The organism is Enterobacter sp. HK-058-C-ECC (assembly GCF_047531125.1).
In the GTDB taxonomy this organism is placed as follows: domain Bacteria; phylum Pseudomonadota; class Gammaproteobacteria; order Enterobacterales; family Enterobacteriaceae; genus Enterobacter; species Enterobacter quasiroggenkampii.
Genome location: NZ_JBLKCH010000007.1, coordinates 146,563 through 204,233, shown reverse-complemented (window position 1 = coordinate 204,233; position 57,671 = coordinate 146,563). Strand labels below are relative to the sequence as shown.

The 57,671-nt window shown below is 58.1% G+C and carries 45 protein-coding genes, 1 tRNA gene and 1 pseudogene (2 of these 47 only partly in view); 24 read left to right on the top strand and 23 right to left on the bottom strand.

The features are described 5' to 3' along the window. From ilvN to nepI, 7 genes are all read left to right on the top strand, one after another. A protein-coding gene (ilvN, locus tag ACMWJS_RS15435) for an acetolactate synthase small subunit (protein ID WP_008500144.1) crosses the window boundary here: on the top strand, positions 1-92 show its 3' portion. The gene continues 196 nt to the left of window position 1, outside the view; only the last 92 of its 288 coding nucleotides appear in the window; its start codon lies off the left edge, out of view; its stop codon occupies positions 90-92. 82 nt (positions 93-174) lie between these two features. After that, the gene (gene uhpA / locus ACMWJS_RS15430) at positions 175-768 is read left to right on the top strand and encodes a transcriptional regulator UhpA (protein WP_022646555.1); all 594 of its coding nucleotides are present in this window, start codon (positions 175-177) and stop codon (positions 766-768) included. Further along, positions 765-2,270 (top strand): signal transduction histidine-protein kinase/phosphatase UhpB, encoded by a 1,506-nt coding sequence (uhpB, locus tag ACMWJS_RS15425; RefSeq protein WP_414747271.1) that lies wholly within the window; start codon positions 765-767, stop codon positions 2,268-2,270. The genes uhpA and uhpB overlap by 4 nt, the downstream gene beginning before the upstream one ends. Continuing rightward, positions 2,263-3,582, top strand: a complete 1,320-nt coding sequence (locus ACMWJS_RS15420; RefSeq protein WP_111967625.1) for an MFS transporter — start codon at positions 2,263-2,265, stop codon at positions 3,580-3,582. Before uhpB ends, ACMWJS_RS15420 begins: the two co-directional genes overlap by 8 nt. Before the next feature lie 132 nt (positions 3,583-3,714). Then, positions 3,715-5,106 carry a hexose-6-phosphate:phosphate antiporter gene (gene uhpT / locus ACMWJS_RS15415; protein WP_039024528.1) on the top strand — a complete coding sequence of 464 codons (1,392 nt, stop codon included), beginning with the start codon at positions 3,715-3,717 and terminating at the stop codon, positions 5,104-5,106. Between the two features lie 175 nt (positions 5,107-5,281). After that, on the top strand, positions 5,282-5,734 hold the full coding sequence (locus tag ACMWJS_RS15410) for a DUF1198 domain-containing protein (RefSeq protein WP_008500140.1): 453 nt from the start codon (positions 5,282-5,284) through the stop codon (positions 5,732-5,734). Positions 5,735-5,836: 102 nt separating this feature from the next. Beyond that, complete coding sequence (nepI, locus tag ACMWJS_RS15405) at positions 5,837-7,027, top strand: purine ribonucleoside efflux pump NepI (RefSeq protein WP_414747270.1); 1,191 nt, start codon at positions 5,837-5,839, stop codon at positions 7,025-7,027. A gap of 48 nt (positions 7,028-7,075) precedes the next feature. Here the strand turns inward: nepI and ACMWJS_RS15400 are convergent, their stop codons facing one another. From ACMWJS_RS15400 to ACMWJS_RS15375, 6 genes are all read right to left on the bottom strand, one after another. Further along, positions 7,076-7,981, bottom strand: a complete 906-nt coding sequence (locus ACMWJS_RS15400; RefSeq protein WP_233396173.1) for an EamA family transporter — start codon at positions 7,979-7,981, stop codon at positions 7,076-7,078. A gap of 134 nt (positions 7,982-8,115) precedes the next feature. Further along, the gene (locus tag ACMWJS_RS15395) at positions 8,116-9,495 is read right to left on the bottom strand and encodes a carbohydrate porin (RefSeq protein WP_414747269.1); all 1,380 of its coding nucleotides are present in this window, start codon (positions 9,493-9,495) and stop codon (positions 8,116-8,118) included. A 138-nt stretch (positions 9,496-9,633) separates the two neighbouring features. Next, positions 9,634-9,936, bottom strand: a complete 303-nt coding sequence (locus ACMWJS_RS15390) for a PTS lactose/cellobiose transporter subunit IIA (protein WP_414747268.1) — start codon at positions 9,934-9,936, stop codon at positions 9,634-9,636. Positions 9,937-9,941: 5 nt separating this feature from the next. Further along, positions 9,942-11,318 (bottom strand): glycoside hydrolase family 1 protein, encoded by a 1,377-nt coding sequence (locus ACMWJS_RS15385; protein WP_063622945.1) that lies wholly within the window; start codon positions 11,316-11,318, stop codon positions 9,942-9,944. 17 nt (positions 11,319-11,335) lie between these two features. Continuing rightward, the gene (locus ACMWJS_RS15380; RefSeq protein ID WP_008500133.1) at positions 11,336-12,664 is read right to left on the bottom strand and encodes a PTS cellobiose transporter subunit IIC; all 1,329 of its coding nucleotides are present in this window, start codon (positions 12,662-12,664) and stop codon (positions 11,336-11,338) included. A gap of 11 nt (positions 12,665-12,675) precedes the next feature. Next, on the bottom strand, positions 12,676-12,990 hold the full coding sequence (locus tag ACMWJS_RS15375) for a PTS sugar transporter subunit IIB (protein ID WP_032644367.1): 315 nt from the start codon (positions 12,988-12,990) through the stop codon (positions 12,676-12,678). Between the two features lie 293 nt (positions 12,991-13,283). On the opposite strand from ACMWJS_RS15375, the gene ACMWJS_RS15370 reads away from it, so the two are divergent. Then, positions 13,284-14,234, top strand: a complete 951-nt coding sequence (locus ACMWJS_RS15370) for a LacI family DNA-binding transcriptional regulator (protein ID WP_008500131.1) — start codon at positions 13,284-13,286, stop codon at positions 14,232-14,234. Between the two features lie 50 nt (positions 14,235-14,284). Here the strand turns inward: ACMWJS_RS15370 and ACMWJS_RS15365 are convergent, their stop codons facing one another. Continuing rightward, positions 14,285-14,581 (bottom strand): YicS family protein, encoded by a 297-nt coding sequence (locus ACMWJS_RS15365; protein ID WP_032654360.1) that lies wholly within the window; start codon positions 14,579-14,581, stop codon positions 14,285-14,287. A 141-nt stretch (positions 14,582-14,722) separates the two neighbouring features. Between ACMWJS_RS15365 and ACMWJS_RS15360 the strand changes: the two genes are divergently transcribed. The 8 genes from ACMWJS_RS15360 to cdiA all read left to right on the top strand — a co-directional run bounded on the left by ACMWJS_RS15360 (position 14,723) and on the right by cdiA (position 33,085). Then, positions 14,723-15,142 carry a GNAT family N-acetyltransferase gene (locus ACMWJS_RS15360; protein ID WP_048030347.1) on the top strand — a complete coding sequence of 140 codons (420 nt, stop codon included), beginning with the start codon at positions 14,723-14,725 and terminating at the stop codon, positions 15,140-15,142. A 129-nt stretch (positions 15,143-15,271) separates the two neighbouring features. Continuing rightward, the gene (locus tag ACMWJS_RS15355; RefSeq protein WP_045907940.1) at positions 15,272-15,538 is read left to right on the top strand and encodes an antitoxin; all 267 of its coding nucleotides are present in this window, start codon (positions 15,272-15,274) and stop codon (positions 15,536-15,538) included. Next, a complete protein-coding gene (locus ACMWJS_RS15350; RefSeq protein ID WP_023293716.1) occupies positions 15,535-15,933 on the top strand; it encodes a type II toxin-antitoxin system VapC family toxin in 399 nt (132 codons plus the stop codon). Before ACMWJS_RS15355 ends, ACMWJS_RS15350 begins: the two co-directional genes overlap by 4 nt. Before the next feature lie 139 nt (positions 15,934-16,072). Then, positions 16,073-16,873, top strand: a complete 801-nt coding sequence (gene nlpA / locus ACMWJS_RS15345) for a lipoprotein NlpA (protein ID WP_048226752.1) — start codon at positions 16,073-16,075, stop codon at positions 16,871-16,873. A 123-nt stretch (positions 16,874-16,996) separates the two neighbouring features. After that, positions 16,997-17,776 carry an MBL fold metallo-hydrolase gene (locus ACMWJS_RS15340; protein WP_045907939.1) on the top strand — a complete coding sequence of 260 codons (780 nt, stop codon included), beginning with the start codon at positions 16,997-16,999 and terminating at the stop codon, positions 17,774-17,776. Between the two features lie 26 nt (positions 17,777-17,802). Next, entirely contained in the window at positions 17,803-18,756 is a 954-nt protein-coding gene (locus ACMWJS_RS15335) for a GlxA family transcriptional regulator (protein ID WP_048226748.1), read from the top strand. 182 nt (positions 18,757-18,938) lie between these two features. Next, positions 18,939-20,636, top strand: coding sequence for a ShlB/FhaC/HecB family hemolysin secretion/activation protein (locus ACMWJS_RS15330; RefSeq protein WP_262780967.1), 1,698 nt, complete (start codon positions 18,939-18,941; stop codon positions 20,634-20,636). A gap of 14 nt (positions 20,637-20,650) precedes the next feature. Then, complete coding sequence (gene cdiA, locus ACMWJS_RS15325) at positions 20,651-33,085, top strand: contact-dependent inhibition toxin CdiA (protein WP_414747267.1); 12,435 nt, start codon at positions 20,651-20,653, stop codon at positions 33,083-33,085. Between the two features lie 517 nt (positions 33,086-33,602). On the opposite strand, the gene ACMWJS_RS15320 is transcribed toward cdiA, so the two are convergent. The 4 genes from ACMWJS_RS15320 to ACMWJS_RS15305 all read right to left on the bottom strand — a co-directional run bounded on the left by ACMWJS_RS15320 (position 33,603) and on the right by ACMWJS_RS15305 (position 37,137). After that, positions 33,603-34,691, bottom strand: a complete 1,089-nt coding sequence (locus tag ACMWJS_RS15320) for an AAA family ATPase (protein WP_262808978.1) — start codon at positions 34,689-34,691, stop codon at positions 33,603-33,605. Between the two features lie 145 nt (positions 34,692-34,836). Continuing rightward, positions 34,837-35,796, bottom strand: a complete 960-nt coding sequence (locus ACMWJS_RS15315; RefSeq protein ID WP_414747266.1) for a YbgA family protein — start codon at positions 35,794-35,796, stop codon at positions 34,837-34,839. Between the two features lie 102 nt (positions 35,797-35,898). Then, positions 35,899-36,312, bottom strand: coding sequence for a hydroxyisourate hydrolase (uraH, locus tag ACMWJS_RS15310; protein ID WP_045907932.1), 414 nt, complete (start codon positions 36,310-36,312; stop codon positions 35,899-35,901). A 99-nt stretch (positions 36,313-36,411) separates the two neighbouring features. Beyond that, positions 36,412-37,137: a MerR family transcriptional regulator gene (locus ACMWJS_RS15305; RefSeq protein ID WP_048030818.1), complete on the bottom strand. Its 726-nt coding sequence runs from the start codon at positions 37,135-37,137 to the stop codon at positions 36,412-36,414. 117 nt (positions 37,138-37,254) lie between these two features. Between ACMWJS_RS15305 and ACMWJS_RS15300 the strand changes: the two genes are divergently transcribed. The 3 genes from ACMWJS_RS15300 to ACMWJS_RS15290 all read left to right on the top strand — a co-directional run bounded on the left by ACMWJS_RS15300 (position 37,255) and on the right by ACMWJS_RS15290 (position 39,407). Then, entirely contained in the window at positions 37,255-37,779 is a 525-nt protein-coding gene (locus tag ACMWJS_RS15300) for a lipocalin family protein (RefSeq protein WP_063622787.1), read from the top strand. 78 nt (positions 37,780-37,857) lie between these two features. Beyond that, positions 37,858-38,904, top strand: a complete 1,047-nt coding sequence (locus ACMWJS_RS15295; protein ID WP_414747265.1) for a class I SAM-dependent methyltransferase — start codon at positions 37,858-37,860, stop codon at positions 38,902-38,904. A gap of 65 nt (positions 38,905-38,969) precedes the next feature. After that, positions 38,970-39,407: an acetyltransferase gene (locus tag ACMWJS_RS15290; protein ID WP_414747264.1), complete on the top strand. Its 438-nt coding sequence runs from the start codon at positions 38,970-38,972 to the stop codon at positions 39,405-39,407. A 29-nt stretch (positions 39,408-39,436) separates the two neighbouring features. Here the strand turns inward: ACMWJS_RS15290 and ACMWJS_RS15285 are convergent, their stop codons facing one another. The 3 genes from ACMWJS_RS15285 to ACMWJS_RS15275 all read right to left on the bottom strand — a co-directional run bounded on the left by ACMWJS_RS15285 (position 39,437) and on the right by ACMWJS_RS15275 (position 40,854). Next, on the bottom strand, positions 39,437-39,736 hold the full coding sequence (locus tag ACMWJS_RS15285) for a helix-turn-helix domain-containing protein (RefSeq protein WP_045352829.1): 300 nt from the start codon (positions 39,734-39,736) through the stop codon (positions 39,437-39,439). Beyond that, complete coding sequence (locus tag ACMWJS_RS15280) at positions 39,733-40,083, bottom strand: type II toxin-antitoxin system RelE/ParE family toxin (RefSeq protein WP_045907956.1); 351 nt, start codon at positions 40,081-40,083, stop codon at positions 39,733-39,735. The genes ACMWJS_RS15285 and ACMWJS_RS15280 overlap by 4 nt, the downstream gene beginning before the upstream one ends. 429 nt (positions 40,084-40,512) lie before the next feature. Then, on the bottom strand, positions 40,513-40,854 hold the full coding sequence (locus tag ACMWJS_RS15275; protein WP_414747263.1) for a SymE family type I addiction module toxin: 342 nt from the start codon (positions 40,852-40,854) through the stop codon (positions 40,513-40,515). Between the two features lie 91 nt (positions 40,855-40,945). Between ACMWJS_RS15275 and ACMWJS_RS15270 the strand changes: the two are divergent. Beyond that, positions 40,946-41,133, top strand: a pseudogene (locus tag ACMWJS_RS15270) (hypothetical protein). Positions 41,134-41,138: 5 nt separating this feature from the next. On the opposite strand, the gene ACMWJS_RS15265 reads toward ACMWJS_RS15270, so the two are convergent. Both ACMWJS_RS15265 and ACMWJS_RS15260 read right to left on the bottom strand, forming a co-directional pair. After that, entirely contained in the window at positions 41,139-41,765 is a 627-nt protein-coding gene (locus ACMWJS_RS15265) for a DUF6680 family protein (protein ID WP_262780899.1), read from the bottom strand. 80 nt (positions 41,766-41,845) lie between these two features. After that, positions 41,846-41,940, bottom strand: a tRNA-Sec gene (locus ACMWJS_RS15260). Positions 41,941-42,230: 290 nt separating this feature from the next. On the opposite strand from ACMWJS_RS15260, the gene ACMWJS_RS15255 reads away from it, so the two are divergent. After that, positions 42,231-43,622 (top strand): glycoside-pentoside-hexuronide family transporter, encoded by a 1,392-nt coding sequence (locus tag ACMWJS_RS15255; protein WP_414747262.1) that lies wholly within the window; start codon positions 42,231-42,233, stop codon positions 43,620-43,622. 12 nt (positions 43,623-43,634) lie between these two features. Continuing rightward, on the top strand, positions 43,635-45,953 hold the full coding sequence (gene yicI / locus ACMWJS_RS15250; protein ID WP_414747261.1) for an alpha-xylosidase: 2,319 nt from the start codon (positions 43,635-43,637) through the stop codon (positions 45,951-45,953). 140 nt (positions 45,954-46,093) lie between these two features. On the opposite strand, the gene ACMWJS_RS15245 is transcribed toward yicI, so the two are convergent. Then, positions 46,094-47,776, bottom strand: a complete 1,683-nt coding sequence (locus ACMWJS_RS15245; protein WP_414747260.1) for an AsmA family protein — start codon at positions 47,774-47,776, stop codon at positions 46,094-46,096. Positions 47,777-47,895: 119 nt separating this feature from the next. Further along, entirely contained in the window at positions 47,896-49,287 is a 1,392-nt protein-coding gene (gene xanP, locus ACMWJS_RS15240; protein WP_014881972.1) for a xanthine/proton symporter XanP, read from the bottom strand. A 225-nt stretch (positions 49,288-49,512) separates the two neighbouring features. Here xanP and gltS point away from each other — a divergent pair, with 225 nt between their 5' ends. Then, positions 49,513-50,715 carry a sodium/glutamate symporter gene (gene gltS / locus ACMWJS_RS15235; RefSeq protein ID WP_048028149.1) on the top strand — a complete coding sequence of 401 codons (1,203 nt, stop codon included), beginning with the start codon at positions 49,513-49,515 and terminating at the stop codon, positions 50,713-50,715. A 1-nt stretch (position 50,716) separates the two neighbouring features. Here the strand turns inward: gltS and recG are convergent, their stop codons facing one another. The 5 genes from recG to gmk are packed head-to-tail and all read right to left on the bottom strand — an operon-like array spanning position 50,717 to position 56,583. Beyond that, entirely contained in the window at positions 50,717-52,798 is a 2,082-nt protein-coding gene (recG, locus tag ACMWJS_RS15230) for an ATP-dependent DNA helicase RecG (protein WP_048028147.1), read from the bottom strand. 3 nt (positions 52,799-52,801) lie between these two features. Beyond that, positions 52,802-53,491 carry a tRNA (guanosine(18)-2'-O)-methyltransferase TrmH gene (gene trmH, locus ACMWJS_RS15225; RefSeq protein ID WP_048028145.1) on the bottom strand — a complete coding sequence of 230 codons (690 nt, stop codon included), beginning with the start codon at positions 53,489-53,491 and terminating at the stop codon, positions 52,802-52,804. 4 nt (positions 53,492-53,495) lie between these two features. After that, positions 53,496-55,610, bottom strand: coding sequence for a bifunctional GTP diphosphokinase/guanosine-3',5'-bis pyrophosphate 3'-pyrophosphohydrolase (spoT, locus tag ACMWJS_RS15220; protein ID WP_045907920.1), 2,115 nt, complete (start codon positions 55,608-55,610; stop codon positions 53,496-53,498). Between the two features lie 19 nt (positions 55,611-55,629). Further along, positions 55,630-55,905 (bottom strand): DNA-directed RNA polymerase subunit omega, encoded by a 276-nt coding sequence (gene rpoZ / locus ACMWJS_RS15215; RefSeq protein ID WP_000135058.1) that lies wholly within the window; start codon positions 55,903-55,905, stop codon positions 55,630-55,632. A 54-nt stretch (positions 55,906-55,959) separates the two neighbouring features. Continuing rightward, a complete protein-coding gene (gmk, locus tag ACMWJS_RS15210; protein ID WP_010426438.1) occupies positions 55,960-56,583 on the bottom strand; it encodes a guanylate kinase in 624 nt (207 codons plus the stop codon). A gap of 251 nt (positions 56,584-56,834) precedes the next feature. Here gmk and ligB point away from each other — a divergent pair, with 251 nt between their 5' ends. Continuing rightward, on the top strand, positions 56,835-57,671 hold the 5' portion of the coding sequence (gene ligB, locus ACMWJS_RS15205) for an NAD-dependent DNA ligase LigB (protein ID WP_414747259.1). It continues 834 nt past the right edge of the window; 837 of the gene's 1,671 nt are visible here — the first part of the coding sequence; the start codon lies at positions 56,835-56,837; its stop codon lies beyond the right edge, outside the window.

The following is a 57,671-nucleotide window of genomic DNA, read 5'->3' as shown; positions in this document are numbered from 1 at the left end:
CGCAGATCGACAAGCTGGAGGACGTCACCAACGTGGCGCGCAACCAGTCCGATCCCACCATGTTTAACAAAATTGCGGTGTTCTTCGAATAGATCGCTTAAGGTAGGCGTCTTTCGCTCTTGTAGGCCGGATAAGCGCAGCGCCATCCGGCTTTTTCAGACCGCAGGAACACACATGACCACCATCGCCCTTATCGACGACCACCTTATCGTCCGCTCTGGCTTTGCCCAGCTTCTCAACCTCGAACCGGATTTCCAGGTCGTGGCAGAGTTTGGCTCCGGTCGCGAAGCGCTGGCGGGCCTGCCGGGGCGCGGGGTGCAGGTCTGTATCTGCGACATTTCGATGCCAGATCTCTCCGGGCTGGAGCTGTTAAGCCAGCTGCCGAAAGGGATGGCGACCATTATGCTCTCGGTCCACGACAGCCCGGCGCTGGTCGAGCAGGCGCTCAACGCGGGCGCGCGCGGGTTCCTCTCCAAACGCTGTAGCCCGGACGAGCTGATTGCCGCCGTGCGCACCGTCTCCACCGGCGGCTGCTACCTGACGCCGGATATCGCCATCAAGCTGGCGGCCGGACGACAGGATCCGCTCACCAGACGCGAGCGTCAGGTGGCGGAGAAGCTCGCGCAGGGGATGTCGGTAAAAGAGATTGCCGCCGAGCTGGATCTGTCGCCGAAGACCGTACACGTCCATCGCGCCAACCTGATGGAAAAACTCAACGTCAGCAACGATGTCGAGCTGGCGCGCCGCATGTTCGACAGCTGGCAATGAGTCCCGTGTTTTCGCGGCTGATCGCCGCCGTTGCGAGCTTTTTTATCTTCTCTGCCGCGTGGTTCTGCCTGTGGAGCATCAGCCTGCATCTGGTGGAACGTCCTGAACTGGCGGTTCTGCTCTTTCCCTTCGGCCTGCGACTGGGGCTAATGCTCCAGTGCCCGCGCGGCTACTGGCCCGTTTTGCTGGGCGCAGAGTGGCTGCTGCTGGTCTGGCTGGCGCAGGAAGTCGCTCTGGCGCATCTGCCATTATTGATGACCGGAAGCCTGCTTACGCTTCTCCCGGTTGCGCTCATTTCCCGCTACCGTCACCAGCGCGACTGGCGCACGCTGCTGCGTCAGGGGGCGGCGCTGATTGCCGCCGCGCTGCTGCAGTCCCTGCCGTGGGTTGGCGACAAGGAGATGCTCAACGCGCTGCTGCTCACCCTCACCGGTGGCCTGACGCTTGCGCCGACCTGCCTCGTTATCTGGCACTATCTCTCCAGCACCGTCTGGCAACCGCTTGGTCCGGGGCTGGTGTCCCAACCGGTGAACTGGCGCGCCAGGCATCTCATCTGGTATCTGCTGCTGTTCGTGGTGAGCCTCTGGCTTCAGCTCGGTTTACCTGCCGAGCTTTCACGCTTTACGCCGTTTTGCCTGGCGCTGCCGATTATCGCCCTGGCCTGGCACTACGGCTGGCAGGGGGCGCTGATCGCGACCCTGATGAACGCCATCGCGCTGATTGCCAGCCAGACCTGGCACGACCATCCGGTGGATCTGCTGCTCTCGCTGCTGGCCCAGAGCCTGACCGGGCTGCTGCTCGGGGCGGGCATTCAGCGTCTGCGCGAGCTGAACCAGTCCCTGCAAACCGAGCTGGCGCGCAACCGGCGTCTGGCTGAACGCCTGCTGGAGACCGAAGAGAGCGTGCGGCAGGAGGTCGCCCGTGAGCTGCACGATGACATCGGCCAGACGATCACCGCCATCCGCACCCAGGCGGGCATTGTCCAGCGTCTGGCGGCGGAAAACGCGGGCGTGAGGCAGGGCGGGGCGCATATCGAGCAGCTTTCACTGGGCGTGTATGACTCGGTGCGACGCCTGCTCGGCAGGCTGCGTCCGCGCCAGCTCGACGACCTGTCGCTGGAGCAGGCGGTGCGTTCCCTGATGCGCGAGATGGAGCTGGAAAGCCGCGGCATTGTCAGTCATCTCGACTGGCGAATTAACGAATCTGTGCTGAGCGAAGGCCAGCGCGTAACCCTTTTCCGCGTCTGTCAGGAAGGACTGAACAATATTGTTAAACACGCCAATGCCAGCGCGGTCACGATCCAGGGCTGGCAGCAGGACGAACGCCTGATGCTGATAATTGAAGACGATGGCTGCGGCCTGCCGCCGGGCTCCGGCCACCAGGGCTTTGGCCTGGCGGGCATGCGCGAGCGCGTAAAGGCGCTGGGCGGCACGCTAAACCTCTCCTGCACCCACGGGACGCGCGTCAGCGTCAGCCTGCCGCTACGGAGTTATCATGTTTAAAACCCCTGCCAGCGCCGCGCCGATTGGCGACAAAGCGGAAATCGACGCCCGCTACCGCTACTGGCGTCGCCATATTCTGATCGCCATCTGGCTCGGCTACGCGCTGTTCTACTTCACCCGCAAAAGCTTCAACGCCGCCGCGCCGGAAATTCTCGCCAGCGGCGTGATGACGCGCACCGACATCGGCCTGCTGGCGACGCTGTTTTACATCACCTACGGCCTGTCGAAGTTCTTCTCCGGCATCGTCAGCGATCGCTCCAACGCGCGATATTTCATGGGCGTAGGGCTGATCGCCACCGGCGTGGTGAACATCCTGTTTGGTTTCTCTACCTCGCTGTGGGCCTTTGCCCTGCTGTGGGCGCTGAACGCCTTCTTCCAGGGCTGGGGCGCGCCGGTCTGCGCCCGCCTGCTCACGACGTGGTACTCGCGCAACGAGCGCGGCGGCTGGTGGGCCGTCTGGAACACCGCGCACAACGTCGGCGGGGCGCTGATCCCGATGGTGGTGGGTGCCGCGGCGCTGCACTACGGCTGGCGCGCGGGGATGATGATTGCCGGTGGTCTCGCGATTGTCGCCGGGCTGTTCCTCTGCTGGCGCCTGCGTGACAGGCCGCAGACCGTGGGCCTGCCTGCGGTGGGCGACTGGCGGCACGACGAGATGGAGATTGCCCAGCAGCAGGAGGGCGCGGGATTGACCCGCAAGGAGATCCTCACCAAATACGTGCTGAAAAACCCCTACATCTGGCTCCTCTCGCTCTGCTACGTGCTGGTCTACGTGGTGCGCGCGGCCATCAACGACTGGGGCAATCTGTACATGTCCGAGACGCTCGGCGTGGACTTGGTCACTGCTAACTCGGCGGTCACGATGTTCGAACTGGGCGGGTTTATCGGCGCGCTGGTGGCGGGCTGGGGCTCGGATAAGCTGTTCAACGGCAACCGCGGCCCGATGAACCTGATTTTTGCCGCCGGGATTTTGCTCTCTGTTGGCTCGCTGTGGCTGATGCCGTTCGCCAGCTACGTCATGCAGGCGGCGTGCTTCTTCACCACCGGCTTCTTCGTCTTTGGCCCGCAGATGCTCATCGGCATGGCGGCGGCAGAATGCTCCCACAAAGAGGCGGCAGGCGCGGCGACGGGCTTTGTCGGGCTGTTTGCCTATCTTGGCGCATCGCTCTCCGGCTGGCCGCTGGCGCGGGTCATCGACATCTGGCACTGGAGCGGCTTCTTCGCGGTGATCGCCATCGCGGCGGGAATTTCCGCTCTGCTGCTGCTGCCGTTTTTACATGCGCAGGCCCCGCGTGAAGCCAGTGTGATGTGATGCGCCTCACCTTTTCGCCCCGAGTGGCGCAAAACTAAGAAATTTTCCCGGTTTTACCTGGACGCTGTCTCAGGCATCTCTCCCGGCTGATTTTTACAATGCTGCAAAAATCAGCTCAGGAGTAAACCAACCATGCTGGCCTTCTTAAATCAGGTGCGCAAGCCGACCCTGGATCTGCCGCTCGACGTGCGGCGCAAAATGTGGTTCAAACCGTTCATGCAGTCCTATCTGGTTGTCTTCATCGGCTACCTGACCATGTACCTGATCCGCAAAAACTTTAATATCGCGCAGAACGACATGATCTCCACCTACGGGCTGAGCATGACGCAGCTGGGGATGATTGGCCTGGGCTTCTCCATCACCTACGGCGTGGGCAAGACCGTCGTTTCCTACTATGCGGACGGCAAAAACACCAAGCAGTTCCTGCCGTTTATGCTGATCCTCTCCGCCATCTGTATGCTCGGCTTCAGCGCCAGCATGGGCGCAGGGTCCGTTAGCCTGTTCCTGATGATCGCCTTCTACGCCCTGAGCGGTTTCTTCCAGAGTACCGGCGGGTCGTGCAGCTACTCCACCATCACCAAATGGACGCCGCGCCGCAAGCGAGGGTCGTACCTCGGCATGTGGAACATCTCCCATAACCTCGGCGGGGCGGGTGCGGCAGGCGTGGCGCTGTTTGGCGCAAACTACCTGTTCGACGGCCACGTCATCGGTATGTTTATCTTCCCGTCGATTATCGCCCTGATTGTCGGCTTTATCGGCCTGCGCTTCGGCAGCGACTCCCCCGAATCCTACGGCCTCGGCAAAGCTGAAGAGCTGTTCGGCGAGGAGATCAGCGAAGAGGACAAAGAGACCGAAGAGAACGAGATGACCAAATGGCAGATCTTTGTTGAGTACGTGCTGAAAAACAAAGTGATCTGGCTGCTCTGCTTCTCAAACATCTTCCTCTACGTGGTGCGCATCGGCATCGACCAGTGGTCTACCGTTTACGCCTTCCAGGAGCTGAAGCTCTCTAAAGAGGTCGCGATTCAGGGCTTCACCCTGTTCGAAGTGGGCGCGCTGGTCGGCACGCTGCTGTGGGGCTGGCTCTCCGACCTCGCCAACGGCCGTCGCGCGCTGGTGGCCTGTATCGCGCTGGCGCTGATTATCGCGACCCTCGGCGTCTACCAGCATGCCAGCAACCAGTACGTTTACCTCGCATCCCTGTTCGCGCTCGGCTTCCTGGTGTTTGGTCCGCAGCTGTTGATTGGCGTGGCGGCCGTAGGGTTCGTGCCGAAAAAAGCGATCGGCGCCGCCGATGGGATTAAAGGCACCTTCGCCTACCTGATCGGCGACAGCTTCGCCAAGCTGGGTCTGGGAATGATCGCCGACGGCACGCCAATTTTCGGCCTCACCGGCTGGGCGGGCACCTTCGCGGCGCTGGATGCGGCAGCGATCGGCTGTATTGTCCTGATGGCGATGGTTGCCGTACTGGAAGAACGTAAAATTCGCCGTGAGAATCGTGCGCAGAAATTAAAAACAGCCTGAGTGTGCAGGTAACTTCTTTGCCCGGTGTGTGATGCCGGGCTTTTTTATTTCCGCTGACGGCATTAATACCTTATCCCCCGTTCTGCAACGTCTTTTCAGTGCACTATTCTGGTTCTGCCCGCTGTTGACGCCGTGCGTTTCCCGCTATGATGAGCGGCTAGTCAAAGGAGAACGCATGGTCTGGATAATGCTGGCAACGCTTGCCGTGGTGTTTGTGGTGGGATTTCGCGTCCTGACCTCAGATTCCCGCCGCGCCATCAAACGTTTAAGCGAGCGTCTGGGCATCACCCCGATGCCGGTCGAGTCGATGATCGATCAGTTCGGTAAAACGCCGGGCAATGAGTTTATCCGCTACCTTGAGCGCCCCGACGAGGCGCATCTGCAAAACGCCGCACAGGTGCTGCTGATCTGGCAGGTCTGCATTGTCGACGGCAGTGAAGAGAACCTGCACACGTGGCACCGCCTGCTGCGTAAAGCCCGCCTGGCCGCGCCGATCACCGATGCGCAAATTCGTCTGGCGCTCGGCTTTATGCGCGAGATGGAGCCCGATCCGCAGGAGCTGAACGCCTTCCAGCTGCGCTATAACCAGCTCTTCCTGCCGGAAGAGGGCGTGTTTTACCTGCACTGATCCCCTCTAAAAACCACAAAAGTTGTCTAAACGTTAAATTCGTCACACTTTTGATGATAAACTGCGCGACTTTTCCGCACGTTTTTATCTTCAGGTGACGCCATGACAGAACATATTCAGCCCACGACCCGACTACAGACCAGCGAGGTTTCACGCCCCAACTGGTCGGCCGTTTTCGCCGTGGCATTCTGCGTCGCCTGCTTGATTACCGTTGAGTTTCTGCCGGTGAGCCTGCTGACGCCGATGGCGCAGGATCTGGGCATTTCCGAAGGCGTGGCGGGGCAATCCGTTACCGTCACCGCCTTTGTGGCGATGTTTGCCAGCCTGTTTATCACCCAGGTGATTGGCACCATCGACCGCCGCAAAGTGGTCATTCTGTTCAGCGTGCTGCTGACGCTCTCCTGCCTGCTGGTCTCGTTTGCGGAAAGCTTTACCCTGCTGCTGCTGGGGCGCGCCTGTCTGGGGCTGGGGCTCGGCGGCTTCTGGGCGATGTCCGCCTCGCTGACCATGCGCCTGGTGCCTGCGCGCACCGTGCCGAAAGCGCTGTCCGTCATCTTTGGCGCGGTCTCTATCGCGCTGGTGATTGCCGCGCCGCTGGGCAGCTTCCTCGGCGGGATTATCGGCTGGCGTAACGTCTTCAACGCGGCGGCGGTGATGGGCCTGCTCTGCGTTATCTGGGTGTGGAAGGCGCTGCCGTCCCTGCCGGGCGAAGCGGCGCACCACAAGCAGAACATGTTCAGCCTGCTGAAGCGCCCCGGCGTGCTGGCGGGGATGACCGCGATCTTTATGTCCTTTGCCGGGCAGTTTGCCTTCTTCACCTATATTCGCCCGGTGTATATGACCATGGCGGGGTTTGACGTCGACGGCCTGACGCTGGTGCTCCTGAGCTTCGGTATTGCCAGCTTTGTCGGCACGTCGCTGTCGTCGCAGTTCCTGAAGCGCTCCCTGAAGGTGGCGCTGGCGGGGGCGCCGCTGGTACTGGCAGTGAGCGCCACGGTGTTGGTGCTGTGGGGCAGCGATAAGTGGGTCGCGTCTGCCATTGCGATTATCTGGGGCTTTGCCTTTGCGCTGGTGCCGGTGGGCTGGTCGACGTGGATCACCCGCTCGCTCGCCGATCAGGCGGAAAAAGCCGGGTCGATTCAGGTGGCGGTGATCCAGCTGGCAAACACCTGCGGCGCGGCGATTGGCGGCGTGGCGCTCGACCACCTGGGGCTGACGTCACCGCTGGTGATTTCCGGCACGCTGATGCTGTTGACCGCGCTGCTGGTGGCGGGGAAGGTTAAAGCGAAGTAGTGTTTTTCTCCCTCTCCCGTGGGAGAGGGTTGGGGTGAGGGCATCAGGCTACGCCGATGCCTTAACCCTTCTACGCGAATCCATCGAAATCAGTACCACCGACGACACGATCAGCAGCGTTCCCAGCCAGTCCGGCAGGGTAAACGCCACGCCCAGCAACATCACCGACAGCAACGCGCTGCTCAGCGGCTCGGCGCAACTCAGAATGCTCGCCTTTGGCCCGCCGATCATCTGTGCGCCTTTCAGATACAGGCTGAACGTCAGCGCGGTGCCGATCACAACCAGATAGAAAAACGCCAGCAGCAGGCTGCCGTCAATGACGAAGGTCGTCCCGCGCCCGGCGTAGAACGGCGTCAGCATTAACCCGGCAATCAACATACTCCAGCCGACAATCGGCAATGTGCCGTAGCGGGCAATCAGCGTTGACGGATAGGTGGTGTAAAACGCCGCGGCAAACGCCGAGGCGATGCCAAAGAACAGCGCGGCTGGCGAGATGGAGAGCGAGGTTGGGTCGCCGTGGGTCACCAGCAGGAACGTCCCGACAAGCGAGGTCACAATTGCGGACAGAACAAACACGCCGGGGCGCGTTTTCCGCGCCAGCGCGAACCACGCCACGATAATGGTTGGCGACAGAAACTGCAGCACGGTGGCGGTAGCGGCGTTGGATTTTTCAATCGTCAGCAGAAAGGTGAGCTGCACGGTGAGCGCGCCGACCAGCGAGAAAAACAGCAGGCTGAGGGCGTCTTTGCGATGCTTGATGACCGAGAAAATCTTGTCGCCGTGAACGAAGGAGAGCGTCAGGAGGATCACGCCGGTAAACAGCAGGCGAACCATGGTCAGGTAAGGCGAAGAAATGTGGCTTTTCTCCATGATGTACTGCGCGCAAACGCCGGAACTGCCCCATAAAACGGCGGCGATCAGGACGTTCAGCATCCCTTTACGTGTGGAACCCATTTTCTCCCCTGCTATGTTGATTTTTTTCTAGCATAACATGGGATCCTGCCGGATGGCGCTGCGCTTACCCGGCCTACAAAACCTTGTAGGCCCGTGCAAGCGCAGCGCCGCCGGGCGAAACAAACGACGCTCTACTAGAACCACGCCTCCCACATTGCGCCGATGTTGAAGTCGTCGAGCGTCTCGTCTTTGGTGTTGTTCACGCGCGCGGTGCGTGCGTTATCCACTTTGCCGCCGGTCACGTAGAAGCGCAGCATCGGACGGAACTCTGGCCCCATGGCGATAGACATGTTCTGCGACAGGGTCAGCTTCCAGCCCTTGTTGTCGCCGCCGTTATCGTAGTCAACGTGCTGCCAGCCTGCTTCCAGCCAGGTGGAGTGAACGTCGTTCCACCAGTGCATCGGGCGCACGATGGCGTTGTAGTTCTTACGGTTGTCGGTCTTATCGCGGCTGTTGTCATAATCGTGGAAGGCGAGGATGTACTCCACCTGCGTCGCCTGGGTGAATTTATACAGCCCTTCGAAGCTGGCGTAGACCGTGGTCAGATCCTCGGTTTTGTTGAACACGCTGTTGTCCGCGTTATCGGAGTAGCGGGCAATCACTTTGTTAACGCCGCTGTCGTTGGTGTGGCTCAGCACCACGCCGCCCTGCCAGGCGTTCAGACGCTCGTCGCTCTCCACCGCTTTCGAGTCAAAGCCGTAGTTGGCGTACAGCTCCAGATCCAGCGGACCGAGCTTCATGCCGTGGATTTTAGACGTCGCGGCGTAGTTGCCTTTGTCGCCCGTGCCGGAACCGCCGGTACAGGTGATGCGCGACGGGTTCGCTTCGTCTTCCATCACTTCCGGGCTACAGGATTCCACCGCCGCCACGGCGGCCACGTCGAACTGCACGCCGCCGATGTCGAAGTTCTTCACCCCGGCGCCCTGGCCGTCGTGGTTCATCCAGAAGTAATCGTTGATGCCCTGCTGCGGACGCTGGTGGAAGTCACGACCGGCCCAGAAGTAGGCGTTCGGGTTGGAGGCCATAATATTGGTCACCCCGGCGTAGGCCTTTTTCAGGTTAACTTCGTCGCCCCAGTGGTCGATCATCACGTTGATGTCCCAGATGGCGCCGTTTTCGCCCTTGAAGGCTTTAGAGAGCTGGAACTCGCCGCCGTTGCCTTCGTTACCCAGACGACCGATCGCGGACGCGCCGTTGTAGGAGCCATCGACAGCCACGTATTTCTGATCGGCGGCCTGGAAGTGCGCGCCGTAGCGGGCGTAGCCGGTAAATTTAATCCCGAACGGAATCGCCATGTCCGGGGATTGCGCCGCGCTTTGCGGCTCGGTCACCACGTCCGCTTTTTTCGCGACGGCGGCATCCATTTTGGCCTGGCGCTCGGCCAGGGCTTTATCCACCGCTTTCGCCACAATGGCGTCGATTTGCTCCTGGGTGAATTCTTGTGCGAGCACGGAAATTGGGCAAAGCGCGGCGATAACCGCCATGGTTAATGGAAGTTTTTTAATCGTATTCATGGTTATCTCAATATAGTTTAATTTTATTCAGACAATAACCATCCCGCTCCGATCTGACAGAATATGTCGCTATCATCAGAACAAGTGGATTTCTAGTTTTAGGTACAGAGGTATTACATTAATTTATTTCGCCATAGACTATCTCTGATATAAATGAATAATTTCTTCAGACAATTCACGCGCTAATAACGAATTCATTAAATGTTCGTGCGCGTGCACCATATTTAAGGTCATCGGCTGGCGGGCTTCGCCCGCGTCCTGCTCGATCAGTTTGGTCTGCATCTTGTGCGCCTGGCGCGCATAGCCGTCGGCTTCGCGCAGCAGGCTTTTGGCTTCGTCAATGTTGCCCTGGCGCGCCGCGTGCAGCGCCTCAAAGCACAGGCTGCGGGACTGGCCAGCATTGACGATAATTTCCATAACGGCTTCTTCTAATGCGATCATTATCATTACTCTTTTTCAAAACTATTATTTAAGGCGGTGGTGGCAAACCACTCTCCGCTTTTCTTAATGGTGCGCTGCTGCGTCTCCAGATCGAGCTGGATAAATCCGTAGCGATTTTTATAGGCATTGCACCACGACCAGTTATCGATAAATGTCCACATATGGTAGCCAAGGCAATTACACCCTTCGCTAATGCCTTTATGCAGCCAGGTTAAATGCTCAGAGATAAACTCAATGCGGTATTGATCGTTAATCTGGCCATTTTCAATAAAGCGCTGCTCGTTTTCGACGCCCATCCCGTTTTCAGAAATAAAGCAGCGGGGGTTACCGTAATTGTCGCGCAGGTTAATCAGAATATCGTAGATACCTGGCGCATAGATTTCCCAGCCGCGGTAGGGGTTCATCTTGCGGCCCGGCATCTCGTAGCTATCAAAGAACCATTCCGGCATAAACGGTGCCTGCGGGTTCACCGCGCTGTCGCGGCACTTCACGCGACGCGGCTGATAGTAGTTAATGCCGAGCAGGTCGATTTTCCCTTCCGCAATCAGGAAACCGTCTTCCGGCTTGCAGGCGGGCAACTGGTCGTAAGATTTCAGCAACGCCACCAGATCCGCTGGGTATTCGCCGCGCAGGACCGGGTCAAGGAAGCTGCGGTTAAACATCAGGTCCGCAACGTGCGCCGCCTTCACGTCCGCCGGGTTTTGCGAGCGCGGATACGACGGCGTCAGGTTCAGCACGATGCCGATCTCCCCAGCGTAATGCCCGGCGCGGTAGGCCTGAACTGCCTTCGCATGCGCCAGCACCGTGTGATACGCCACGGTGGCCGCCCGGCGGAAATCCACCACGTTCGGATAGTGGAAGTCGTACAGATAACCGCCTTCCACCGGCACGATCGGCTCGTTGAAGGTAAACCAGTGCAGCACGCGGTCGCCGAACAGCTCGAAGCAAATCTGCGCATAGCGGGCGTACGCGTCCACCACGTCACGGTTTTCCCAGCCGCCTATCTCCTGCATCGCCATCGGCATGTCGAAATGGAACAGGGTGATGAACGGCGTGATGCCCTGTTCATTCAGTTCATCAATGACCTGATTATAAAAATCGACCGCGTCCGGGTTCACTTCACCGATACCGTCGGGGATCAGGCGCGCCCAGCTAATCGAGGTGCGAAAGCTGTTGTGGTTCAGCTGTTTCAACAGCTGAATGTCCGTTTTCCAGTGCTGATAAAACGTGGAGGTCTGCTGCGGCCCCACGCCATTGTGAAAACGGTTCGGCTCGCGGGCAAACCAGTAATCCCACGTGGTTTCACCCTCTCTTGCCCCTTCCGTCTGGAGAGCGGAGCTTGCGCTGCCCCACCAGAAGTTATCGGGAAATGCGTATTTCATGACCCTTCCTCTTTGACTTAATTGCTTGTGGCTTCAGCGGCACCCACGGTTGCAGCCTGGGCTTTCTGCTCTTCGTTTTTAATCAGCGTACGCTCGTAGGCGCGCAGGAACGGCAGGTACATCAGCGCCGACATCACCATGCAGACCAGGCACATTACCACCGGGCTCAGCGCCCAGTTCGCCGCCCACGAGGCGCCAATCGGTGCAGGGGTAGTCCACGGGGTTAACGAGACGACCTGTGCCAGCCAGCCGAGCTTAGTTGCACCGTACGCCAGGCAGGCGTTGACCAGCGGAACGCACACGAACGGGATAAACAGCATCGGGTTCATGATGATCGGCGCGCCGAACAGAATCGGCTCGTTGATGTTAAAGAAGCTTGGCACCACGCCCATTTTGCCGATGGTGCGCAGGTGCGTAACGCGGCTGCGCAGAAGCAGGAACGCCAGCGGCAGGGTGGAACCGACGCCGCCAATCAGCAGGTAGTGATCCCAGAAGCCCTGCAGGTAAACGTGCGGCAGCGCCGCGCCTGCGGCCAGTGCCGCCTGGTTTGCCGAGAGGTTGGCCATCCAGAACGGGTTCATGATGCCGGTGACGATCAGCGAGCCGTGAATACCGGCGAACCAGAAGATCTGGCACAGCAGCACGGAGAGCAGAATAGCGGGCAGGGAGTCAGACGCGGACACCAGCGGCTCCAGCAGGTGCATGATTGCTTGCGGGATAATCATCCCGGTCTGCGCTTCAATGAACAGGTTCAGCGGATGCAGCGTGCCGATCACCACCATCACCGGGATCAGGATCTCAAACGAACGCGCCACGCCGGTGGGCACTTCCTTCGGCAGGCGGATGGTGACGTTGTTCTGCTTCAGCCAGGCGTAGACGCGGGTGGCGTAGATCGCGGTAATCAGCGCGGTGAAGATGCCCTGGCCGGAGAGATACTGGGTCGAGATTTTGCCGTCGGCATACGGCGCGGCGACCAGCAGGAAGGCCATAAAGGCCAGCAGGCCGGACATCACCGGGTCGAGGTTAAACTGACGCCCCAGGCTCGCTCCAATCCCTACCGAGATGAAGAAGGTCATCACGCCCATACTGAGGTTAAACGGCAGCATCAGCTGTTCGCGGTAGGTCTGGGAGAAATCCAGCCAGCCGCGGGCGAAGCTGTTGGTGGTATCCGCCGAAAACGGTGGGAAGATGAACACCAGCATAAACGAGCCGATGATCATAAACGGCAGCGCGGCGGTAAAGCCGTCGCGGATGGCAATCACATACTTTTGCTGACCGAGCTTCGCGGCCAGCGGGGTGATTGACTGCTCAATTACCGCGACCATGGATTGATATAACGAACTCATGTGAACACCTTTTAGTGTGCCGCTTCGATGAGCGACAGAGCATAGTCCAGTACTTTATCGCCACGCTGCATGCCGTAGTCCATCATGTCGATGGGCTGCACCGGAATGCCATGCGTTGCCGCCTTGTCTGAGAGTGTCTGTAACATGTATTTCACTTGCGGTCCGAGAAGTACCACCTGGTATTGCGGAAACTGCGTATCAAATTCGGAAACACCGTACGCATCAATCTTCACCGGCAAACCACGTTCTTTCGCGACATCGACCATTTTGCTGACCAGCAGGCTGGTGGACATCCCTGCAGAGCAGCACAGCATTATCTTGAACATCGACAACCATCCTTTAAATGTAAAAAGTTATTGCGAGGATGATTGGACATGATACGGAAACCGGTTTCCATTCATAAAAGACAGAACTGTGACAACCATCAAGATCCAATACTTATGAGGCTAATTAACCGGATGCAGGTCACATAATTTGGCTGTTTTGACATCATTTTGAGTGGAAACGGAAAATCGGTTTCCATGGAAAACGGAAACGGATATACTCCGTTCTGGCTATAATGTGAGCCGAAGCGGTCATGGAATTTGCAGGCGCGAGGTAAGCCTGCCAGGGGAAAGAGATGTCGACAATCAATGATGTATCACGTCTTGCCGGGGTGTCTAAAGCCACGGTATCGCGAGTGTTGAGTGGGTCGCGTGGCGTAAAGGAAGCCAGCCGTCAGGCCGTACTGAAAGCGGTGGATGAGCTGAACTACCGGCCTAACGTGATTGCCCAGTCGCTGCTGAGCCAGTCGACGGGCTGTATCGGGGTGATTTGCGCGCAGGAAAATATTAACCAGACCACCGGTTATCTCTACGCGCTGGAAAAACAGCTCAGCCAGCATCAAAAACACCTGCTGCTGCGCTTCGCGCACAGTAAAGCGGAAGTGATGCACGCCCTTGAAGAACTCTCTCGCGGGCTTTGCGATGACATCCTGGTGATTGGCGCGCGTTTCCCGCTGGACGTCGATATGGACAACGTCATCCTGGTCGACTGCATGGAGTCTGATAATTCCAACAGCATTCAGTTCGATCACGCCTTTGCCGCCGAAACCGCCTGTAACTACCTGACCAGCCAGGGGCGACGCCAGATTGCCCTGATCCACCCGCACGGCAGCGGGTTTGCCGACCAGGTTCTGCTCGGCTACAAGCACGCGCTGGAGAAAAATTTCCTGCCCTTTAATCGCAACCTTGTGTTCATGGACGCGACCTCCTCGTCCGTTGCGCTACAGGAGCTGCTGAATAACGCCAGCACGCTGAACTTCAACGCACTGCTGGTGGCGGACGAGCAGGAAGCCCAGCGGGTGATCCCGCAGCTGCAGGCGTTTAATAAATCCGTGCCAGACGACATTATGGTCTTTAGCCTGGCCGGATCGCTGCACCTGCCGGGTATTCCGGTGATCCCGGCGATTGAATATTCAATGGATGCCATGGCGGCGCGTATCGTGAGCTGGCTGACGGAGAAAACGCAGATGCTGGGCTCGTATGTGCTGCGCGGGGATTTAATTATTCCGGATGTGCGTAAGCGTTAAAAATATTTTGTAGGCCGGGTAAGGCGCAGCCGCCACCCGGCAAGCAGCATTCAATAATCTTCCATACAATCCACCTGACCAACCGCCGCCCAGTAGGCGTCCAGGTTGTCGCGCTTCACGGCGGTAACGGCATTTTTGATCAGCAGCTGATTGGCCTCTGACGACAAAATCATCGCCTGCCAAGCCTTATCGCTCTGCTTTTTCTGTGGCGTACAGGTTTTCTTTATATCTTTCATGACCTGCTGCTTAATCTGCGCTTCTTTCGCCGGATCCTCCTTTTCCTGAGCATGGACAAACGCGGCGAAGAGCAGACAAACCAGCAGGCAGACCAGATGCGCAGCTTTCATCAACAACCCCCATTAGAAGTCACAGGCTTCTCATGAAATATATCGTTACATTCAGTGTAGCGACGCCAGCCGAAAGTATGAATTTTCTCCACGATACGTGTGTGAGATAGTGAAACGGCACAGATAACAAGGAGAAAAAATATGCACCTGAGCATTACTGATAATGTTACGACGCAGGAGAAAGAGGAGTTACTGACGGGGCTGAGGGCTTTTAACGGAAAGTTTCTCGATCTGACAAATTTTAGCGGCGACGTTGGCGTTTACGTGCGGGACGAAAACGGCACCATGCTCGGCGGGCTCATTGGGGTGCGCAAAGGCGACTGGCTGAATATCGACTATCTCTGGGTGAGCGACACCGTACGGGGAACCGGCGTGGGCAGCCAGCTCATCAGAACGGCCGAAGAAGAAGCCAGGCGCAAAGGCTGCAAGCACGCGCTGGTCGATACCGCCAGCTTCCAGGCGCGTCCGTTCTATGAAAAGCAGGGGTACCAGCTGCAGATGTCTTTGCAGGATTATCCGTACCCGGGCATGCAGCGACATTACCTGGCGAAAGCCCTTTAAGCCCGTTTCTGTCATTATGCATTCTGCTATTTATTGCGAGCCGCTTTCCTAATTTAAAACGTGTTGCTTGTCTTCTTTTCGGGCCCTGGCGCATGCTTTGGCCTGGTTAAGTCATCCATGGAGATAGCAATGGAACGCACAGCAAAACTATTCAAAAAGGGTCAGAATCAGGCCGTTATGCTGCCTGCTGAATTCGCGTTTGATGCGGAGAGCGTCTACATCCGACGGGATGAGGAGGGGAATGTCGTTTTGGCGGCAAAACCTGTTCGAATAAAGAGCTGGGATAATTTTCTCCGCATGCTGGCAGAAACGGACGTACCAGATACGTTTTTGAGCAAGGAGGAACGCAATCAGAGTGTTACGACAAGAGACCCTCTGGATGGAGCATGCTCATGAGACATATGCTGGATACGAATATTGTGAGTCACTTGTTTAAACGACACCCGGAGGTTGTAAGCAGAATGACATGTCTGGCGCCGGGTGACGTTTGTATCTCAAGCATTACCGAAGCGGAATTGCTGTATGGTGCTGACAAGAAGAAAAGCAGTAGATTGAAAGAAACAATCCGGGAGTTTCTCAATACCATCACGATTTGCGACTGGGACAGCGACGCCGCAGCAACGTACGGTGAACTCCGTGCAACCCTGGAAAAGAAAGGGAAAGTGATGGGGGATCTCGATCAACTGATCGCTGCACATGCTATCAGTCGGGGAACAACGATTGTTACTAACGATCGTGCATTCAGAATGGTGCAGGAGCTTGCCGTCGAGGACTGGACGACAACGTTGTGATCCCTGATGTCCGGTGGTGCAGCGTCACCCGGCCATACCCGCATATAACCGATCCTTCTTATTGATTCTTTTTCGGTTTTTATTTCCCCGCCTCGTTGTCGATATAGTCACTACAACATTCAGCAAAAGGAACTGTCTTGTGAAACGTCGATTGGGTGCTCTGGTACTGGCTGGCCTGCTGCTGGCAGGGTGCGATCAAAGTGGCAGCGATGCCAAACACATTAAAGTTGGCGTCATCAACGGCGCCGAACAGGACGTGGCGGAAGTCGCCAAAAAGGTGGCGAAAGAGAAATATGGCCTGGACGTGGAGCTGGTGGGCTTCAGCGGCTCGCTGTTGCCTAACGATGCCACCAACCAGGGGGAACTGGATGCCAACGTCTTCCAGCATCGCCCGTTCCTTGCAGAGGATAACAAGGCGCATGGCTACAAGCTGGTGGCCGTGGCGAACACCTTTGTTTTCCCGATGGCTGGCTATTCCCGCAAAATCAAATCCGTGTCTGACCTGAAGGACGGCGCAACCATTGCCATTCCAAACGACCCGACTAATCTGGGACGCGCGCTGTTGCTGCTGCAAAAAGAGAAGCTCATCACCCTGAAGCCAGATACCGGGCTGCTGCCGACGGCGCTGGATATTACCGCCAACCCTAAGCAGCTGAAAATCATGGAGCTGGAAGGGGCGCAGCTGCCGCGCGTGCTGGACGACCCGAAAGTGGATGTCGCCATCATCAGCACCACCTATATTCAGCAAACCGGGCTGTCGCCGGTGCATGACAGCGTCTTTATCGAAGACAAAAATTCGCCGTACGTGAACATCGTGGTGACGCGCGAAGACAACAAAGACGCGCAGAACGTGAAGGAATTTATCCAGTCGTATCAGTCCCCTGAAGTAGCGAAAGCAGCGGAGACGATCTTTAACGGCGGGGCGGTGCCGGGCTGGTAAAAGCACCAGCATAAAGCACGGTGACGTAAATTGGCCCGATTTCATCGGTAATCGCTCTTTAACCCACAGCGTGACGCGCGACGGCTGGCTATCCTCCTTATCACACCAACCGGAGGATAGCCCATGAACATCACCCACATTCGCAACGCCACCCAGCTGATTACCTATGCCGGAAAACGTCTTTTAGTCGACCCGATGCTGGCCCCACAGGGCGCTTATCCGGGCTTCCCTGGCACGGCCCATGCCGAACGCCGCAACCCGACGGTCGAACTCCCCGTTGACGTCAACGCGCTGCTGGACGCCGACGCGGTGATCGTCACCCATACCCATGACGATCACTGGGATCGCGCCGCAGCGGAACTGATCGCCAAAGACAAACCGATCTACGTACAAAATGACCGCGACGCTGCACTGCTGCGCAGCCAGGGGTTTAGCAACCTGACGGTCATGACCGACGAGACCACCTTCGGCGAGATTCGAATTGCGAAGACCCACGGCGGCCAGCACGGTACCGATCGCGCATATGCCGTGCCCGAACTGGCGGAGCGGCTGGGCGAGGCCTGTGGCGTGGTGCTGCGTCATCCTGATGAGAAGACGCTCTATATTGCCGGGGATACCGTCTGGCGTGACGAGGTGGCGGCCGATCTGCAAAAGCACCAGCCGGACGTGGTGGTACTGAACGCTGGCTATGCCCACGTCATTGGTTTTGGGCCCATTATTATGGGGCAGGAGGATGTGCTCAACGTCCATTTCCTGCTGCCGCAGGCTAAAATTGTGGCGATCCATATGGAAGCCATTAACCACTGTCTGTTAACCCGCAGCGCGCTGCGGGAGTACGTTGAAGCCAACCAGGTGAGTGACGCAGTGAGCATTCCCCAGGATGGCGAAACCGTTATATTCTGAGTGACTGAAAGGGAAAGGAGAGACAGATGTCGCTAATCAACGTCGCGATTGTCGCGGTAGACGGGTTCAGCCCGTTCCACTACTCCGTTCCCTGCATTCTGTTTGGCGACTCGGTCTCCGGAGAAAAGCGCTTTAACGTGACGATCTGCGCCGAAACGCCAGGGTTTCTCACCTCAAAAGACGGATTTGCTCTCAACGCCACGCAGGATTTTACCGCCATTGGGCAGGCCGATATTGTTGTCGTTCCTTACTGGCAGCACGTTCTTGAACGCCCGCCGCAGTCGCTGCTCGACAGCCTGGTGCAGGCGAGAGACCACGGTGCGGAAATCGTCGGGCTGTGTCTGGGGTCGTTTGTGCTGGCCTGGGCGGGGATCCTCGACGGCAAACGCGCGGCCACCCACTGGGAGTTCGAACGTCAGTTTCAGTCGCTCTTCCCGAACGTTCAGCTGGATATTAATGCCCTTTACGTGGATGACGGCAATATCATCACCTCCGCCGGTACTGCCGCAGCCCTCGACTGCTGCCTGTATATCATTCGCCAGCGCTTTGGCAGCGTGGTCGCTAACCAGATTGCCCGTCGGATGATTGTTCCGCCCCACCGCGAGGGCGGGCAGGCGCAGTTCATCGCCCAGCCGGTACCCAAAGATACCCGCGACGGACGCATTAACTGCCTGATCGACTACCTGCAGCAGCACATCACCGAACCGCATAGTCTGGACTCGCTGGCGGACGTGGTCTCGATGAGCCGCCGCACCCTGACCCGTCATTTTGTTAACGCTACGGGGATGAGCGTCACCGACTGGCTGACCGCCGAACGCCTGCGGCGCAGCCAGATCTTACTGGAAGCCGGAAATATGCCGATTGAACGCGTGGCTGAGCTGGTGGGATTTAATTCCGCCGTCACCTGGCGACAGCAGTTTAAAGCGCGTTTTGGGGTGAGCCCTGCAGAGTGGCGAAAAACTTTCCGTCTTCACAGCTAGTGTATTCAGGCTAACTCAAGATTTAAGGCTTAGTTAAATTAGTTCGTATTTTTTCTTAATACCCTTCTCATTTTTATGAAAGAAAAATTTATTTCAGATGCCCTAACGCAAATTAGATATACTCGCTTTAAGAATGCTCTTATATTACGCAAATAATCATTGCGGACATTTTTGTGGCATGGATGAATAGCTCCAGAATAAAAAATAGAATAATTTCATTAGTAAATTATGCTGCTGCTATCTTATTGGTCGTCTTTTTTTTAGCGCGCGCCAATGCTGCGCCGCTATCGCCGGCCGATCGCGATTCCATTCAACAGCAACAGCAGCAGCTTTTATTACAGAACCAGCAACAGCGTGAGGAGCTGGAGCGCAGTATTCCTCGCCCTGCGCCCGCCAGACCGCTGCCTGTTACCGGCTCCGGGCCCTGTTTCACCATTCATACCATTACCCTTTCCGGTGCGACCTTAATCTCCCCGAAAAACCGGCAGACCCTTGTCGCGCCGTGGCAGGGCCGCTGTCTGGATATGGCGAAAATAACGGAACTTCTCGCCCATATTTCTGACTGGTATATCAGCCGGGGATATATCACCAGCCGCGCTTTTCTTACCGAGCAGGATCTCTCCGGCGGTCAGCTGAATATTGTTGTGCTGGAAGGCAGACTGGAAGCGATCCGTCTGGAAGGCGAAACGCCGCGTATGCTGAAAATGGCGTTTCCGGGACGGGTGGGCGGCATCCTTAATTTACGCGACATCGAACAGGGCATGGAGCAAATTAACCGTTTGCGTACCGACCCGGTTCAGATTGAAATTCTTCCGGGAACGCAGGCCGGATATTCCATCGTTAATCTCACGGCAAAACCGGAATTTCCCTTAAGTGTATCCGTAAGCCTGGATAATAGCGGGCAGAAGAGTACCGGCGAAGATCAGCTGAGTGGCGTGCTCACCGCCAATAATATGCTGGGGCTGGCGGATAAATGGTTTGTCAGCGGCGGGCGCAGCAGCGATTTTGCCAGCGCGTACGATGCGCAGAATTTCCAGGCGGGCGTCAGCGTGCCGTTTGGCTACGGATTACTGGACTACAGCTACGCCTGGAGTAACTACCGGACCACCATCAATAACCAGGGATTCAACTGGCTCTCCACGGGCGATACCAAAACCCACCGCGTTAACGCGTCCTGGGTGGTCTTCCGCAACGGGGAGGTGAAAACCGGCATTGCGGCTGGCGTGGTTCAGCGCTCCAGCCGCAACTGGCTCAACGACGCGCCGCTTCAGAGCAGCACGCGCAACCTCTCCAGCCTGATTCTGGGCATTACGCACACGCAAAAAATGCTGGGCGGCGTGGCGACCTTCAACCCGACCTGGAGCCACGGCATGCCGTGGTTCAATGCCGAAACCGACGAAGATAAGTCCGGGGATGTGCCGCGCGCGGAATTCCGCAAATGGAGTCTGAACGCCAGCTTCCAGCGGCCGATTACCCGTAATGCCTGGTGGCTGACCAGCGCCTATGGCCAGTGGTCGCCCGATCGGCTGTACGGTTCCGAGCGCCTGACGCTCGGCGGCGAAAGCTCCGTGCGCGGTTTTAAAGAGCAGTACCTGTCCGGGGATAACGGCGGCTACTGGCGTAACGAGCTGGGGTACTCCCTCTTCACCCTTCCTGTGATTGGCGCGGTGAGCGCAACGGTCGCCGTTGACGGTGGCTGGCTGGAAAAAGACCGTCAGGACCGCTTTGCCTCCGGCACGTTATGGGGAGGCTCGGTGGGGCTGAGCAGCGCAGGGCGCTGGTACAGCAGCCAGATTTCGGTCGGCACGCCCCTGCACTACCCCGACTGGCTCGGCCCGGATCATGTGAGCGTTAACTGGCGCATTGCCTTCATGCTTTAAGAGACTCTACGACTATGGATACCCGTCACCCACCCGTTCGTTTCTCGCAGCGTCTGATCAGCTGGATTGTCTGCGGCTTAATGGTCTGGCAGCCGATGGCTCCTGCCGTCGCGGCGGCGCTGACGCCGACCGGGCAGACTTCGGTCGATCGGGCGGGGAACGGGGTGCCGGTCGTCAACATCGCCACGCCCAACGGGGCGGGTATCTCGCATAACCAGTTCGGTGAGTATAACGTCGGCAAAGAGGGGCTTATCCTCAATAACGGCACGGACCGTTTAACCCAGACTCAGCTGGGCGGGCTTATCCAGAACAACCCCAACCTGCAGGCCGGGCGGGAAGCGAAAGGCATTATCAACGAAGTCACGGGCGCCAGCCGCTCGCAGTTACAGGGCTACACGGAAGTTGCCGGTAAAGCAGCAAACGTCATGGTGGCCAACCCGTACGGCATTACCTGTAACGGGTGCGGATTTATCAACACCCCGAACGTCACCCTGACCACGGGGAAACCGCAGTTCGACGCCAGCGGTAACCTGCAGGCGCTGGAGGTGACGAAAGGCGCCATCACGGTTGAAGGCCAGGGGCTGGATGCCAGCAAGAGCGACGCGCTGTCGATCATTGCGCGCGCGACGGAAGTGAACGCCGCGATACATGCGAACGACCTGACGGTAACGGCAGGGGCGAACCGCGTGGGCGCAGACGGCAGCGTCAAACCGATTGCCGGTGAGGGCGTCGCGCCCGTGGTGGCCGTGGATACCGGCGCGCTCGGCGGGATGTATGCCAACCGTATTCGCCTGGTCTCCAGCGAGACGGGCGTGGGGGTGAACCTCGGCAACCTCACCGCGCGCCAGGGCGATATTCAGCTGGACGCGGGCGGGAAACTGACGGTCACGAACAGCCTGGCCAGCGGCTCGATTACCGCGAATGGCGCGGGAGTGGTCCTCAACGGCAGCCATCAGGCCGGGGGCGCGCTGAATGTGGCCAGCTCGCAGGATGTGGAACTCAATAACAGCACGCTCGCCAGCCAGGGCGATATGCGCCTTTCCGCTGCGGGGAAAGTGCAGACGACGGGCGGCGGGACAAACAGCGCGGGCGCGCTGTCGGTGAGCAGCGGGCAGGGGATGACGCTCAGCAATACCTCCCTGGTCTCCCGCGGTGCGGCGACGCTGGACAGTAAAGATACCCTGACCGTAAACGGCGGCGGCGTGTCGGCACAAGGCGGGGCGCTAACCGTCACGAGCAAACAGGGTACAGCGCTTGCGGATGCGACGCTGACGGGTCAGGCCGACACCACGCTGTCCACCGACGGCAGCCTGACGCAGCGCGGCGGCAGCGTCACCAGCAAAGGCGTGCTCAGCGTGGCGGCCGGGAAAGATATCACGCTGACGAATACCCGCAGCGGTAGCGATACCCGCGCGACCCTCAGCAGCGGCGGCACGCTGTCATCCACGGCCAGTGCGGTCTCGGCAGGAGAGAATCTGGCCCTGAGCGGCGGACAGCTGGTGATGGACGGCCAGAGCCGGGCCGATGCTACGGGCGATGTCCGCCTGACGGGCAGCGCCGTCAGTAATCAGGGGCAGGTGAATGCGGGGCGCAACATTGCCCTCTCCGGCAACAGGGTGTCCAACAGCGGCCAGCTGGCAGCGAAAGGCCACCTTGACGTGAATGCAGGAGAGCTGACAAACGGCGGCACGGTGCAGGGTAACGACGTCACCCTGAAGGGGCAGACGGTCACTAACAGCGGTACCCTGCAGAGCGCCGGCAACCTGGCGCTAAGCGCCGGTACCCTGGAACAGCGGGGCACGCTGAGCGCGAAGGGCAATGCAAACGTCACGGCGCAGCAGACCCTGCGTAACAGCGGCAGCTTGCTGGCTGACGGGGCGATGAGCGTGACGGCAGACGCGCTTGAACAGAATGGCATCCTGTCCGGCGCGACGGCGCTGACGGCGCAGACCGGCACCCTGACCAGCGGTCAGGCGTCCCGTACCACCAGTCAGGGTAATATTCAGATTACCGCGACCCGCAGCGCCAGCCTGAACGGGCAGACGGACGCGGCGGGGGCATTAACCGTCAGTACCGGCGACCTGACCACCGGCCAGGATGCGCATCTGCAGAGCGGGCAGGGGCTCACTCTGCAGGCGCAGAATGCCGCACTGAACGGCACGCAGGCGGCGAAGGGTGCTCTGTCGGTGACGGCGGGCACGATTGCGCACGCCGGGAAATCCACCGGTAACGCGCTGAGTTTTAACGCGACCGGCGACCTGACCAGCGGCGGAGAGCTTACCGCCAGCGCCATCGCGCTCAGCGGACAGAATATCCTCCAGTCCGGCGTCGCAAAAGCGGATCGCATGACCCTGACGGCTCCTGATCGCATCACCAACAGCGGTACGCTGGTTGCCGGTACGCTGGCGCTGGACGCTGCCTCGGTGGAGAACAGCGGACTGCTGCAGGGGACCACCCTGCTCGGCCTGAAGACCGGGTCACTCACAAACCTCGCGGGCGGATCGGTCTACAGCACGCAGGATTTAACGCTGAACGTTCCGGTGCTGTCTAACAGCGGGCTTATCACCACTGACGGCACGCTGCACCTCCGGGGCGACACGCTGACAAACCAGGGTGAAATCAACGGCGTCAGCCTGAGCAGCGACTACCTCAGCCTGACCAACACCGATACCGGACGCCTGCTGGCGGACGGCCGGCTCACCCTGAACGGCACTGCGTTTGCGAACGCGGGCAATATTGCGGCCAGCGACCTGCACATCACGGCGAACAGCCTGCAAAACCAGGGCACCGTCGAGGGGGACTCGGCGCTGACGCTCGGCGTGGCAGACCTCACTAACCGTGGCGCGCTGCGCAGCAGCGGAACACTGACGCTCGGCGGTGAAACGCTGGCCAACAGCGGCGAGCTCAGCGCCACCGCGCTGCTGCTGAACCTGACCCGACAGGCCAGCAACGATGCCGACGGGCGGGTAATTGCCCGGGACGGCCTGACGCTGACTACCGCCAGCCTGACGAACAGCGGGCTGATGGCCGGTACCGACGCGCAGTTTAACAGCGCGTCGGTGACCAACGGCGGCACGCTGCAGGGGACACACTCCCTGACGGCTACGGGGGCACAGCTCACTAACCAGCAGGCGGGTATGCTGCTCTCCGGCGGCGCGCTCGCCCTGCACCACACCACCCTGAACAACGCCGGGCTGCTGCAGGGCAACACCCTGAACCTGGCCACCGGTGAGTGGATGAACACCGGTAACGCGCTGGGGGAAACGGGCGTGACGGCGGCGGTGACCGGCACGCTGACCAACAGCGGTAAGGTGCTCAGCCAGCAGGCGCTGGACGTCCAGGCCGACAGGACCGATAACCGTGGCCAGCTGCTGGCGAAAGTGCTGACCCTGCGGGGCGACCTGCAGAACAGCGGCCTGCTTCAGGGCAGCAGCACGCTGGCCTGGTCCGGGAACACCTTCACGAACCAGCCTCAGGGCCAGGTGACGGGCGGCGAGAGCCTGACGCTGAGCGGACAAACCCTCAGCAACGCGGGCAGCCTTCAGGGGCGCAGCGCGACGCTTGACGCCGGGAGCCTGAATAACCAGGGCAGCGTTCAGACGCTGGACGCCCTGACGCTTTCCGCGACCGGCAGGCTGGATAACACGGGTGCCCTGCTCAGCCAGAATCTGTTCACGCTGACGGCGGCGCAGCTGTTCAACGACGGCCAACTGGCCGGGAAAGCCCTCACTGTGAAGGCTGCGCAGTTGAACAACACCGGGATTCTTCAGGGCAACGACACGCTGGTGCTGACCACCCGCGCGCTGAGCAACGGCGCCACCGGGCAGCTGGTGAGCGGCAGTCCTCTGAACGTATCCCTCGACACGCTCGATAACGCCGGCCTGCTGCTGGTGAAGGGCGGGTTTACCCTGCGGGGCAGCGACCTGACGAACCGGGGCGATATTCAGGCGCAGAGCCTGGATTTGGGTCTGAGCAATGCCCTGACCAACACGGGGAACATCGTTGCCACCGACGATGCCGCGCTTAACGCGACGACACTGACCAGCAGCGGCACGGTGGCGGGCAAAACGCTGACAGCAGGCGGTATTGAGCTGCGCAACAGCGGTCTGATGCAGGGCAGCAACGCGGTTAACGCCACCGCCGACCGCTTTATCAACGAGCTGAACGGTAAATGGCTCTCCGGCGGCGGCTTCACGCTGACGGGCGGACAGCTGACCAACGCCGGTACGCTGCAGGGCGCCACGCTGGGCATGACCGGCACCACCCTCACCAACAGCGGCACGGTGAACGGGCAGACGGGACTCAGCGGCACGCTCAGCGGGGCGTTAACGAATACCGGGCTGCTGCAGAGCGGCGGCACGACCGCCTTCACCGCGGACACCCTGGCGAACCCGGGGCGCATCACGGGCGGTACGCTGTCCCTCACTGCCCGCGATATGAACAACGGCGGGCTGATGCAGGGAACGAACGGCCTGGCGCTCACCGGGACCACGCTGACCACGGGCGCGACCTCGCGCACCCTCTCCGGCGGCATGTTGACGCTGGATGCAGGCCAGTTGACCACGCAGGGCACGCTGCAGGGGAACGACGCGGACATCAGCGCCAGCGACTGGACGCACGGCGGGTCTCTGCTCAGCCAGGGAACGCTGACGGCCACGACCGGCGGCACGCTGACCTCAACCGGCTCGCTGATGAGCCAGGGCCGGGCGGATATCACCGCACAGACGCTGGATAACCGCGGGCAGCTCCTCAGCGAGGGCGATGTGACGCTCGGCGGCAGCACGCTTAAAAACAGCGGTACCGTGCAGGGGAACACCCTCGCGCTGCATCAGAACAGCATTAACAACCAGGGCACCTTAACCGGTCTGCAGAGCCTGACCGTTCAGGGGCAGCAGCGGCTGATGGCGCGCATGGCGATGGCCGCGCCTCAGCAGGAGCTGATCAACGGCGCAGGCGGTAAGCTTCTCACCCAGGGTACTCTGACGATTGCGTCCGGCGCGGTGACCAACGCCGGCAGCTGGCAGGCACAGAACATCCTGCTTAACGCCCGGTCGCTCACCAACAGCGGCGCGGTGCAGAGCGCCGACGCGCTGCAGATGACGCTGGCCGATACGCTCACAGGAACCGCAGGTAGCAGGATCACCGCGCTGGGTGCGGCGACGCTGCAGGCCGCGACGCTGGCGAACCAGGGGCAGTGGGCGGCGAAAAACCTGACGCTGACAGGTGGAACGCTCAGCAACAGCGGCGCCATCAGCGGCGTGAATGGCCTGACCCTCAGCCAGACCGGCGCGGTCAGCCAGCAGTCTGGCGGCACCCTGCTGTCCGGCGGGGCGCTGAACATTACGGCGGCCTCCGTCACCAGCGACGGCAAAGTGCAGGGGGGCACGCTCGGCATCACCACCGGGGCGCTCACCAACAACGGACGTCTGCAGGGCGATAACGGCGCGACGCTGGCCCTCAGCGGGACGCTGACCAACAACAGCGGAGGCGAAATCGTCAGCCGCGATGCGCTGACGCTGACCACGCCCGCGCTGTTTAACTACGGCCTGATCCAGGGCGGCGGCGAGACGCGCGTGACCGCCTCCTCGCAGGCGCGTAACGACGGCAGGCTGCTTTCCGGCGCGCGCCTGACGCTCGGCACGCCGCAGTTCACGGGCACTGGCTGGCTGCAGGCCACCGACCTGATCCTGAATGCGGCAAACGCTACCAACGGCGGCACGTGGGTGGCCGATCGCGCCACCCTGACCGGCACCAATTTCGCCAGCCAGGGCACCACCCAGGCGGGACAGCTGACGGTTAACTACAGCCAGCTGAACAACAGCGGCACGCTGCTCGGCAACACGCAGCTGAATATTGGCGCGGACCAGGTAACCCAGAGCGCGGGCGGCAAGCTGCTGAGCGGCGGCAACCTGTGGCTGCAAAGCCGGGGGCTGGACCTTACCGGCCAGCTGGTGTCCCTGGGGGACTTAACGCTGCAGCTGACGAACGCGTTTACCAGCAGAACCGCTGTGGCGGCAGGCAGAACCCTCACCATCAACAGCGGCGGCGACATCGATAACCGCAGCGTGCTGCAGGGGCAGGCGGTCAACCTGAATGCGGGCGGGCAGCTCAGCAACAACGGACAAATCACCACTGGCGGCGGCGCGAGCACGCTCTCCGGCAGCAGCGTGGCGCTGAACGGCGCGGGCTCGGTGCAGGGCGGAGGTGACATCACCGTGGCCAGCCGGAGCAATATTACCGTGGACGGCTTCACCGGCACGCGCGGCTCGCTGACCCTGAGCGCGCCGGGCGCTATCGTCAACACCGCGCTGCTGTACGCGGCGAATAACCTGGCGCTGTTTGCCGACAGCATCACCAACCAGCGCGGCGACATCATGGCGGGGAACAACCTGTGGATGCAGCGAGATGCGGCGGGAAATGCGAACAGCCAGGTGGTGAACACGTCGGGGAATATTGAGACGCAGGGTGGCGATATTATTATCAATACAGGTAATTTCTCTAACCGTTATGTGTCGTTGCAAGCCATCGGAGGAGAGGTGGTTCAGGCTGAAATGCCATCATGGGTAAAAGGGTTGCAAGGGGTTATTTCTCTGGATGATATGGGACCGAATGAAGTGGGTTATCATTATTCACTCGGTTCACCGCATGGCGATGGGTTTGATCGGGATGTTGTATGGAACGTTAGTGTTTATGAGCGGGCCAGATTTAAAAAAGTTCTCCTTTCTCAAAGCGATGTCGCTGTTACAGTCGAAGGAAGTCAACCAAGGATATCAGCCGGGAAGAATTTCAATATTTCAGCCGGGCAATTGACAAATCAGGCCGGTATTCTTCTTGCCGGTAATGATTTTTCACTCAGTGGCAACACACTGAACAACGAATCGTGGCAATCAGGTAGCAAACAGAATTATCTTGTTTTTGAAACCACGGATCCGGTTTCAGCGAATGATTCTGAGCAGAATAAGAAACCACGACATACCAATTCAATGTCAGAGTACGCGACATTACAGGAGATTCACTATAAATCAACGGGAGAAATACAAACCGAGCAAACAGCCGGTCAACTTTACCGCGCCGTCATCCAGGCGGGCGGTAACGTCACCGCAAACTTCACCAGTAACATCAGCAACACTAATACCACCGCTAATGCAGGTGGCGTCAGCAACGTTATCTCCACACCGTCGCTGAACACCCTCAGCAACCAGAGCGTCGGCAGCGGCGTACAAAAACAGGGGCTGAGCAATACCGGCACCGTGGCGGTGAACTCGCCGCAGTGGAACGATCAGCTCCAGGGTGCGCTGCAGCAGCTTAACGGCGGCGGCGCGCTGGATAACGGCGGCGCGTCCGGCACGCCTCTTAGCAACATTGGCACCAGGCAGAAAGGCAACGCGAACCTCGGCCAGCTGGGCGCACTGGCGAATGCCGGGGTCACCACGGCCGATCTCAGAACCGCCCAGGGCGGCGCCGTCGGGCATTATCAGGGCCAGCGCGTCGATACCAGCGCTTACCCGCTTCCGTCGGGCAACAACGGCTATTTTGTCTTCTCCGACAACCCGAAAAGCCCGTACCTGATCAGCATCAACCCGAAACTGAACGGTCTCGGACAGCTTGATCCCGCCCTGTTTGCCGACCTGAACGCAATGCTCGGGGTCAAACCGTCGTCCACGGCACCGCAGGAGACGCGGCTGGCGTTTACCGACGAGAAGCAGTTCCTCGGCTCGTCTTACATGCTAGGCCGTCTCAACCTGAACCCGGACTACGATTACCGCTTCCTCGGTGATGCGGCGTTTGATACCCGTTATGTCTCCAACGTGGTGCTCAACCAGACCGGTAACCGCTACCTGAATGGCATCGGCTCCGATCTGGATCAGATGCGCTATCTGATGGACAACGCGGCGGCGGCGCAGCAGTCGCTGGGCCTGCAGTTTGGCGTCTCGCTGACCGCCGATCAGATTGCCGCGCTCGACCACAGCTTGCTGTGGTGGGAGAAAGCCACCGTCAACGGTGAAACCGTGATGGTGCCGAAACTCTACCTGTCGCCGAAGGACGTCACCGTCAATAACGGCAGCGTAATCGCGGGCAACAACGTCACCCTGAAGGGCGGCGACATCACCAACAGCGGCAGCTCGCTGCTGGCGAAAAACAGCCTGACGCTCGACAGTCAGAACAGCATCAGCAACCTCAACAACGGCCTGATGAAAGCGGGCGGCGACCTGAACCTGAGCGCTATCGGCGATATCAATAACATTAGCTCCACCATCAGCGGCAAAACGGTCGCGCTGGAGAGCCTGGACGGCAGCATCAACAACCTGACCCAGGTTGAGCAGATTGATATCAACGCCGGAGGGAAGTACGGCAAGATCGGCCTGAAAGACACCCTGCTGGGCAACACGGCGTCTATTACCGCGCAGGATGGCCTGTCGCTTGAGGCGGGGAAAAACATCACCGTTACCGGGGCGAACCTGGCCTCCGGCGGCGATATGCTGCTGAACGCGTGGGGCGATATTGCCGTCAACGCGAATCAGGTCAACGACGCATTCAGCTCCAGCCGGGCGAAAACCAGCCGTTCGTCCGTCACGTATCAGGGCAGTAACGTCACCGCGGGCGGCAACCTGCTGGTGAACGCCGGGCACAACCTTGACGTGACCGCCAGCGACCTGAAGGCGGGCGGCAGCGCGGGGCTGAGCGCAGGCAACGATCTCAATCTGAACGCGGCACAGACCAGCGAAAGCAGCCGTAAAGGGAAAAGCGAGTCCCACAGCACCGGGCTCGACCGCACCACGATTTCCGCAGGCGATAACCTGGTGCTGAAGGCCGGGCAGGATATCAACGCTCAGGCCGCCGCGCTGGCAGCGGAGAAAAGCGTCGGGCTGCAGGCGGGTCGCGACGTGAATCTGGCGGCGGAAGAGACCACACAGGGCGATAGCTATAAGTCAGGCAAGAAAACCGTCATCAACGAATCGGTACGCCAGCAGGGAACCGAGATCGCCAGCGGGGCGAATACCCAGATCCTCGCCGGGCGCGATGTCACCACCGAAGCCGCGCAGGTGACGGCGAAGGGCGATATCGGCGTGGCGGCGGGCCGCGACGCCACTCTCAATACCGCAACCGAAAGCGATTATCACTACAAAGAGCAGACCAAAACCAAAAAAGGGTTCCTGAGCAAGAAAACCACCCACACCATCGAGGAGAACAGCGCGACGCGTGAATCCGGCTCATTGCTGAGCGGCGATAACGTGCAGGTGGTGGCGGGCAATAACCTGCTGGTGAACGGATCCGCCGTGGCGGGCGATGGTGACGTGAAGCTTAAGGCGGGCAACAACGTCGATATCGTGGCAGCGACGAACAGCGATACCTCCTGGCGCTTTAAGGAAGAGAAAAAATCCGGCCTGATGGGCTCGGGCGGGATTGGTTTCACCATCGGCAGCAGCAAAAGTACCCAGGATCTCCGTGAGAAGGGTACCACCCAGAGCCAGAGTTTCAGTACGGTGGGCTCGACGGGGGGTAACGTCGCGATTTCTGCCGGAAACCAGGCCCACATCGGCGGGGCGGATCTTATCGCCGGGAAGGATTTAAGCCTCAGTGGCGACAGCGTCATCATCGAACCGGGGCACGACAAGCGCACCCGGGATGAAACCTTCGAGCAGAAGAAAAGCGGGCTCACCGTGGCGCTCTCCGGCACCGTCGGTAGCGCTATTAACAATGCCGTGAGCGCGGCACAGGAGACCAAAGAGCAAAGTGATGGCCGCCTGAAAGCCCTTCAGGCCACCAAAACGGTGCTGTCCGGCGTGCAGGCCGGGCAGGCAGTGGATATGGCGGCAACCACCGGCGACCCGAACGCAATGGGTGTGAGCCTCTCGCTGACGACCCAGAAGTCGAAATCACAGCAGCATGCTGAGAGTGATGCCGTGGCAGGCAGCACGCTGAACGCAGGCAGCAATCTCTCCATCACCGCGAACGGCAAAAACAAAGGTACAAATAGCGGCGACATCGTGATTGCGGGCAGCCAGCTGAAAGCCGGGGGCGATACCACGCTGGATGCACAGAACGACATTCTGCTGTCCGGCGCGGCGAATACCCAAAAAACCAGCGGCAAGAACAGCAGCAGCGGTGGCGGCATTGGCGTGAGCATCGGTGCCGGCGGCAACGGTGCGGGTATCAGCGTGTTTGCCAACGTTAACGCCGCGCACGGCAAGGATAAAGGCAACGGTACAGACTGGACCGAAACCACAATCGACAGCGGCAAAAACGTCACCCTAAAAAGCGGGCACGACACCGTGCTTGCTGGCGCTCAGGTTAACGGCAATAAAATCATGGCAGATGTTGGTCACGACCTGCTGATGCGCAGCCAGCAGAACAACAGCGACTACGACAGCAAGCAGACCAGCGTTGCAGCGGGTGGCAGCTTCACCTTCGGCACTATGTCCGGTTCAGGCTATATCAACGCCAGCCAGGACAAGATGAAGAGCCGCTTTGATTCGGTGGCCGAACAAACCGGGCTGTATGCCGGGGACGGCGGCTTCGACATCACCGTGGGGCATCACACCCAGCTTGATGGCGCGGTTATCGCATCTACCGCCACGCCGGACAAAAACAGCCTCGATACCGGGACGCTGGGTTTCAGCGATATCCACAACGAAGCGGACTTTAAAACCTCGCACTCCGGTATCAGCCTGAGCGGCGGCGGCAGCTTCGGGGATAAATTCCAGGGCAACCTGCCGGGAGGCATGATCTCCGCTGCGGGTAATAAAGGCCATAAGGAAGGCACCACGCAGGCCGCCTTAGCAGAAGGCTCCCTCACCATCCGCGACAAGGCAAACCAGAAGCAGGACGTAGCCGATCTGAGTCGCGACACCGAACATGCCAACGACAGCATCAGCCCGATCTTCGACAAGGAGAAAGAGCAGAATCGCCTGAACGCAGTTGGGATGATCAGCGAAATTGGCAGCCAGGTAGCGGATATTGCCAGGACGCAGGGTGACCTGAACGGGCTGAAGGCGGCCCAGAAAGAAACCGGCGCAACACTCCCCGCAAACGCGACAGAGAAACAGCGCCAGGATTATCTGGCGAAACTGCGAGATACCCAGGCATACAAAGAAGTGATGGTGACGTACGGAACCGGCAGCGCCATGCAGCGCGGCATCCAGGCGGCTACAGCAGCACTGCAGGGACTGGCGGGCGGCAATATCGGAGGGGCGCTGGCGGGCGCATCGGTACCGGAGCTGGCGAATATCATCGGCCATCATGCAGGCATTGATGACGATACGGCGGCAAAAGCGATTGCCCATGCCATCCTCGGCGGCGTAACCGCAGCCCTTCAGGGCAACAGTGCCGCAGCGGGTGCTGTGGGGGCCGCATCCGGCGAACTGATTGCGACAGCGATTGCCAAACAGTTTTATCCGGACACAGACCCGTCGAAGTTAACGGAAAAACAGAAGCAAACCGTGAGTACGTTGGCCTCTATTTCAGCGGGAATAGCTGGTGGGATTGCCGGGGGAAATACGGCTGGTGCTGCGGTTGGGGCCAGTGCAGGGAAGAATAGTGTTGAGAATAACTTTTTGAGCTGGAATGAGGCACAGGCTTTCGATAAAGAAATGACTGCCTGTCGTAAATCCGGAGGGGAGTGTGGCGGCATTCAGAATAAATATGCAGTAATTAGTGCTAATAATAGACTAAAATTGCATATTGATGTAGCAGCGGACCCTCTGACGGCTCTGTCCGGTGAAGATAAGTGGAATATTGAAGGTGGACTCAGTGCGGCGAGTCGACCTGGCTGGCTGTATGGTTCGTTGGAAAACCAGGATGTTAAGAATTATGTTATTGAAGGCAATAGCTATGACTTGGCTTATCTGAACAGCAATACTTCTGATGGTGTCCGCGCACTGGCGTTTTTTGGTGAGCCTGAAAATTTCTGGGGCTCGGTTGCCGGAGCAGGTTCGCTGTTAACATCATCAGCAACATGGGCTGAAAAATTAGTCAGTGCCGGTCTGAGCTATGGCGCTAACGGGGCAGTGCAGATTGCAACGGGCAATACGGGAGATAAGTTTGATTACCTGAGTTTTGCTCTATCGGGATTGACCGGAGCAGGAACGGCAGGTAAGGGGTATTACGCTAACCAGTTGCTTGGCGCGGGCAGTGCATACATGAGCAGCCAGATTGAAGGTCAGGACAGCACGTCTTCAGTGATCGGGAGTATGGCAGGTACAGGTGTTGGTTATGGTATAGGTGCCGCAGTCACCAATAAACTTGAATCCCAGTACATAAAAAATCAGTTGGGTATGGATGCTAGCAAGTATTCACTGCAGTATTCGGAAAAATATGTCGGGTATGGTATATATCAGGGCGGCCAAATGAGCTCTCTTCCCGGTATTTTAGGGGGGAGTCTTGGTGCGTTTTCATCGGAAGGATTTAGTTCTATTACTCAAGATAAAGTAAAAGGAAGTGAGAAATGAAACGCCTCCTGGTTTTGTTTTTTGTTTGGGTGTTTTTTATGATGTTCATATGCTCATTTATTTTAATTTTTGGGATTTGGATGCTGTCATCTGATTTATTTACAACAGATTATGTTGTAAAATATATAAAAATTGGTTTCATTGGTGGGGTTTTGATTGGTTGTGGTAGTTGGCCATTGTTATACAAAGAAATTCGCCACTATAATCACTTAAAATTCCGAAAATAATGCGTGTGTTGTTGTCGAAATTAAGTATCGTAGTGAAATGATGTATATGGATAATGATCATTTTAGGAAATGATTTGGACTGGTTTTTATCCAGTAAAGATGGTTTTAGCTCACGAAAATGTCTTTATCAAAAATGATGGCCTGGCCCCCACGAGAGAGTAGATTAATCTCCGGCGGTCCGGCCTCACCAGTCCCTTTATATGGTTAAGCAGGGCCGGGTATCTGGGGTTCTTTATTGGCATGCTTCACTGAAGCGAGATGCGAAAAAACAGCCTCCGTACCCATTGAGACTACCCCAGCCTCTCCACCCGCGTCTCTCCCTCCACCATCGACAGCTGATACAGCGAAAATGATCGCTGCTTCTCAATCAACGTCGCCAGCTCCGGCGAGTGGCTGGTGAGCCAGATCTGCGAGTAGCGGCTGGCCTCGGCGATTAAGCTCGCCAGGGCAGGCAGCATCTGCGGGTGCAGGCTGTTTTCCGGTTCGTTCAACGCGATAAACGCCGGTGGGCGCGGGCTTAACAGCGCTACCGCCAGGCACAGGAAGCGCAGGGTACCGTCGGAAAACTCCGCTGGCTCCAGCGGTCTGCTCAGCCCCTCGCGCTGCATCATCATCCGGAAACGTCCGCCGGTGTTGTCGCTATAAAACACGCAGCCGGGGAAGGCCTGGTCAAGGATGCGCATCAGCAGCAGCTCGTCGCCAATCTCGACAATGGTCTGAAACGCCGCCGCCAGGTTAGCGCCGTCGCTGGCCAGCACCGGGGAGCGGAAACCGACCTGCGGGGCCCGCATCGCCGAGCCGATTGATACAGAAAACTCATGATAAAAGCGCCAGTTACGCAGGGACTCGCGCATCTGCGACACTTCCGGGTAAAGGTGTGGTTCGCCGAGCTGTCCGAATACCGATTCGTTCTCGTACAGCGTGCCGCTGTGGGTCACCTTCTCGTGATGCACGTTGTTCAGAAACACCGCCTGGTTCTTACGCTTCATCAGCTGTGACGAAGGTCGACGGTGCTGGCCGCTCAGCCAGATGGACTCCTCTTTGATCACCGGGTCGAGCTGAAACTGCGAGGGATAGGGCAGCTTCTCCACAAACCCGACCTGCAGCTCGTATTCGTAGGCCTCTGTTTCTACCGCGAGGTTCATCCGCCGCAGCTGGTCGCTACGGGTTTTACCTGCCCAGAACACCTTCAGAATGCCGCCCTCGTTCGCCAGCGCCTGGGAAAACTGCCCCTGCGCGGCGCTGTGCATCAGGTGTATCGCCTTGTAGATATTCGATTTTCCGGTCCCGTTCGGCCCGAAGACGATATTGAGCTGCTCCAGCTCCAGCGACATCTCGCGGATGGAGCGGTAATTTTGAATGTGCAGGGTATTGATCACAGGCAGGCCCCTTTCGCAGAATAAGCCTGTATATAATCACAGTCTTTGAGATGAAATGCAAAAAAGAGACGACAGTGAGGATGTCGTCTAAACGGGGTACTGCTTTGGGCCTCTACGGGTCAATGGGGCCTTCGCATTTTTATGATCACTTGACTGCCAGACGCAGACCCAAATCATCAGGATAGGGATCAAAGTAGTTTTGCGTCATCAGATACCGGTCGGGGTATTCGGCCAGGTAGTGCTTCAGCAGCGTGATCGGGGCGAGGATAGGCAACTGTCCGTTGCGATAATGCAGGATCACGTCGCGCAGCTCGCCGCGCTGGCGGGTGTTCAGCTGGTTACGAAAATAGCCCTGAATATGCATCAGCACGTTGGTGTGATTCTTACGCGAAGCGGGTTTTTTCAGGATGGTCATCAGCTTTTCCCGGTACGCCACGAAGAAGGCGTCCAGGTCTTCCCACTCGTGCAGCGAGGCAACGAACGGGCCGATTTCACGGTAACCCGCCTGATGGTGCGCCAGCAGCTGGAGTTTGTAACGGCTGTGGAAGTCCAGCAGCGCGCGGCGCGTGAGGCCATTTTTACGCAGCGTGTTCAGTTCGTGCAGGGCAAAAACACGTTCGACAAAGTTTTCCCGCAGCACCGGATCGTGCAAGCGTCCATCCTCTTCCACGGGCAGCCACGGCCAGGTTTCAAGGAGGGCGGCGGTGAACAGCCCGACCCCCTCCTTGCGGCCCCGGTTGCCGTTTTCATCATACAGACGCACGCGTTCCATGCCGCAGCTTGGGGATTTAGCGCAGACGATAAAACCAGCGAGATCGCCGATTTTCGGCAAAAAATCTGCCGTAAAGTCCGCCATTTTCTGCGTAACGTCTTCGTGAGGCGCATGGCTAAAACGTATCTGCGTTTCACCGTGTTCCGTCATGATCAGACGCAGCGCCGGGCGAGGGGTCGGCAGGCCGATGGCCATTTCCGGGCAGACGGGCCTGAAATTCACCCACTGGGCCAGCTCATCCATGACGAAGCCCATACGCTTGTGTCCGCCGTCAAAGCGAACGGCGGATCCGGTCAAACATCCGCTAATACCTAGCACTGGTTTCGTCGTCATGGTGTCGTCCTCCCGTTCATATAATTAAAACTTACACAACATGACTAATTTGTCCAAGTATTAGCGGAACTATTTTTTTTATTCCTTTAGAATCAATGCGTCTTAGCTGCCCTTATAGGTCGAGTAACCGTACTGGCTCAGCAGAAGCGGGATATGCAGTTTCTCGTTGGTGCGTGTCACGGTAAACAGCACCGGGATCTCCGGGAAGAAGGAGTCGAGCTTTTTGCCGTGGAAGTACTCTGCGGTTTTGAAGGTCACTTTATACACGCCAGGCTGCATGTCCTGGTCCTGCGGATAGAGCGATTTGATGCGTCCATCCTGGTCAGTTTTACCGCTGGCGATCGGGGTCCATTTGTCCTGCTGCTGCTTTTCCAGCGTGACGGTGACGCCCGGTGGAGGCGTGCCGGTTTGCTGGTCGAGGATGTGTACGCTCAGGGTGCCAGCAGGAGCGGCGCTAAAGGCGGCAGGGGTAAAGGCCATCGCGGCCAGCATCAGCAGAGGGGCAGTTTTTTTCATGGTGTTTTCCTGTGGAGTTATTTGTGACAGGAAAACGTTAGCATCTGCGGCGCGGGAAAATATTCAACTTTTCGTGAAGATTCCCGCAGGAGAAAATGATCAGAGGATAATCACTTCAAGCGATACCTGCTGCTGCCACTGCTCCACCTGCTTTTTCCGCGCGGCGGTGAGCTTGCCGCTGGTAACCAGAAGCCATTTGCGCTCCGGGAAAATTTCCGGGGCCAGCGCGGCCGGAGGCGAGGGCAGAATGTCGATTCGGTGTCCCTGTCCGGTGCGCGTTAAGGCTTCGAGCCAGATCTCGCAGGCGTCGTTCAGGTGCCAGCCGCTGAGCAGAATATTATCGCCCGGCGCTTTTTTATCACCCTCGAGACAAAACGAGGTGTAGGCGATGATGATGCCGTCGAGGATTGCGCGCAGGGTCATGGCGGCGGCCACGTTGGCGGATACCTGGCTGCGCAGCGGGCGCAGCACGTTCGCGACCAGCTCGGGTCTTGGGTACTCGCGTCCGGCGTCGTAAATCATCTGGCGCAGGGACTCCACTTTGCCGTCCTGCAGGCGTTGCAGCATGTTCTGCTGCAGGGTTTGCCAGTTGTTAGTCCGGCCCGGCGTCGGGCGTTCCAGCAGCGGCTTGACCTGGCCGATCGGGACGCCTTTTTTTACCCAGTCGAGGATTTTGAGCGCCTGCTGGACGTCCTCATCGCTGTACTGGCGATGGCCGCCTTCCGTGCGCTGTGGCTTGAGTAAACCATAGCGACGCTGCCACGCCCGCAGGGTGGTGGCGGTGATGCCGCTGAGTCTGGCGAATTCGCCGATGGAGTAAGCCATGTCAGTGTCCAGAGTGGAGGAATACTCTCAATATACTACGAATTTTCCCGAACGGGATGAAGCGCCGAAACGGTGCACTACACTTAACATCCAACCGTGCAAATGAAAGGAATTCTCATGAAGCTATGGCCTGTTGTGACCGGTGTTGCGATTGCTTTGACGCTGGTCGCCTGTAAATCCCCCACGCCGCCGAAAGGCGTGCAGCCTATTACCCACTTTGACGCCAGCCGCTATCTCGGCAAATGGTACGAAGTCGCCCGTCTGGAAAACCGCTTCGAACGCGGGCTGGAGCAGGTGACGGCGACCTACGGCAAGCGCAGCGACGGCGGTATCAGCGTGCTTAACCGGGGCTACGATCCGGTGAAGAATAAGTGGAACGAGAGCGAGGGGAAAGCGTACTTTACCGGCGAACCGACCACGGCCGCGCTGAAGGTCTCCTTCTTCGGCCCGTTCTACGGCGGCTATAACGTGATCAGACTGGACGATAAGTACCAGTATGCGCTGGTCAGCGGCCCGAACCGCGATTACCTGTGGATCCTGTCGCGCACGCCGACCATCCCGGATGCGGTGAAGCAGGACTACCTGAATACTGCGCGCAGCCTGGGCTTCCGGGTTGATCAGCTGGTGTGGGTGAAGCAATAAAAATCGTGCTTTCTTCCTGGGGCATTACTGGCTCGCCTGGATAGACTTCCGTTAAAAGCCTAACGGGGAGAAGACGACATGAACTGGCAGCCTTTTCGCGGCGATGCGCCGGAAAATATGACGATTTTCAGCGCGTCATTTCCCGACGTCAGCGACCAGTGGCCGATGAAAGACGATGCTGCCCGGGAGATCGCCTCCCTTGACCGCGCCCTGAAAGCCGAGCCAGCGCTCCGTCCGCCGCGGGTGGAATACGACGAGGGCGGGCAGGCCGTGCTTGTCCCCCAGAACCGCTATTCCGAACAGGCCTTCCGTAACCGCCCGGCCCTCACCGCGTGGCGCACCCGGCTGGTCCCCTCCGCGCTGGCGCTGTTTGTGGTGCAAAACCCGCTGGAAGACCGCCTGCCCGACGGAACAAAAATGGACAGCGACAGCCGCCAGTGGTTTATCCACGCAAATGATGCCATCGGCGTGCGTTCCCGCGCCCGGGTGCTGGCCGCGCTGGTGGATAAGTACATTCACAATGAGAGCGAGAACAACTGGGTCAGCCTGGCGAGCGGCGCCGCCATCCCGGTGCTGGAGGCGCTGCGTGAAGCAAAGCTTGATGGCCAGCAGGTCTATCTCACGCTGGTGGACAAAGACCCCGTAGCGCTGAGCTGGGCGGAAACCATGGCGGCGCAGGAAGGCATTGTGGTGGGCGAACAGCTTACGCTGCTCAGGCGCAACCTGCTCCATACGCTGGTGCGTAACGAGGACCTGCTGCTGGAGCTGGGCGAGCATCAGGCCGAACTGGTCGACGCGCTGGGGATCTTCGAATACTTCAGCGATACCGATGCGGTGATTTTCCTTCAGCGCGCGCTACGTCTGGTCAAGCCCGGCGGGGCGGTGATTGTGTCGAACATGCTGACCAGCAGCCCGCACATTGACTTTGTGCTGCGCGGTATTGGCTGGGAGGATATACACCCGAGGACGCTGCAGCAGCTGCAGGACATCCACCTCGCGGCGGGCGTGCCGGTGGAAAACGTCACCGTGGTCGTGCCGAAGGACGGGGTGTACGCGGTGATGGAGATCAGGGTATGGGATGAAAAACCGCACGGTCAGTTCCCTCTCCCTGAGGGAGAGGGCTAGGGTGAGGGGGAACAGAGCGCAAGGAGTGACTTGAATTAACGTCCTAAACCGCACATGATCCCCCCATGAAAATAGAAACCGCACTCCCCACACACTTCGAACGTCTGGTCGCGATCTGGGAATCCTCCGTCCGAGCCACCCACCACTTTTTACAGGAAAGCGATATCGCGGCGCTGCGCCCGTTATTGCTTAACGCGTATTTGCCTAACCTCACCGTCGTGATGGCCCAGGATGACGCAGGCGTTATTCACGGCTTTTTAGGCGTGGATGAAAACCGCATTGAAATGTTGTTTGTTGACGATGCGAGCCGGGGGAAAGGCGTCGGGAAATTGCTGCTGCAACACGCCATCGCAGCGTTCGGTGCGAACGAAGTGGATGTGAATGAGCAGAACCCGCAGGGCGTCGCGTTTTATCGCCATATGGGGTTTAAGCAGGTCGGCCGCTCGGAACTGGACGGGCAGGGGAATCCGTTTCCGTTGCTGCATATGCGGTTGGCTAAGTGAATATTCACTTAACGCAGGAATCACGCTTGTTAGATATGAAATGCAACGCGTTTTCCTGTGGGAAGTTCAACGTCGATACAGAGTTTCCCACCCATTGCCTCGATGTAACGCTTAAGCGTGGCAATTTTTAGTTCATTTCCACGTTGCTCTATCTGAGTTACTGCGGGCTGGCTCACCCCCATCAGGTCAGCAACTTTTTTTTGCGAAAGCCTGAGCTCTTCGCGTAAAAGTTGCAGACCCGTTTCGAGGATCATTTCCTCTGCCATCTCTTTAATACGTTGTTGGCTTTCCGGTGAACGTGACGCAATCACTTCATTTAAGGTTTTCACTTGGCTGCCTCTTGGCTTGTCAGATGAAGGGAAAATTCGGCATCTGCGATGCGAATCATTTTTTCATAAAAGGTTTTGTCGTTACTCTTATCGCCCGCGCAAAGCACAATGGCCTGACGTACAGGATCAAATGCGAAGAAAGCACGAACAGGACGACCAGCGTATTGAATACGTAATTCTTTCATATGCTTATACCGTGAGCCTTTAACCGTATCTGCATAGGGACGAGGAAGACGTGGCCCATAGTGTTGCAGATTTAGCAGGTCTGCCAGTACCTTATCCTGTAATCCTTCTTCTTGTTCAAACAACCACTGCTCGAATACCTTTCCGAACCGAACCGTCCACATGCTTTCGTCCATGATAAGCTGTAGCTTATAAAAAGAATATAAGCTGTAGTTAATAAATGCAATGGCAGTCATCGACAGCCAGGCTGTTAGTGGCAGGAGTATGACAAAGAGGGGATTTCAAACGGATCGTGCAATTAAGAAATTGCGAGGCGCTTTCCAGCGTTTTTTCATTCATGCTGGAGAGTGAGGCTGGCGTTCGTTCGTGACGAACCTTTTGATCTGGTATTACTGGGACGTTTGAGGGTTCCTGGTGGAACTGGGCGCCTCAGAAGAGAGGTACCCGTTATGGTTAACTATCCTTTCTGGAAACCTGATGTTTCCCTTCAGGCGAACTATCCGGGATTTCCGGATAGTAGCATGTTAATCATTTTCTCGTGACGGATAATGGATGACATCATTATCAGTAATGCCGCCTCCATATTCTCAACGTTAAGCTCGGTGGTTTGTACTCACGTTTGCGAACCGCTTTCCAGGACGCGGAGTTTGAATCGCCGCAAGCGCGTCCTCTATCTCAATGAGCTTTGCCTTCGTCCGTTTATAATCGTCCTGCAAACGCTGCTCCTGCTCGTTATACGCCACCAAAACGATGCACCCTTTCATGATTTTTACCGTGACCTGCTGTCCGGTATCAAAACCTGCAGCGTGCAGCCACTTGCCGGAAAGGATGATATTCGGCGTGGATTTGTCGAAAACATTCGGGCGGTATCCCAGAATTAACGAACGCTCGGTTCCGGATTGGTCGGGGTCTGGGGCTGAATGTGAATCAGCCATAATCAACTTCTTGATAGTTAGTGAGGTTTGACGCTCCGGTTGTGTTCCCGCACATCGAGGCGTTGCTAATACAGGAGGTTTAGGTGACCTTATGTCAATTATATCGCGCGAAAAAAAACAAAAGGCGGCGGGCAGTCTCCGCAGTTTAAGATGCGTATTGATCCGCATTGAAGGAGCAGTTGGATGCTGTGGCGGCTGAGGAAGGGGGGGCTCGCCAGTTGGTTGAAAGAACTGGCGAGGGAGGCGTTACGAGCTAAACGTATTTCACCAAAAGCATGAACATATCAGTGTGATTCTTTATTGAAATCATTTGTATTTTTAGAAACGACCTCATCATCCGGATTGGCCTTATTCAGGGGGGCATTAGTAATAAACATCGGTAAGGCCGTATCGCCAGAGAAAACTTTTTCTAAACCCTTTAAGATATTTGCTTGTGTTGTTTCTAAATCGCCATGAGCAATTGGCCTATAACAGTCTCTTTGTAATTGTACTTTATCAAAATCATAATTCATTGCTTGAGAAAGAGCGTAGAGTAAGTCAGTAAAGAGATCATCGGATTTAGATATCCAAATGTTAATATCAGGGTAGTCTTGTATTTTATTTAGATGGCTGTTATAACTTTTCCAGGCGTGAGTAACAGTTTGTTCTTTCTTGGTTTGATATCTTATTTTTATTATTGGGATTTTTCTTCCATAAAATTCTATATCGATCATATTCAATGCTTGTACATGTTCTCTATGCAATCTTTGAGCTCTGGTGGACATTAGCGTTCTAAAAATAGATAAGCGGCTTTGTTTTCTTTCTCTAAATTGCTCTAATGTTTTTTGTATTTGAACAGCAAGAATAGGACCTATTATAACTGCTGCTGTCATAATTATATCTTTTGATTCCATGCCAAATAATATGTTCATATAACACTTCCCGAGTGATAGTTATAGAAATATTATATGCTTTAAGAATGGATAGTTTAAAATTTAATTATAAGAATTTTTGGCGGAAGATCACAGGAGTCGAACCTGCCCGGGAACGCTGGCGTCCCCAACTGGATTTGAAGTCCAGCCACCTCACCGGAGATGACGATCTTCCGCGCCTGCATTGCTACATGGAGGCGGGGCGCATTATAGCTACTTTCAGGCATTTACCACATACCCCACACCACTTTTTTCACCTCTCTTTTGACCTGTACCCCCCTGTTTCAGTTAATTCCTAATAAAATCCTCATGTTAGCCCTTCGTGCTCTCCAATATTTACCGCGATCACAAAAAACAAGAAACGTAATCTGCTAACCAGAAAACGCAATACCCGCTCAAGAAACAATGGTTTAAAAACACTGTAACCGGTCTCAGCGCCCCCTATAGCGTGAAGGATAAAAAAAGATGAGCGAAGTATTGTCAGTAAAAGAGAAGATTGGCTACGGCATGGGAGACGCCGCCAGCCACATCATTTTTGATAACGTCATGTTGTACATGATGTTTTTCTATACCGATATTTTCGGCATTCCCGCTGGATTTGTCGGCACCATGTTCCTGCTGGCGCGTGCGCTGGATGCGATCTCCGACCCGTGCATGGGGCTGATTGCCGACCGCACCCGCAGCCGCTGGGGCAAGTTCCGACCGTGGATTTTGTTCGGCGCGATCCCGTTCGGCATCGTCTGCGTGCTGGCCTACACCACGCCGGACCTTAGCCTCAACGGTAAAATGGTTTATGCCGCCGTGACCTACACGCTGCTGACCCTGCTCTATACCGTGGTCAATATTCCTTACTGCGCGCTGGGCGGCGTGATCACCAGTGACCCGACGCAGCGTATCTCCCTTCAGTCCTGGCGCTTTGTGCTGGCGACCGCGGGCGGCATGCTCTCCACGGTGCTGATGATGCCGCTGGTGAAGCTGATTGGCGGCGATGATAAGGCGTTCGGCTTCCAGGGCGGCATCGCCGTGCTGTCGGTGGTCGCGTTCCTGATGCTGGCGTTCTGCTTCTTCACCACCAAAGAGCGCATCCAGGTACCGCCGAGCACCACCTCCATGCGCGAAGACCTGCGCGATATCTGGCAAAACGACCAGTGGCGCATCGTGGGCGTGCTGACCATCCTCAACATCCTTGCCGTCTGCGTGCGCGGCGGCGCGATGATGTACTACTGCACCTGGATCATGGGCTCGCCGGAAGTGTTCGTCACGTTCCTCACCACCTACTGCGTCGGCAACCTGATTGGCTCCGCGCTGGCGAAACCGCTCACCGACTGGAAGTGCAAGGTCAGCATCTTCTGGTGGACTAACGCCGCGCTGGCGGTGGTCAGCGTGGCGATGTTCTTCGTGCCGATGCATGCCACCGTGGTGATGTTCGCCTTTATCTTCGTCATTGGCGTGTTGCACCAGCTGGTGACGCCGATCCAGTGGGTAATGATGTCCGATACCGTCGACTACGGTGAATGGACCAACGGCAAGCGCCTGACCGGCATCAGCTTTGCAGGCACGCTGTTCGTGCTGAAGCTGGGTCTGGCGCTGGGTGGGGCGATGATCGGCTGGATGCTGGCAGGCGGCGGCTACGACGCGGCGGCCAAAACCCAGAACAGCGCGACCATCAGCATCATTATCGGCCTGTTTACCCTGGCCCCGGCGGTCTGCTATGTGCTGAGCGCCATCATCGCCAAACGCTACTACACGCTGAAAACCCCCTTCCTGACCAAAATCCTGGGCGAGCTGGCACAGGGCGCGCGCCGCAATCAGCAGGAATTTGAAACCCTGCCGGTCAGCAAAGAATTGCAGAACTAAGAGGATGAAAGCATGAAAATCAGTGATGGAAACTGGCTTATTCAACCGGGCCTGAATGTGACCTATCCGGTTCAGGTGTTCGACGTGGAGCAGCAGGGTAATGACCTGGTGGTGTATGTGGCGCCGCGCGACGTGCGCGAACGCACCTGGCAACTCGACACGTTGATGTTCACGGTGCGCCTGTTTGCTCCACAGGAAGGGATTGTCGGGGTGCGCATCGAGCACTTCCAGGGCGCCCTGAACAACGGTCCACATTATCCGCTGAACGTCCTGAAAGACGTGAAGGTTGAGATCGAAAACAACGCCGAATTTGCCGAGCTGAAAAGTGGCAGCGTCAGCGTTCGCGCCACCAAAGGCGAATTCTGGGCGCTGGATTTCCTGCGCAACGGCCAGCGTATTACCGGCAGCCAGCTGAAAAATAACGGCTACGTGCAGGACAGCAATACCCACCGCAATTACGTTTTTGAGCGTCTGGATCTGGGCGTGGGGGAAACGGTCTATGGTCTGGGCGAGCGCTTCACCGCGCTGGTGCGCAACGGCCAGACGGTCGAGACCTGGAACCGCGACGGCGGCACCAGCACCGAGCAGTCCTATAAAAATATCCCGTTCTACCTGACCAACCGCGGCTACGGCGTGCTGGTGAATCACCCGGAAAATGTCTCGTTCGAAGTGGGATCTGAGAAGGTCTCTAAGGTGCAGTTCAGCGTTGAAGGCGAATATCTTGAGTACTTCGTGATCGACGGCCCGACGCCAAAAGAGGTGCTGAACCGCTATACGCAGTTCACCGGGCGTCCGGCGCTGCCGCCTGCCTGGTCGTTCGGCCTGTGGCTCACCACCTCGTTCACCACCAATTACGACGAAGCGACGGTGAACAGCTTTATCGACGGTATGGCCGAGCGCGACCTGCCGCTGCACGTCTTTCACTTCGACTGCTTCTGGATGAAGGCCTTCCAGTGGTGTGACTTCGAGTGGGATCCGGTGACCTTCCCGGACCCTGAAGGAATGATCCGCCGCCTGAAGGAGAAAGGGCTGAAGGTTTGCGTGTGGATTAACCCGTACATTGGACAGAAATCGCCGATCTTCCGTGAGCTGAAAGATAAAGGCTACCTGCTCAAGCGCCCTGACGGCTCCCTGTGGCAGTGGGACAAATGGCAGCCGGGGCTGGCGATTTACGACTTCACCAACCCGGACGCGTGCCGGTGGTATGCCGACAAGTTGAAAGGCCTGGTGGATATCGGCGTCGACTGCTTCAAAACCGACTTCGGCGAGCGTATTCCGACGGACGTGCAGTGGTTCGACGGGTCCGATCCGCAGAAGATGCACAACCATTACGCCTACATCTATAACGAGCTGGTGTGGAACGTGCTGAAAGAGACGGTGGGGGAAGAAGAGGCGGTGCTGTTTGCCCGCTCCGCGTCCGTGGGTGCGCAGCAGTTCCCGGTGCACTGGGGTGGTGACTGCTACGCCAACTACGAATCAATGGCGGAAAGCCTGCGCGGCGGGCTGTCGATTGGCCTGTCCGGCTTCGGTTTCTGGAGCCACGACATCGGCGGCTTCGAAAACACCGCCCCGGCGCACGTCTACAAGCGCTGGTGCGCGTTCGGGCTGTTCTCCAGCCACAGCCGCCTGCACGGCAGCAAATCCTACCGCGTGCCGTGGGCGTACGATGACGAGTCCTGCGACGTGGTGCGCCACTTCACGCAGCTGAAGTGCCAGCTGATGCCGTATCTGTACCGTCAGGCGACGCTGGGCCGCGAGTTCGGCACGCCGATGCTGCGGGCGATGATGCTGGAGTTCCCGGACGATCCGGCGTGCGATTACCTCGACCGTCAGTACATGCTGGGGGATTCGTTAATGGTGGCGCCGGTGTTCTCCGAGGCGGGCGACGTGCAGTTCTACCTGCCGGAAGGGCGCTGGACGCACCTGTGGCACAACGACGAAATCCAGGGCAGCCGCTGGCATAAGCAGCAGCACGATTTCATGAGCCTGCCGGTCTACGTGCGCGACAACACGCTGCTGGCGCTGGGCAATAATAACCAGAAGCCCGACTACGCGTGGCACGAGGGGACGGCCTTCCAGCTGTTTAACCTGGACGATGGCGCAACGGCGGTGAGCGAAGTGCCTTCGGCGGACGGCGCGGTGGCGTTTATGCTGAAGGCATCGCGTCAGGGCGACATCGTGACCTTTACCGGCGCGGGAGACGCGCAAAACTGGTCGGTGTGTTTGCGCAACGTGCAGACGGTGAGCGGCGTGAAGGGCGGTTCGCAGGCGGGCAGCGAGTGGGGCGTGGTAGTGAAAGCCGAAGGGGACGAGGTGGTGGTTCAGCTCTGAGGTGGAAAATGCCCGGTGGCGCTTCGCTTACCGGGCCTACGGTAATTATGCGCTCTGATGCCCTCACCCTGACCCTCTCCCACAGGGAGAGGGAACCAAAACCTCGTAGGCCGGGTAAGGCGAAGCCGCCACCCGGCTTTTTACTGTGCCGACACTACCCCGCCCGTCATCGTCTGCTCTACCTGCTGCTTATCCATATTCACCGCGCTCAGCTTCCCATTCACCGTTGGCTTCAGCGGCGCACTGGCCTGGACGCTGCCGCTGGCGGTGAGCTGAATATTGCCGTCGCCCGCAATCGGCAGCGCAGGCCAGCCCCACTGCTGCAGCACGTTGAGCGGGACGCCGCGCCCGTTCAGGCTCACTGCGGTCTGCCGCTGCGGAAGTTGTGAAACGGTCGCCGTCGCTTCCAGAATGCCTTTTTCGGTAAACGCGCTGAGGTCGGTAATATTCACCGTGGCGGCGTTGGCATTCAGCGCCAGCGACGGACGACGTACGTCGACGCGGTTAAAGGTCGCCGCCGCGCCGTTCAGGGTCGCGCTGCCGCCCCAGACGCCCCACTGGCGATCTTTCACCAGCTGCAGGTTTGCGCCATAGCCATCCAGAGAAGTGATCTGCCACGGGAAGGCAGGATCGATGTCGATCACCAGGTTGCGGCTCAGGCCGAATTTTTGCAGCGTGACGCTGTTCAGCCATTCCGGCAGAGGCGCCATCCACAGCGTTTTCCAGTTCTGCGGCAGGGTGTACTCCAGCCCGGCGATGGCGACATCGTCCAGCACCAGCGCTTTGCCGTCGCGCAGCCAGTTGCCGGAGGTGCGCACCATGCCGCCTTCCCAGCGGGAGGTGAACTGACGCAGCGCCATGCCCTGCGGGGAAAACTCCGCATTCAGGATCGGGTCAAACAGATGCAGCGAGCCGTAGATAAACTCGCTGGCGTTCATCGACAGACGGCCCTCCTGGCTCTGCCAGTCGCCTTTGCTTAGCGTCAGGTTGCGCAGGCTTAAATCGAGATCGGTCACCGCCCAGTCCGGGCCCTGAAGCCGGGCGTCGGTCACGTCCAGACGACCAATCTGCAGAGAGGGGATAGTGGCCAGCGGCGCGAAGAAAGCGGCCAGCGTTTTATCGCTCTGCAGGCGGATTTCGTTCAGGCGCATGGTGTCGATAATCCAGCTCCCGTCGGCGTTGCGCAGGGCGGAGCCGGTGAGTGAGCCGCGGGCCATATCGGCACCAATCGTATTCAGCACCACCTCCTTGCCGTTAAGCTGGCCCTCGATCAGCACGTTGGTGGCCGGTACGCCGTTCAGAGTCAGCGAGCCTGCGCTCATCTGGATCTGCGCGTGATTACCCAGCACGTTGCCCGCTTCCGGCTGCCATGGGCTGACGCCGCCCGTCACCTTCTGCGCGCTCAGATCCCATTCGGTATTCGGGCTGTTGAACGCCATGTTGTTCAACTGCAGACGATCGGCCTGGAAAGGCAGCGGCGCGGTCTGCGGGGAGAGATTCAGCGTGCCGTCGAACAGGGCGATGGTGTCCACGTGCAGCGGATCGGTTATCTGGCGGCTACTCAGGCCGATATCCACTTTTTTGGCAACCAGGGTGGCGGGTTTTCCGTCCCGACCGAAGGTGACGTTTTCCAGAATGAGGTGGGAAGGCGACGAAAAGCGGTGATTCATCTTGTCGAAACTGAGTTCGTAGTCGGTATTCACCGTAACCCAGCTGCTGACCTGAGCCGCACCCCAGCGGGTCTGGAGCAGAATATAGAGCGCCAGCATCACAATGAGCAGGGCTACCAGAAGATAGACGAGTAGCTTTCCAATAAATTTCATGGTCTTCCATCCCGCAAAACGCACATAAGGGAGTTATGCACGATTTATGCGCAATCCTCAAGGCGGGAATGGTGTAATTAGATGTCACGGCAGGCATTGACTGCCTGCCGTGAGAGAAATCAATTTTTCTCAGGCGGGAAAACGAGGTTCAGCACGATAGCGGTGATACCGCCTGCGGCAATGCCGGAAGAGAGCAGGTTTTTCACCCAGTCCGGGGCAAACTGCAGGATCAGCGGCTGCTGAGAAACGCCCAGACCGACGGCCAGCGACAGCGCGATAATCATGATCGCGCGGCGGTTCAGCGGCTCGCGGGAGACGATACGCACGCCGGAGGCCGCGATCGTCCCGAACATCACCAGCGTTGCGCCGCCCAGCACCGGCTCGGGAATGTGCTGTACAAAGCCGCTCACCGCCGGGAACAGGCCGAGGACGATCAGCATCAGCGCCACCACGAAGCCAACGTAGCGGCTGGCCACGCCGGTCAGTTGGATCACGCCGTTGTTCTGACCGAAGCAGGAGTTCGGGAAGGTGTTGAAGACCGCAGAGACAAACGAGTTGAGGCCGTTCGCCAGCACGCCGCCTTTCAGGCGCTTCATGTACAGCGGGCCGGAAACGGGCTGCTCGGAGACGTCTGAGGTGGCGGTGATGTCGCCGATGGTCTCCAGAGAGGTGATCATAAAGACCAGCATCAGCGGCAGGAGCAGGCCCCAGTCAATGCCCAGACCGTAGTACAGCGGCGTGGGGACGGTGATCAGCGCGCTGTTGGTCGGCGCGGTGTTTTCCGGCAGCATACCCAGCGCCCAGGCCAGCAGGTAACCCGCCGCCATGGCGATCACCAGCGAGGCGACGCGCAGGTAAGGGTTACGCTGACGGTTAAGCAGAATAATGATGGCCAGCACGACGCCTGCCAGTAGCAGGTTTTTCGGCGCGCCGAAGGTGTGGTCGCTCATCGCGGCATAGCCGCCACCGATGGAGGTAAGGCCCACCTGAATCAGCGACAGGCCGATAATCATCACGACGACGCCGGAAACCAGCGGGGTGATAACGCGGCGAGCCAGATGCAGAACGCGGGAGATCACCATCTCCGTACAGCTGGCCAGCATCAGGGTGCCGAACAGCGCCGCCATCATGGTCGGGACATCCGCGCCGCCGGTTTTCAGGGCCGTACCGCCCATGATCAGGGGCGCCACGAAGTTAAAGCTGGTGCCCTGAATCGACAATAATCCCGACCCCACCGGACCCCACGCTTTAATTTGAATAATCGAGGCCACGCCGGAGGCGAAAAGAGACATGCTGATAATGTGCTGCGTGTCCTGCGCCGGTAAGCCGAGCGCCTGGCAAATCAGCAGCGCCGGGGTGATCACCGCAACAAACATCGCCAGAAGATGCTGGCAGGCGGCGAAAAGCGTCTGCGGCAGCGGCGGGCGATCTTCAAGGCGGTAAATCAGTTCGCTATTTTGCTTCTGCGCAATCGGTTGCGCATCAGGCGACTCTATGGTGTTAACGGACATCGGCGGCAATCCCACGGTGGAAAAGCGGGCATTTTATCTGACCACCTGGTAAAAGCAAACGATTGCCAGCAAAAAAAGGCAAGAAAATCTGCCGCTGTGAGCAGGTTTTCTACAACGCATCGGGAAAAAAAATTACACTTTTTGCGCCGGGGGCTCATGAAGAGCGCAAACCGGCCCAGGATAACGCCGCGTGTGTAGGGAACACGCGCAAAAAAGGAGCCTTCTATGATTCATCTCGATACGTTGTCGACCCTTGTTGCCGCAACGCTGGTCTTACTGCTTGGTCGTAAGCTGGTACATAGCGTTTCCCTTCTGAAGAAATACACCATTCCTGAACCTGTCGCCGGTGGTCTGCTGGTGGCGCTGGCCCTGCTGGTGCTGAAAAAAAGCATGGGTTGGGAAATCGATTTTGATATGTCCCTGAAAGACCCGCTGATGCTGGCCTTCTTTGCCACCATCGGCCTGAACGCCAACCTGGCGAGCCTGCGGGCGGGCGGTAAGGTGCTCGGTGTATTTTTGATTGTGGTGGTGGGGCTGCTGCTGATGCAAAACGCCATTGGTATCGGGATGGCGTCGCTGCTGGGACTGGATCCGCTGATGGGGCTGCTGGCAGGGTCGATCACCCTGTCAGGCGGTCACGGTACCGGGGCCGCGTGGAGCAAGTTGTTTATCGAGCGCTACGGGTTTGAAAACGCGACGGAAGTGGCGATGGCCTGCGCGACCTTTGGTCTGGTGCTGGGTGGCCTGATTGGCGGCCCGGTGGCTCGCTATCTGGTGAAGCACTCCACCACGCCGGACGGCAGGCCGGACGATGAGCTGGTGCCGACAGCATTCGAAAAGCCGGACGTCGGGCGCAGCATTACCTCGCTGGTGCTGATTGAAACCATCGCTATGATCGCCATCTGCCTGACCGTGGGCAAAGTGGTTGCGCAATGGCTGGCGGGCTCAGCGTTTGAGTTGCCAACGTTTGTCTGCGTGCTGTTTATCGGGGTGATCCTGAGCAACGGTCTGGCGCTAATGGGCTTCTACCGCGTATTTGAACGGGCGGTGTCGGTGCTCGGCAACGTCTGCCTGTCGCTGTTCCTGGCGATGGCGCTGATGAGCCTCAAGCTGTGGGAGCTGGCCTCGCTGGCGCTGCCAATGGTGGCGATTCTGGCAGTGCAGACCCTGTTTATGGCGCTGTACGCCATGTTTGTCACCTGGCGGATGATGGGCAAAAACTATGATGCGGCGGTGCTGGCGGCGGGTCACTGCGGGTTTGGTCTGGGGGCCACCCCGACGGCTATCGCCAACATGCAGGCGATCACCGAACGCTTCGGGCCATCGCACATGGCGTTTCTGGTGGTCCCGATGGTCGGGGCGTTCTTTATTGATATCGTCAACGCGCTGGTGATTAAGCTGTACCTGATGCTGCCGATGTTTGCCTGAATCAGGCGTTGGAATAGCGTTCGGTTTCCGGCATCCAGCGCTCAATTAACGCTGCCGCCTGTTCGGGGTAGCGTTCATGAATGTGGCGGGCGAGGCGCTGAACCTCGGGGATCATGGCCTGATCGCGCAGCAAATCCGCGACTTTGAATTCCGCGTTCCCCGTCTGACGCGTGCCCAGCAGTTCACCGGGGCCGCGGATCTCAAGGTCTTTTTGCGCAATCACAAAACCGTCGTTACTGTCGCGCAGCACCTGCAAACGCATCTGGGCGGTTTTCGAGAGCGGGGCTTTGTAGAGCAGGACGCAGTGGGACGCTACCGCGCCACGGCCAACGCGTCCGCGCAGCTGGTGGAGCTGGGCCAGGCCCAGGCGCTCCGGGTTTTCGATAATCATCAGGCTGGAGTTCGGGACGTCCACACCCACTTCAATGACCGTCGTGGCGACCAGCAAATGCAGCTCGCCCTGCTTAAACGACTGCATCACCGCCTGCTTTTCGGCAGGCTTCATGCGTCCGTGAACCAGGCCCACGTTCAGCTCCGGCAGCGCCAGCTTAAGCTCTTCCCACGTGGCTTCGGCAGCCTGCGCCTCCAGCAGTTCCGACTCTTCAATCAGCGTACAAACCCAGTAGGCCTGACGCCCTTCGTGGGTGCAGGCGTTGCGCACGCGATCGATGATATCGCTGCGACGCGTGTCAGGAATGGCAACCGTCGTCACCGGCGTTCGGCCGGGAGGGAGTTCGTCGATGGTGGAGGTATCCAGATCGGCGTAAGCCGTCATCGCCAGGGTGCGCGGGATCGGCGTGGCGGTCATGATCAGCTGATGCGGATGGAAGCCCTGCTGCAGTCCCTTTTCCCACAGCGCCAGACGTTGATGCACGCCGAAGCGGTGCTGTTCATCGATAATCACCAGCGCAAGGCCGTTGAACTGCACCTGCTCCTGGAAGATAGCGTGCGTGCCGACAATCATCTGCACCTGCCCGCTGGCGATGGCCTCCTGTTGCGCAAGGCGTGCTTTGCCTTTTTGCTTTCCGGCAAGCCAGCCGACTTCAATCCCGAGCGGTGCAAACCAGGCGCGGAAATTATTGGCGTGTTGTTCAGCCAGCAGTTCGGTCGGTGCCATCAGCGCGACCTGTTTGCCGTGGGCAATTGCGCGCAGGGCGGCCAGCGCGGCAACCAGCGTTTTACCGGACCCCACGTCGCCCTGCACCAGGCGCATCATCGGCACGTCGAGCGCCATATCGCGTTCAATCTCGGCGGTGACGCGCGCCTGTGCGCCGGTGGGTTTAAACGGCAGGGAGGCCAGCAGCTTATCTTTGAGCTCATCACGCGGGCTTAATGGCTGGGCATGGAAACGCTGCGCGCCGGCGCGCAGCGCCAGCATGCTCAGGTTATGGGCCAGTAATTCCTCAAGGATAAGACGCTGTTGAGCGGGGTGTTTGCCGCTTTCTAAGTCGCTGAGCTGCAGCGTTGGCGGCGGGCGGTGCAGAGTACGCAGCGCCTCGGGCAGGCTCATCATGCCCTGTGCCAGCTCGGGCGGCAGCAGTTCGGTAATGGCGCAGGTATCCAGCAGCTCCAGCGCCTGATCGGTGAGCTTACGCAGCGTCGCCTGCTTGATGCCTTCGGTCGTCGGATAAACCGGGGTGAGCGTCTCCTGCATCTCTGGCGTGCTGAGATCGCCCTGCACGCGGTACTCCGGGTGGATCATCTCTGCGCCATATTTCCCGCGTTTGGCTTCGCCATAGGCCAGCACCCTGCGGCCCGTTGCCAGGCTGTTTTTCATCGCCGCGCTGAAGTTGAAAAATCGCATGGTGAGAATGCCGGTGCCGTCGCTGATCTGACAGGTCATCATCCGGCGTCCGCCGAAGGTGATGTTGCAGTTCAGAACTTCGCCTTCAACGGTGGCGTAAATGGCGGGAAGGAGATCGCCGATCTTGTAAAGCTGGGTGCGGTCTTCGTAACGCAGGGGGAGGTGAAGCAGGAGATCCTGCACGGTGTGCAGGCCAATTTTAGCCAGCTTATTGCTTTGCGCCGCGCCCACGCCCGTCAGGCTGTTGAGCGGGATGGCATCCAGCAGGCGGCCTTTCATCGCTTACCCGGCGTACTGCATGGTGGCCCACCACTCGGCATCGGCTTCAATTTCGCCCTGCGCGTTGACGTGGGGGTAAGGCAATTTTTTCTGCTTCGCAACGCGAGCCAGCACCGGATATCCACCTTCAAACAACAGGCGCTGCTGTTCCTCTTCCGGCAGCATGCTGTTGCTGCGCTCGTACATGCCGGCGTTCTGACGCTGGCGCTGCGCTTCATACAGAATGAGCGCGGAGGCCACGGAGACGTTGAGTGACTGGACCATGCCAATCATCGGAATGATGATGTCCCGATCCGCCAGATCCAGCGCTTCCTGGGTGATCCCGGTTTTCTCCTGGCCCATCAAAATGCAGGTCGGGCGGGTGTAGTCGATCTCGCGGAAATCCACGGCCTTAGCGGACAGGTTAGTGGCAAGGATCTGCATCCCGCGTCCTTTCAGGTGCGATACGGCTTCGCCAATTGTCTGGTGAGATTTGACGGAAACCCAACTGTTACTGCCTGCCGCGGCAGAGACCATGGTTCGCATCCGGTGACCAGGCCAGACGGCGTGCACTTCATGCACACCGACGGCATCGGCGGTACGAACGATAGCAGAGACGTTATGCGGTTTATGGACCTGCTCCATGCAGACCGTCAGGTCAGGCTGACGCCTGGCGAGCATTTCGCATATCCGCGCGTAACGTTGTGAATTCATGCCGCTAGTTTCGGTTACGGGTGACTTTAATCACGTCCGGCATGACGCGGATCTTGCGCATAATATTCGCCAGATGCACGCGGTCGCGGGCGGTCAGACGAATAAAGGCGCTGTATACGCGGCCATCTTTTTCTTCCGTATTCAGGCTTTGAATATTGGAAGACGCCGTGTTGATCGCTGCCGTCAGGTTCGCCAGGGCACCCTGATGGTTGAACATATCCACCTTAATTTCGGTGATAAATTCCTGCGCGGTCTCTTTATCCCATTCGACCGCCATAAACTTCTCGGCCTCTTTCTGGTAGCCGCGGATGTTACGACAGGATTCATGGTGGATAACCAGCCCTTTACCCGGGCTGACGTGCGCAATAATCGGGTCGCCAGGAATTGGACGGCAACATTTTGCGAAGGTGATCAGCACCCCGTCCGCGCCTTTAATCGGCAGATGTCCGTGGCCTGGCGTAGCTGCAGGCACGGCTGTCGTGTCGCCTTGCTGCAGGTTCTTCGCCACCACCACGCTCATGGCGTTGCCGAGGCCGATCTCTGCCAGCAGGTCGTCAAGCGACGCGAGCTTCATGCGCTCCAGCTCACGCTGGACGTTCTCCTGCGGGATTTCAGCCAGCTTGCGACTGCCGCCCAACGCGTGGTTGAGAAGACGACGCCCAAGGCTGACGGAATCATCACGCTTGAGGTTTTTCAGCAGTTGGCGAATTTTGGCGCGTGCTTTAGAACTCACGACAAAGTTCAGCCAGGCCGCGTTTGGACGTGCGCCCGGCGCGGTAATGATTTCCACCGTCTGGCCGCTGGAGAGCGGCTGAGACAGCGGGTAAGGCTGTCTGTCGACGCGCGCGCCCACGCAGGCATGGCCGATATCGGTATGCACGGCGTAAGCGAAGTCGACCGGTGTTGCGCCCGCAGGCAGTTCGACAATGCGGCCTTCTGGGGTGAAAACGTAAATCTCATCCGGGAAGAGATCGGATTTCACGCTCTCGATAAATTCAAACGAGCTACCCGCACTCTGCTGAAGTTCCAGCAGGCTCTGCATCCAGCGCTGGGCGCGGATTTGTGCGGTCGTGCTGCTTTCGCCACCGTGCTCTTTATAGGCCCAGTGCGCGGCCACACCCATCTCTGCCATCTGGTCCATGTCTTCGGTACGAATTTGCACCTCAACAGGCACGCCGTGCGGCCCGATCATCGAGGTGTGCAAAGATTGATAGCCGTTCGCTTTTGGAATGGCGATGTAATCTTTCATCCGCCCTGGACGCGGTTTATAGAGGCTGTGCATCTGCCCCAGCACGCGATAACAGGTATCTGAATCGTGGACAATCACGCGGAAGGCGTAGATATCCATGATCGAGTGAAAACGTTGCTCTTTGAGCACCATTTTGCAGTAGATGGAGTACAGGTGTTTTTCGCGACCGCTGACGCGGCACGGAATCCCCGCTTCCTGCAAACGCCCTTCGATTTCAGAGAGGATCTTTTGAATCATCTCTTTACGGTTGCCGCGTGCGGCTTTCACCACCTCTTTAATCACGCGATAGCGGTTCGGGTACAACGCTTCAAAACCCAGCTCTTCCAGCTCGGTTTTAATGTGGTGAATACCTAAACGGTGCGCCAGCGGACTGTAGATTTCGAGGGTTTCACGGGCAATGCGGCGACGTTTATCCGGGCGAAGTGAGCCCAGCGTGCGCATGTTGTGGGTGCGGTCAGCGAGTTTGATGAGAATGACGCGGATATCCTGCACCATCGCCATAATCATCTTGCGGAAGTTTTCGGCTTGCGCCTCTTTCTTGTCGCGGAAATTCAGCTTATCAAGCTTAGAGACCCCTTCCACCAGTTCGGCAACGCTTTTGCCAAACAGCTGTTCCATGTCCTGGTAAGTGGCAGGGGTATCTTCAATCACGTCGTGCAGCAGCGCGGCCATCAGCGTTTCGTAGTCGAGTTTCATCTCGGCCAGAATACAGGCCACCGCTACCGGGTGCGTGATGTAGGGTTCACCGCTTGAACGTGTCTGGCCCTCGTGAGCGTCACGTGCAACGAGATACGCCTGCTGAAGACGCTTAATCTGGTCTTCAGGCAGGTAGGTTTGAATCAGTTGATTCAGGCTTTCAAACAGATACAAGGGCGACCCGCAGGTTTAATTAACGACGACCTTCAGCAATAGCGGTTACGGCCTGCAGTTCTGCGGCTTCCTGCTCTTGCTGCTCCTGGCGCTCACGCACGTCGAGGATCTGGTTGTTGATCAGACCTTCTTCGATTTCGCGAAGTGCAATAACGGTGGTTTTATCGTTTTCTTCCGGTACCAGCGGATCTTTACCGCCTACCTGCATCTGACGAGCGCGACGCGCGGCGACCAGCACCAGGTCAAAACGGTTACCAATTTTCTCTACAGCGTCCTGAACAGTTACGCGTGCCATACTTAAAATGCTCCACAGGTGAAGAAATGACTGGGCATGATACTGAAAGTGGGTTCAGTCTGCCAACAGTTTGGTGATTAATGCGTCATGTCGCTGCTTCTGGCGGCTCATACGCAGACGTTCTGCACGAAGAATGGTTTTGAGATCGCTCAGCGCGGCATCAAAATCATCATTCACAATAAGGTAATCATATTCCGCGTAATGGCTCATTTCTGCAACAGCCTGTTCCATACGCTTTGCGATGACTTCTTCGCTGTCCTGACCGCGGCCACGCAGGCGGCGATCCAGCTCATCTTTCGATGGCGGTAAAATAAAGATACTGCGCGAGTCAGGCATTTTCTTGCGAATTTGCTGTGCACCCTGCCAGTCGATATCCAGGAACACATTCACGCCCGTGGCCAGAACCTGCTCAATGGTTTCACGCGAGGTACCGTAGTAATTACCGAATACTTCAGCGTGTTCAAGAAACGCATCTCTGCCGATCATCGCTCTGAACTCGTCGTGATCCACAAAGAAATAGTGTTCACCGTGCACTTCACCCGGACGCGGCGCTCGCGTGGTGTGAGAAACAGAAACCTGTGTGTCGTACAACGGTTGGGTTTTTAACAGTGCCTGAATAAGGCTGGATTTACCCGCGCCACTAGGGGCAGAAACAATATAAAGCGTGCCTTGAGCCATGAGAGTCTTTTGTATGTGTTAACGAAGAAGTCCTACATACGGGCTTATTATACACGTCACTGCCGTGTGACGTAGCCTTTGTCACACTTTTTCCCCTGGATTATTGAATTTTGCGTGCCGTTTTCAGGTTTTATCCGTGGTTTTCAGCAACCCCAGGAATTACCGGATAGCGTCTCGCAGTGTGAACCGTTGCCGTTAGCGTTGTTTCAGACATCGGGGTATACCTCCTGCAACGCAAAGGAGGGGTAGCGATGTGGCGATGGATAAGCGGGTTAATGCTGTTGTGGTGTGGCTATGGCGCGGCGGTATGTCCGGTCTGGTCGCAGGCAAAAGCAGAGAAAGAGATGGCGTCGTTAAGCGCGCAAATCAAACGCTGGGATGACGCTTACTGGAAGCAGGGCGTGAGCGAAGTTAACGACGAGGTTTACGATCAGCTTAACGGGCGGTTAACGCAGTGGCAGCGCTGTTTTGGCACTGAACTCTCAGGAGAGAAACTTCCTCCGCTGACCGGGAGCGTCAAACATCCTGTTGCCCATACGGGCGTACATAAGGTGGCCAGCAAAGAGGAGCTGAAACAATGGATGCGTGCGCGGCAACATCTGTGGATGCAGCCCAAAGTTGACGGTGTGGCGGTAACGCTGGCCTACCGTGACGGAAAGTTAATCCAGGCCATCAGTCGCGGTGATGGCCTGAAAGGGGAGGACTGGACCGGGAAGGTACGTTTAATCCCGTCTGTTCCGCAAAAGCTCACCGGCAAGCTGGCGAACAGCGTCTTACAGGGCGAGCTTTTCTGGCTAAGCGACAATCACATTCAGCAGCAGATGGGTGGGATGAACGCTCGCGCAAAGGTGGCGGGTGTGATGATGCGCCAAAAGGATAACGCGCTATTGAATAAGCTCGGCGTATTCATCTGGGCCTGGCCGGATGGGCCGAAAAATATGCAGACATCTTTAGCTGAACTGTCTCAGGCCGGTTTTACGCTGTCGGCACGGTATACGCTACCCGCCGAATCTGTTGACGCCGTCGAGAAACAACGCGCGGCCTGGCACGTAGCTGCATTACCCTTTGCCACGGATGGCATTGTGGTG

What these genes read in the sequence shown, in the direction of transcription:
- uhpA (WP_022646555.1), top strand. Translation starts at nt 175, where the DNA reads ATGACCACCATCGCCCTTATCGACGACCACCTTATCGTCCGCTCTGGC.
- uhpB (WP_414747271.1), top strand. Translation starts at nt 765, where the DNA reads ATGAGTCCCGTGTTTTCGCGGCTGATCGCCGCCGTTGCGAGCTTTTTT.
- ACMWJS_RS15420 (WP_111967625.1), top strand. Translation starts at nt 2,263, where the DNA reads ATGTTTAAAACCCCTGCCAGCGCCGCGCCGATTGGCGACAAAGCGGAA.
- uhpT (WP_039024528.1), top strand. Translation starts at nt 3,715, where the DNA reads ATGCTGGCCTTCTTAAATCAGGTGCGCAAGCCGACCCTGGATCTGCCG.
- ACMWJS_RS15410 (WP_008500140.1), top strand. Translation starts at nt 5,282, where the DNA reads ATGGTCTGGATAATGCTGGCAACGCTTGCCGTGGTGTTTGTGGTGGGA.
- nepI (WP_414747270.1), top strand. Translation starts at nt 5,837, where the DNA reads ATGACAGAACATATTCAGCCCACGACCCGACTACAGACCAGCGAGGTT.
- ACMWJS_RS15400 (WP_233396173.1), bottom strand. Translation starts at nt 7,981, where the DNA reads ATGGGTTCCACACGTAAAGGGATGCTGAACGTCCTGATCGCCGCCGTT.
- ACMWJS_RS15395 (WP_414747269.1), bottom strand. Translation starts at nt 9,495, where the DNA reads ATGAATACGATTAAAAAACTTCCATTAACCATGGCGGTTATCGCCGCG.
- ACMWJS_RS15390 (WP_414747268.1), bottom strand. Translation starts at nt 9,936, where the DNA reads ATGATCGCATTAGAAGAAGCCGTTATGGAAATTATCGTCAATGCTGGC.
- ACMWJS_RS15385 (WP_063622945.1), bottom strand. Translation starts at nt 11,318, where the DNA reads ATGAAATACGCATTTCCCGATAACTTCTGGTGGGGCAGCGCAAGCTCC.
- ACMWJS_RS15380 (WP_008500133.1), bottom strand. Translation starts at nt 12,664, where the DNA reads ATGAGTTCGTTATATCAATCCATGGTCGCGGTAATTGAGCAGTCAATC.
- ACMWJS_RS15375 (WP_032644367.1), bottom strand. Translation starts at nt 12,990, where the DNA reads ATGTTCAAGATAATGCTGTGCTGCTCTGCAGGGATGTCCACCAGCCTG.
- ACMWJS_RS15370 (WP_008500131.1), top strand. Translation starts at nt 13,284, where the DNA reads ATGTCGACAATCAATGATGTATCACGTCTTGCCGGGGTGTCTAAAGCC.
- ACMWJS_RS15365 (WP_032654360.1), bottom strand. Translation starts at nt 14,581, where the DNA reads ATGAAAGCTGCGCATCTGGTCTGCCTGCTGGTTTGTCTGCTCTTCGCC.
- ACMWJS_RS15360 (WP_048030347.1), top strand. Translation starts at nt 14,723, where the DNA reads ATGCACCTGAGCATTACTGATAATGTTACGACGCAGGAGAAAGAGGAG.
- ACMWJS_RS15355 (WP_045907940.1), top strand. Translation starts at nt 15,272, where the DNA reads ATGGAACGCACAGCAAAACTATTCAAAAAGGGTCAGAATCAGGCCGTT.
- ACMWJS_RS15350 (WP_023293716.1), top strand. Translation starts at nt 15,535, where the DNA reads ATGAGACATATGCTGGATACGAATATTGTGAGTCACTTGTTTAAACGA.
- ACMWJS_RS15340 (WP_045907939.1), top strand. Translation starts at nt 16,997, where the DNA reads ATGAACATCACCCACATTCGCAACGCCACCCAGCTGATTACCTATGCC.
- ACMWJS_RS15335 (WP_048226748.1), top strand. Translation starts at nt 17,803, where the DNA reads ATGTCGCTAATCAACGTCGCGATTGTCGCGGTAGACGGGTTCAGCCCG.
- ACMWJS_RS15330 (WP_262780967.1), top strand. Translation starts at nt 18,939, where the DNA reads ATGAATAGCTCCAGAATAAAAAATAGAATAATTTCATTAGTAAATTAT.
- cdiA (WP_414747267.1), top strand. Translation starts at nt 20,651, where the DNA reads ATGGATACCCGTCACCCACCCGTTCGTTTCTCGCAGCGTCTGATCAGC.
- ACMWJS_RS15315 (WP_414747266.1), bottom strand. Translation starts at nt 35,796, where the DNA reads ATGACGACGAAACCAGTGCTAGGTATTAGCGGATGTTTGACCGGATCC.
- uraH (WP_045907932.1), bottom strand. Translation starts at nt 36,312, where the DNA reads ATGAAAAAAACTGCCCCTCTGCTGATGCTGGCCGCGATGGCCTTTACC.
- ACMWJS_RS15305 (WP_048030818.1), bottom strand. Translation starts at nt 37,137, where the DNA reads ATGGCTTACTCCATCGGCGAATTCGCCAGACTCAGCGGCATCACCGCC.
- ACMWJS_RS15300 (WP_063622787.1), top strand. Translation starts at nt 37,255, where the DNA reads ATGAAGCTATGGCCTGTTGTGACCGGTGTTGCGATTGCTTTGACGCTG.
- ACMWJS_RS15295 (WP_414747265.1), top strand. Translation starts at nt 37,858, where the DNA reads ATGAACTGGCAGCCTTTTCGCGGCGATGCGCCGGAAAATATGACGATT.
- ACMWJS_RS15290 (WP_414747264.1), top strand. Translation starts at nt 38,970, where the DNA reads ATGAAAATAGAAACCGCACTCCCCACACACTTCGAACGTCTGGTCGCG.
- ACMWJS_RS15280 (WP_045907956.1), bottom strand. Translation starts at nt 40,083, where the DNA reads ATGTGGACGGTTCGGTTCGGAAAGGTATTCGAGCAGTGGTTGTTTGAA.
- ACMWJS_RS15275 (WP_414747263.1), bottom strand. Translation starts at nt 40,854, where the DNA reads ATGGCTGATTCACATTCAGCCCCAGACCCCGACCAATCCGGAACCGAG.
- ACMWJS_RS15265 (WP_262780899.1), bottom strand. Translation starts at nt 41,765, where the DNA reads ATGAACATATTATTTGGCATGGAATCAAAAGATATAATTATGACAGCA.
- ACMWJS_RS15255 (WP_414747262.1), top strand. Translation starts at nt 42,231, where the DNA reads ATGAGCGAAGTATTGTCAGTAAAAGAGAAGATTGGCTACGGCATGGGA.
- yicI (WP_414747261.1), top strand. Translation starts at nt 43,635, where the DNA reads ATGAAAATCAGTGATGGAAACTGGCTTATTCAACCGGGCCTGAATGTG.
- ACMWJS_RS15245 (WP_414747260.1), bottom strand. Translation starts at nt 47,776, where the DNA reads ATGAAATTTATTGGAAAGCTACTCGTCTATCTTCTGGTAGCCCTGCTC.
- xanP (WP_014881972.1), bottom strand. Translation starts at nt 49,287, where the DNA reads ATGTCCGTTAACACCATAGAGTCGCCTGATGCGCAACCGATTGCGCAG.
- gltS (WP_048028149.1), top strand. Translation starts at nt 49,513, where the DNA reads ATGATTCATCTCGATACGTTGTCGACCCTTGTTGCCGCAACGCTGGTC.
- recG (WP_048028147.1), bottom strand. Translation starts at nt 52,798, where the DNA reads ATGAAAGGCCGCCTGCTGGATGCCATCCCGCTCAACAGCCTGACGGGC.
- trmH (WP_048028145.1), bottom strand. Translation starts at nt 53,491, where the DNA reads ATGAATTCACAACGTTACGCGCGGATATGCGAAATGCTCGCCAGGCGT.
- rpoZ (WP_000135058.1), bottom strand. Translation starts at nt 55,905, where the DNA reads ATGGCACGCGTAACTGTTCAGGACGCTGTAGAGAAAATTGGTAACCGT.
- gmk (WP_010426438.1), bottom strand. Translation starts at nt 56,583, where the DNA reads ATGGCTCAAGGCACGCTTTATATTGTTTCTGCCCCTAGTGGCGCGGGT.